This window comes from Candidatus Saccharimonas aalborgensis (assembly GCF_000392435.1).
Classification (GTDB): Bacteria; Patescibacteriota; Saccharimonadia; order Saccharimonadales; family Saccharimonadaceae; genus Saccharimonas; species Saccharimonas aalborgensis.
On sequence record NC_021219.1, the window covers coordinates 865,073 to 922,343 of the forward strand.

General features: G+C 50.2%; 60 protein-coding genes, 2 tRNA genes and 1 pseudogene (2 of these 63 cut by a window edge). 30 read left to right on the forward strand and 33 right to left on the reverse strand.

What is annotated here, in order from left to right; translation table 11 throughout:
• Positions 1-360 carry the start of a hypothetical protein gene (locus tag L336_RS04445; protein ID WP_015642021.1) on the reverse strand. It extends 360 nt beyond the left edge of the window, so the window shows 360 of its 720 coding nt (coding positions 1-360); its start codon is at positions 358-360; the stop codon falls past the left edge of the window.
• Between the two features lie 69 nt (positions 361-429).
• Between L336_RS04445 and L336_RS04450 the strand changes: the two genes are divergently transcribed.
• Positions 430-1,626 carry a CapA family protein gene (locus L336_RS04450; protein ID WP_015642022.1) on the forward strand — a complete coding sequence of 399 codons (1,197 nt, stop codon included), beginning with the start codon at positions 430-432 and terminating at the stop codon, positions 1,624-1,626.
• A gap of 1 nt (position 1,627) precedes the next feature.
• Here the strand turns inward: L336_RS04450 and L336_RS04455 are convergent, their stop codons facing one another.
• From L336_RS04455 to L336_RS04475, 6 genes are all read right to left on the reverse strand, one after another.
• On the reverse strand, positions 1,628-2,293 hold the full coding sequence (locus tag L336_RS04455) for a M15 family metallopeptidase (protein ID WP_015642023.1): 666 nt from the start codon (positions 2,291-2,293) through the stop codon (positions 1,628-1,630).
• Entirely contained in the window at positions 2,293-2,454 is a 162-nt protein-coding gene (locus L336_RS05955; protein ID WP_015642024.1) for a hypothetical protein, read from the reverse strand. The genes L336_RS04455 and L336_RS05955 overlap by 1 nt, the downstream gene beginning before the upstream one ends.
• A 15-nt stretch (positions 2,455-2,469) precedes the next feature.
• Positions 2,470-2,892 carry a DUF2730 family protein gene (locus L336_RS05725; protein ID WP_015642025.1) on the reverse strand — a complete coding sequence of 141 codons (423 nt, stop codon included), beginning with the start codon at positions 2,890-2,892 and terminating at the stop codon, positions 2,470-2,472.
• Positions 2,893-2,899: 7 nt separating this feature from the next.
• A complete protein-coding gene (locus L336_RS04465; protein WP_015642026.1) occupies positions 2,900-3,697 on the reverse strand; it encodes an exodeoxyribonuclease III in 798 nt (265 codons plus the stop codon).
• A 153-nt stretch (positions 3,698-3,850) separates the two neighbouring features.
• The gene (locus L336_RS04470; protein ID WP_015642027.1) at positions 3,851-4,351 is read right to left on the reverse strand and encodes a hypothetical protein; all 501 of its coding nucleotides are present in this window, start codon (positions 4,349-4,351) and stop codon (positions 3,851-3,853) included.
• A 190-nt stretch (positions 4,352-4,541) separates the two neighbouring features.
• Positions 4,542-5,597: an SPFH domain-containing protein gene (locus L336_RS04475; RefSeq protein WP_015642028.1), complete on the reverse strand. Its 1,056-nt coding sequence runs from the start codon at positions 5,595-5,597 to the stop codon at positions 4,542-4,544.
• A 232-nt stretch (positions 5,598-5,829) separates the two neighbouring features.
• Here L336_RS04475 and pyrH point away from each other — a divergent pair, with 232 nt between their 5' ends.
• The 3 genes from pyrH (at position 5,830) to L336_RS04490 (ending at position 8,316) form a co-directional block, all read left to right on the forward strand.
• Positions 5,830-6,546, forward strand: a complete 717-nt coding sequence (pyrH, locus tag L336_RS04480) for a UMP kinase (RefSeq protein WP_015642029.1) — start codon at positions 5,830-5,832, stop codon at positions 6,544-6,546.
• Entirely contained in the window at positions 6,543-7,388 is an 846-nt protein-coding gene (locus tag L336_RS04485) for a glycosyltransferase family 2 protein (protein ID WP_015642030.1), read from the forward strand. The genes pyrH and L336_RS04485 overlap by 4 nt, the downstream gene beginning before the upstream one ends.
• Before the next feature lie 67 nt (positions 7,389-7,455).
• On the forward strand, positions 7,456-8,316 hold the full coding sequence (locus L336_RS04490) for a glycosyltransferase (protein ID WP_015642031.1): 861 nt from the start codon (positions 7,456-7,458) through the stop codon (positions 8,314-8,316).
• A 76-nt stretch (positions 8,317-8,392) separates the two neighbouring features.
• Here the strand turns inward: L336_RS04490 and L336_RS05960 are convergent, their stop codons facing one another.
• The gene (locus L336_RS05960; RefSeq protein WP_015642032.1) at positions 8,393-8,575 is read right to left on the reverse strand and encodes a hypothetical protein; all 183 of its coding nucleotides are present in this window, start codon (positions 8,573-8,575) and stop codon (positions 8,393-8,395) included.
• Between the two features lie 230 nt (positions 8,576-8,805).
• Complete coding sequence (gene smpB / locus L336_RS04500; protein ID WP_041191370.1) at positions 8,806-9,288, reverse strand: SsrA-binding protein SmpB; 483 nt, start codon at positions 9,286-9,288, stop codon at positions 8,806-8,808.
• 370 nt (positions 9,289-9,658) lie between these two features.
• Between smpB and L336_RS04505 the strand changes: the two genes are divergently transcribed.
• Entirely contained in the window at positions 9,659-10,081 is a 423-nt protein-coding gene (locus L336_RS04505) for a hypothetical protein (RefSeq protein ID WP_041191371.1), read from the forward strand.
• 202 nt (positions 10,082-10,283) lie between these two features.
• Here L336_RS04505 and L336_RS04510 read toward each other — a convergent pair whose 3' ends face one another.
• From L336_RS04510 to L336_RS04535, 6 genes are all read right to left on the reverse strand, one after another.
• Positions 10,284-10,979 (reverse strand): hypothetical protein, encoded by a 696-nt coding sequence (locus L336_RS04510; RefSeq protein WP_015642035.1) that lies wholly within the window; start codon positions 10,977-10,979, stop codon positions 10,284-10,286.
• 205 nt (positions 10,980-11,184) lie between these two features.
• The gene (locus tag L336_RS05730) at positions 11,185-11,520 is read right to left on the reverse strand and encodes a V-type ATP synthase subunit I domain-containing protein (RefSeq protein ID WP_015642036.1); all 336 of its coding nucleotides are present in this window, start codon (positions 11,518-11,520) and stop codon (positions 11,185-11,187) included.
• 166 nt (positions 11,521-11,686) lie between these two features.
• Positions 11,687-11,944, reverse strand: a complete 258-nt coding sequence (locus tag L336_RS04520; protein WP_015642037.1) for a hypothetical protein — start codon at positions 11,942-11,944, stop codon at positions 11,687-11,689.
• Positions 11,945-12,022: 78 nt separating this feature from the next.
• Entirely contained in the window at positions 12,023-12,859 is an 837-nt protein-coding gene (locus tag L336_RS04525; RefSeq protein WP_015642038.1) for a hypothetical protein, read from the reverse strand.
• A 49-nt stretch (positions 12,860-12,908) separates the two neighbouring features.
• The gene (locus tag L336_RS04530; RefSeq protein WP_015642039.1) at positions 12,909-14,507 is read right to left on the reverse strand and encodes an ATP-binding protein; all 1,599 of its coding nucleotides are present in this window, start codon (positions 14,505-14,507) and stop codon (positions 12,909-12,911) included.
• A 55-nt stretch (positions 14,508-14,562) separates the two neighbouring features.
• Positions 14,563-14,835 (reverse strand): glutaredoxin family protein, encoded by a 273-nt coding sequence (locus tag L336_RS04535; RefSeq protein WP_015642040.1) that lies wholly within the window; start codon positions 14,833-14,835, stop codon positions 14,563-14,565.
• Between the two features lie 108 nt (positions 14,836-14,943).
• On the opposite strand from L336_RS04535, the gene L336_RS04540 reads away from it, so the two are divergent.
• Positions 14,944-16,854, forward strand: coding sequence for an RCC1-like domain-containing protein (locus L336_RS04540; RefSeq protein ID WP_160142775.1), 1,911 nt, complete (start codon positions 14,944-14,946; stop codon positions 16,852-16,854).
• A 5-nt stretch (positions 16,855-16,859) separates the two neighbouring features.
• On the opposite strand, the gene L336_RS04545 is transcribed toward L336_RS04540, so the two are convergent.
• Positions 16,860-17,051, reverse strand: coding sequence for a hypothetical protein (locus tag L336_RS04545; protein WP_041191377.1), 192 nt, complete (start codon positions 17,049-17,051; stop codon positions 16,860-16,862).
• A gap of 66 nt (positions 17,052-17,117) precedes the next feature.
• On the opposite strand from L336_RS04545, the gene L336_RS04550 reads away from it, so the two are divergent.
• The 13 genes from L336_RS04550 to L336_RS04610 all read left to right on the forward strand — a co-directional run bounded on the left by L336_RS04550 (position 17,118) and on the right by L336_RS04610 (position 25,856).
• On the forward strand, positions 17,118-17,378 hold the full coding sequence (locus tag L336_RS04550; protein WP_041191378.1) for an AtpZ/AtpI family protein: 261 nt from the start codon (positions 17,118-17,120) through the stop codon (positions 17,376-17,378).
• Positions 17,379-17,380: 2 nt separating this feature from the next.
• Complete coding sequence (locus tag L336_RS04555; RefSeq protein ID WP_237738778.1) at positions 17,381-18,178, forward strand: F0F1 ATP synthase subunit A; 798 nt, start codon at positions 17,381-17,383, stop codon at positions 18,176-18,178.
• Between the two features lie 45 nt (positions 18,179-18,223).
• Positions 18,224-18,433 carry an ATP synthase F0 subunit C gene (locus L336_RS04560; RefSeq protein ID WP_015642043.1) on the forward strand — a complete coding sequence of 70 codons (210 nt, stop codon included), beginning with the start codon at positions 18,224-18,226 and terminating at the stop codon, positions 18,431-18,433.
• 9 nt (positions 18,434-18,442) lie between these two features.
• A complete protein-coding gene (atpF, locus tag L336_RS04565; RefSeq protein WP_015642044.1) occupies positions 18,443-18,985 on the forward strand; it encodes a F0F1 ATP synthase subunit B in 543 nt (180 codons plus the stop codon).
• Between the two features lie 2 nt (positions 18,986-18,987).
• Entirely contained in the window at positions 18,988-19,371 is a 384-nt protein-coding gene (locus tag L336_RS05735; RefSeq protein WP_015642045.1) for a F0F1 ATP synthase subunit delta, read from the forward strand.
• 23 nt (positions 19,372-19,394) lie between these two features.
• Positions 19,395-20,933, forward strand: a complete 1,539-nt coding sequence (atpA, locus tag L336_RS04575; RefSeq protein ID WP_015642046.1) for a F0F1 ATP synthase subunit alpha — start codon at positions 19,395-19,397, stop codon at positions 20,931-20,933.
• 2 nt (positions 20,934-20,935) lie between these two features.
• On the forward strand, positions 20,936-21,307 hold the full coding sequence (locus L336_RS05840) for a hypothetical protein (protein ID WP_015642047.1): 372 nt from the start codon (positions 20,936-20,938) through the stop codon (positions 21,305-21,307).
• Positions 21,300-22,166 (forward strand): ATP synthase F1 subunit gamma, encoded by an 867-nt coding sequence (atpG, locus tag L336_RS04585; protein WP_015642048.1) that lies wholly within the window; start codon positions 21,300-21,302, stop codon positions 22,164-22,166. The genes L336_RS05840 and atpG overlap by 8 nt, the downstream gene beginning before the upstream one ends.
• Complete coding sequence (locus L336_RS04590; protein ID WP_015642049.1) at positions 22,166-22,465, forward strand: hypothetical protein; 300 nt, start codon at positions 22,166-22,168, stop codon at positions 22,463-22,465. The genes atpG and L336_RS04590 overlap by 1 nt, the downstream gene beginning before the upstream one ends.
• Positions 22,455-23,831, forward strand: a complete 1,377-nt coding sequence (gene atpD, locus L336_RS04595; protein ID WP_041191382.1) for a F0F1 ATP synthase subunit beta — start codon at positions 22,455-22,457, stop codon at positions 23,829-23,831. Before L336_RS04590 ends, atpD begins: the two co-directional genes overlap by 11 nt.
• Positions 23,832-24,058: 227 nt before the next feature.
• Positions 24,059-24,394 (forward strand): hypothetical protein, encoded by a 336-nt coding sequence (locus L336_RS04600; protein ID WP_041191384.1) that lies wholly within the window; start codon positions 24,059-24,061, stop codon positions 24,392-24,394.
• Positions 24,395-24,529: 135 nt separating this feature from the next.
• Positions 24,530-24,955 (forward strand): ATP synthase F1 subunit epsilon, encoded by a 426-nt coding sequence (atpC, locus tag L336_RS04605; RefSeq protein ID WP_015642051.1) that lies wholly within the window; start codon positions 24,530-24,532, stop codon positions 24,953-24,955.
• Between the two features lie 22 nt (positions 24,956-24,977).
• Positions 24,978-25,856, forward strand: coding sequence for a cadmium-containing carbonic anhydrase (locus L336_RS04610; protein ID WP_015642052.1), 879 nt, complete (start codon positions 24,978-24,980; stop codon positions 25,854-25,856).
• Between the two features lie 146 nt (positions 25,857-26,002).
• On the opposite strand, the gene L336_RS04615 is transcribed toward L336_RS04610, so the two are convergent.
• The 5 genes from L336_RS04615 to L336_RS04635 form a co-directional block, all read right to left on the reverse strand.
• Complete coding sequence (locus L336_RS04615) at positions 26,003-27,025, reverse strand: tRNA dihydrouridine synthase (RefSeq protein ID WP_128817325.1); 1,023 nt, start codon at positions 27,023-27,025, stop codon at positions 26,003-26,005.
• Between the two features lie 91 nt (positions 27,026-27,116).
• Positions 27,117-27,212 (reverse strand) — tRNA-Gly (locus L336_RS04620).
• Positions 27,213-27,504: 292 nt separating this feature from the next.
• Positions 27,505-30,795, reverse strand: a complete 3,291-nt coding sequence (locus L336_RS04625) for an ATP-dependent helicase (RefSeq protein WP_015642054.1) — start codon at positions 30,793-30,795, stop codon at positions 27,505-27,507.
• Positions 30,792-32,180, reverse strand: a complete 1,389-nt coding sequence (locus L336_RS04630; RefSeq protein ID WP_015642055.1) for a DUF3137 domain-containing protein — start codon at positions 32,178-32,180, stop codon at positions 30,792-30,794. Before L336_RS04630 ends, L336_RS04625 begins: the two co-directional genes overlap by 4 nt.
• Positions 32,177-33,535, reverse strand: coding sequence for a DUF3137 domain-containing protein (locus tag L336_RS04635; protein WP_015642056.1), 1,359 nt, complete (start codon positions 33,533-33,535; stop codon positions 32,177-32,179). The genes L336_RS04630 and L336_RS04635 overlap by 4 nt, the downstream gene beginning before the upstream one ends.
• Before the next feature lie 58 nt (positions 33,536-33,593).
• Here L336_RS04635 and L336_RS04640 point away from each other — a divergent pair, with 58 nt between their 5' ends.
• The gene (locus tag L336_RS04640) at positions 33,594-34,082 is read left to right on the forward strand and encodes a hypothetical protein (RefSeq protein ID WP_015642057.1); all 489 of its coding nucleotides are present in this window, start codon (positions 33,594-33,596) and stop codon (positions 34,080-34,082) included.
• A gap of 1 nt (position 34,083) precedes the next feature.
• Here the strand turns inward: L336_RS04640 and L336_RS04645 are convergent, their stop codons facing one another.
• From L336_RS04645 to L336_RS04670, 6 genes are read right to left on the reverse strand one after another with little or no spacing between them, the layout of a single operon-like run.
• Positions 34,084-34,770 carry a prepilin-type N-terminal cleavage/methylation domain-containing protein gene (locus tag L336_RS04645; RefSeq protein WP_015642058.1) on the reverse strand — a complete coding sequence of 229 codons (687 nt, stop codon included), beginning with the start codon at positions 34,768-34,770 and terminating at the stop codon, positions 34,084-34,086.
• Between the two features lie 12 nt (positions 34,771-34,782).
• Positions 34,783-36,096, reverse strand: coding sequence for a class I SAM-dependent RNA methyltransferase (locus tag L336_RS04650; protein WP_015642059.1), 1,314 nt, complete (start codon positions 36,094-36,096; stop codon positions 34,783-34,785).
• Between the two features lie 9 nt (positions 36,097-36,105).
• Entirely contained in the window at positions 36,106-37,494 is a 1,389-nt protein-coding gene (locus L336_RS04655; RefSeq protein ID WP_015642060.1) for an NRAMP family divalent metal transporter, read from the reverse strand.
• A gap of 57 nt (positions 37,495-37,551) precedes the next feature.
• Positions 37,552-38,817, reverse strand: a complete 1,266-nt coding sequence (locus tag L336_RS04660) for a hypothetical protein (RefSeq protein ID WP_015642061.1) — start codon at positions 38,815-38,817, stop codon at positions 37,552-37,554.
• Positions 38,814-39,998: an acetate/propionate family kinase gene (locus L336_RS04665; RefSeq protein ID WP_015642062.1), complete on the reverse strand. Its 1,185-nt coding sequence runs from the start codon at positions 39,996-39,998 to the stop codon at positions 38,814-38,816. The genes L336_RS04660 and L336_RS04665 overlap by 4 nt, the downstream gene beginning before the upstream one ends.
• 14 nt (positions 39,999-40,012) lie before the next feature.
• Positions 40,013-42,415, reverse strand: a complete 2,403-nt coding sequence (locus L336_RS04670; RefSeq protein ID WP_128817327.1) for a phosphoketolase family protein — start codon at positions 42,413-42,415, stop codon at positions 40,013-40,015.
• Between the two features lie 93 nt (positions 42,416-42,508).
• Here L336_RS04670 and L336_RS04675 point away from each other — a divergent pair, with 93 nt between their 5' ends.
• Together L336_RS04675 and L336_RS04680 are read left to right on the forward strand one after the other, a co-directional pair.
• Complete coding sequence (locus tag L336_RS04675) at positions 42,509-42,913, forward strand: DUF4332 domain-containing protein (protein ID WP_015642064.1); 405 nt, start codon at positions 42,509-42,511, stop codon at positions 42,911-42,913.
• 28 nt (positions 42,914-42,941) lie between these two features.
• Positions 42,942-43,523 carry a DUF937 domain-containing protein gene (locus L336_RS04680; RefSeq protein WP_015642065.1) on the forward strand — a complete coding sequence of 194 codons (582 nt, stop codon included), beginning with the start codon at positions 42,942-42,944 and terminating at the stop codon, positions 43,521-43,523.
• 10 nt (positions 43,524-43,533) lie between these two features.
• On the opposite strand, the gene L336_RS04685 is transcribed toward L336_RS04680, so the two are convergent.
• Together L336_RS04685 and L336_RS05745 are read right to left on the reverse strand one after the other, a co-directional pair.
• The gene (locus tag L336_RS04685; protein WP_041191388.1) at positions 43,534-43,737 is read right to left on the reverse strand and encodes a hypothetical protein; all 204 of its coding nucleotides are present in this window, start codon (positions 43,735-43,737) and stop codon (positions 43,534-43,536) included.
• A gap of 190 nt (positions 43,738-43,927) precedes the next feature.
• Positions 43,928-44,500, reverse strand: a complete 573-nt coding sequence (locus L336_RS05745) for a prepilin-type N-terminal cleavage/methylation domain-containing protein (protein WP_015642067.1) — start codon at positions 44,498-44,500, stop codon at positions 43,928-43,930.
• A 37-nt stretch (positions 44,501-44,537) separates the two neighbouring features.
• Between L336_RS05745 and L336_RS04695 the strand changes: the two genes are divergently transcribed.
• Positions 44,538-45,251, forward strand: coding sequence for a ribosomal RNA small subunit methyltransferase A (locus L336_RS04695; protein WP_015642068.1), 714 nt, complete (start codon positions 44,538-44,540; stop codon positions 45,249-45,251).
• On the opposite strand, the gene L336_RS04700 is transcribed toward L336_RS04695, so the two are convergent.
• Both L336_RS04700 and L336_RS04705 read right to left on the reverse strand, forming a co-directional pair.
• Positions 45,244-46,242 (reverse strand): glycosyltransferase family 4 protein, encoded by a 999-nt coding sequence (locus L336_RS04700; RefSeq protein ID WP_015642069.1) that lies wholly within the window; start codon positions 46,240-46,242, stop codon positions 45,244-45,246. The genes L336_RS04695 and L336_RS04700 overlap by 8 nt on opposite strands.
• Before the next feature lie 212 nt (positions 46,243-46,454).
• A complete protein-coding gene (locus L336_RS04705) occupies positions 46,455-47,129 on the reverse strand; it encodes a hypothetical protein (RefSeq protein WP_015642070.1) in 675 nt (224 codons plus the stop codon).
• Positions 47,130-47,321: 192 nt separating this feature from the next.
• On the opposite strand from L336_RS04705, the gene L336_RS04710 reads away from it, so the two are divergent.
• The 4 genes and pseudogenes from L336_RS04710 to L336_RS06050 form a co-directional block, all read left to right on the forward strand.
• A complete protein-coding gene (locus L336_RS04710; protein WP_160142776.1) occupies positions 47,322-48,176 on the forward strand; it encodes a CPBP family intramembrane glutamic endopeptidase in 855 nt (284 codons plus the stop codon).
• Between the two features lie 211 nt (positions 48,177-48,387).
• Entirely contained in the window at positions 48,388-48,984 is a 597-nt protein-coding gene (locus L336_RS04715) for a CPBP family intramembrane glutamic endopeptidase (protein WP_237738779.1), read from the forward strand.
• Positions 48,985-49,532: 548 nt separating this feature from the next.
• Positions 49,533-50,321 (forward strand): hypothetical protein, encoded by a 789-nt coding sequence (locus L336_RS04720; RefSeq protein ID WP_015642073.1) that lies wholly within the window; start codon positions 49,533-49,535, stop codon positions 50,319-50,321.
• Between the two features lie 610 nt (positions 50,322-50,931).
• Positions 50,932-51,906: pseudogene (locus L336_RS06050) on the forward strand (recombinase family protein); the annotation flags it as partial.
• A 556-nt stretch (positions 51,907-52,462) separates the two neighbouring features.
• Here the strand turns inward: L336_RS06050 and L336_RS04725 are convergent.
• Positions 52,463-52,537, reverse strand: a tRNA-Gln gene (locus tag L336_RS04725).
• Between the two features lie 102 nt (positions 52,538-52,639).
• Here L336_RS04725 and L336_RS04730 point away from each other — a divergent pair.
• The 3 genes from L336_RS04730 (at position 52,640) to L336_RS04740 (ending at position 56,585) form a co-directional block, all read left to right on the forward strand.
• Complete coding sequence (locus L336_RS04730; RefSeq protein ID WP_041191389.1) at positions 52,640-52,855, forward strand: hypothetical protein; 216 nt, start codon at positions 52,640-52,642, stop codon at positions 52,853-52,855.
• Between the two features lie 94 nt (positions 52,856-52,949).
• Positions 52,950-54,497, forward strand: coding sequence for a beta/alpha barrel domain-containing protein (locus L336_RS04735; RefSeq protein WP_015642074.1), 1,548 nt, complete (start codon positions 52,950-52,952; stop codon positions 54,495-54,497).
• A gap of 33 nt (positions 54,498-54,530) precedes the next feature.
• A complete protein-coding gene (locus L336_RS04740) occupies positions 54,531-56,585 on the forward strand; it encodes a SulP family inorganic anion transporter (protein ID WP_015642075.1) in 2,055 nt (684 codons plus the stop codon).
• Here L336_RS04740 and L336_RS04745 read toward each other — a convergent pair.
• Positions 56,564-57,271, reverse strand: the 3' portion of a protein-coding gene (locus L336_RS04745; RefSeq protein WP_015642076.1) for a hypothetical protein. The gene runs 99 nt beyond the window's last position; the window shows 708 of its 807 coding nt (coding positions 100-807); the start codon falls outside the window, past its right edge; the stop codon is at positions 56,564-56,566. The two genes, L336_RS04740 and L336_RS04745, sit on opposite strands and share 22 nt — an antisense overlap.

Sequence of the window (57,271 nt, forward strand, 5' to 3'; positions counted from 1 at the left end):
GGTGTCGAGCGTTCCATAGAGCTCACCCGTTGTCGGATGAATGACGTAGCTTACGGCGCGTCCCTCTTCGATGAGTGTTACTAGTTCACCTATGCCCTCATCGGTTTTGGCAAACAACTGCATCGTATCTGGCGTGTCGTCGGGGCGTGGCTCGCGGGTAGAGATACTGCGAACAGAGCGAAATCGGCTATCATTGTCGGTCAAGTGGTCAATCACGTAATTTTTTCCGACAGAACACGGGCCAATGATGCCAATAAGCGATTTTGTCCCAAGCTCTGCGCTGACGCGGCTGTTTGGACGATACTCGGGTTGAGATGCTTTTGCTCGTTCGAAGCGCTGGGTGATACTGGCAGATAACATCTGTTAACACTCTCCTACGGTTAGTCTATTTTTAGTATACAGTAAATCTCTCTCTGGTACACTGAGACTATGCAGATGCAACGTAGGAGCCGTATAATGCGGTGGATAGCCGGAATTGCAGTTGCCCTCATGAGTGTGGGTATGACGTGGTATTTCTTGACACGGCCAGCCAAGACCCCATCATCAGGGACCAACTCCGCTACTCAAACATCGGTGTCCCCGTCCTCGCCATCGCAAAAAATCAGGATTGCGGCTATGGGTGATATGCTGGCCCATGATTCGGTGGTATCGCAAGCAAAGATAGCATCAGGATACAACTTCACCCCCTATTTTAGCCGGATTCGACCCGTCTATACACAAGCCGATGTTGTGTTTTGCAATACCGAGACGCTATCGAGCGGTACGGCCTTCGGCATTAGCGGCTATCCGTCGTTCAACGCGCCGACCGAGTTTGCTGACGGCCTTACCAAGGGCGCAGGCTGCAATGTCATCAATCTCGCGACAAACCACATCGCCGATAAGGGCCAGCTAGCGATCAACGCAACACTTGACAACTGGCAATCTCAACACGTTTTGGCATACAGTGGCGCCAACCGCTCATCGGCCGAGCAAAACACGGTACGGTATTTTACAAAAAATGGTCTTAAGGTAGCATTTATCGCCTTTGCTGATTTTAGCAATGTGACGGTGCCTGCGAGCTATAGTCTCAATAATTACCACGACACGGCGCTAGTTAAGAAGCTTCTTACAGAGGCACGGGCTAACGCGGATGTGGTGATCGTGTCTACTCACTGGGGCACAGAGGATAGCAATATCGTCAACACAGACCAGCAGCAAGCAGCAAAACAATTTGCTGAGCTGGGGGCGGATGTCGTCATCGGCACGGGTCCTCACGTCGTCCAACGAGTATCTTGGCTTGATCGTCCCTCTGGAGGCAAGACACTTGTCTGGTACTCGATTGGCAATATGCTTTCCAGCCAGCTCAAAACAGATGAGCTCACAGGAGGTGTGGCTGGGTTTACTGTTACCAAACAAAACGGTGTCGTGAGCATAACAGACATGTCGTTTGTCGGTACCTTTATGAGTTATGAGTGGTCGGCGGCCGACCAGGCGGCGAGTAACTTAGCAGCGAGACACAATCTCCTACTGCAGCCTTTGGCAGAGGCCAACGATGCAACTGCAGCCTTTGGCACGACGGTGGCAGAGCGCAGTGCGTACCTTCACCGGGTACTGGGTAATGAGGTTCAGCTAGCGGTAACGCCGTAGATTATTTGACCTGACTGCGCTGCTTGAGCTCACTAAGTGCTGCATCAAGATAAGGTTTGGCTTCATCGAGGGCGAGCTCTGATTGGCTTAGTGCTCTCGCAAGATCTTTGCCGACATACCGAAAGTGCCACGGTTCGTAGGTATATTTTGTGACGCTGATCTTGTCCTTTGGGTAGCGCAAAATAAAGCCATACTCTGCAGCATGGGTGGCGAGCCATTTCCCTGCGGCAGTATCCCCGAAACACGTGTCAAGATAACAGGACCGATCAACATAGCTGATATCAAATGTCAGGCCAGTTTGGTGTTCGCTACGGCCTGGGCGAGCACTAAATGTGTCGGCAACTTCCTGACCATTTTTTGCGACGTAACTATTGTAGTAAATGGCTTGCTGCTCGTATGAGCGGTAGCCGCTACCGATCATCAGATCATAGCCTTGATTCTTTGCGGCAGCAAATAACGCTTCTACTGCTGGCAAAATATCTGTTCGTAGTGAACGTTCTTCGCGTGGCTTGTCGCTCCTCGTGGCAACTGTAGCAAGGCTGACAGTAGGAGTGTAATGCGGATTATTGAGAGGATAGTCTTTGCTGACGACGCGCCACACACTTGCATCACTTGCATAATCTTCCTTGAGAGCGACAATGGGGGTGGCTCTAGGAAGCGAAACCATCACGTCGGGGGCTGAGTTGGTTTTGATACTTGCTCAGAAGGAGGGGGTGTTGATGGTGCCGTTGTCTGGTGTGGTGTCAAAACAATCCAGCCGAGGATACCTACGATCGCTACCACGGCAGCGGTAACGACAATCTTTTTTGAGTGATGACGGATATTCACATTGTTTAGGTCTATCTATAATGATTCGAGAACTGTACGACTTACACCGGCTTTTTTTGCGAGGTAGTCTATCATTCGTTCCAAACGGTCGATCTTGTGTTGCATAGCTGCCATTTCGGCGGCATAGGTATCTAATTTTGCCGCATAGCCGTCTATCAGAGATTCGAGGCGTCTGATGTCGTCTTTTGTGGCCATATTCTCGAGTGTTTTTTCGATCGCGCTAAAGCGTTGTTCGTTGTAGACAAACATTTTATCAAACCGCTTATCAATCTTCTCGAACCGACTATCAATATGCTCAAACCGTTTATCGATTTTTTCAAACCTATCATCGATTTTCTCAAACCTATCATCAATCTTCTCGAACCGCTCAGTTACTTCATTGGCAAACTGAGAAAGTGTTGACATAATTTCTGCGTTTGAAACATCGTCTGAACTCATATGACAATTATATCAGCTCTATACTGACCGGACAATGGTCGCTGCCCATGACGTCGGGGTGGATAGTGGGGTTTTTGATCTGGCCAGCGATAGCTTTGCTTGCCAGCCAATAGTCGATGCGCCAGCCGACATTGCGGGCGCGGGCATTTGCCCAATGCGTCCACCAGGTGTATGCCTCGCTGCGGTCCGGGTAGGCGGCGCGGAACGTATCCACAAAGCCCGCTTCTAGGTAGTCGCCAAATCGTTCTCGCTCTTGGTCCGTGAAGCCGTGCTTGCCGACATTTGGTTTGGGGTTAGCCAGATCGATTTCCTGATGAGCGACGTTCATGTCGCCACAGTAGAGGACGGGCTTTGAGGTTTCGAGCTGTCGGAGGTATGCCAGGCAGGCGCGGTCCCAGTGCTGATAGCGGAGGTTCAGCCGGCTGAGATCACCCTTGCTATTTGGTGTGTAGCAGGTCACGACCCAAAATTTGTCAAATTCGGCGGCGATGATACGTCCTTCGGCATTGGGGTCACCGTAGCTGTCACCCGTGACGCCGTAAGTAGCGATAATGTTCGCAGGAAAGCCGTCGATATAGCGAAGGGCGGGCGTTTTGGTAAAGATAGCGGTACCGCTATAGCCCTTTTTGACGGCACTATAGAAATGTTCTTCGTATTGTGGTAGGTCGATCTCGACTTGCCCACGCTCGGCCTTGGTTTCTTGCAAACAGAGAATGTCTGGGTCATGATCGGCGATAAATCGCTGCAAGGTTCCCTTGCTTAGTACGGCACGAATTCCATTGACGTTCCAGGAGTATAACTTCATGAGGTTATTATAGCGTGCTTTGGTTTCATATAAAAAAGACCCTGGCGTAGCCGGATCAATCAAATGGTTGTTACATGAAAGGGCGGTGACCCGCCCGACGCTCTTCAAGGAGGCATCGGGCGGGTCTGGTGGTAAAACCCTGAGGATAAGAGATCACTCGCCGGGGATCGGCAGTGCCTCCAGCTCCCACCCCTTCAGCTCATCGCTGTAGCGCAGCCGTCCGTAGACGGGCTGGCCGGCGACCAACTGGTCCATGAGACCGCGGTCGGGTCGTTGGCAGACGATCTCGTGGTTGCCCATCCACAGCGTGACGGGGTTGAGGCCGGCCACCCCTGGTTTGGAGAGCTTGTAGAGATGATTCGCCGCTCGCTCATTGTGGACACTCACCCAGGCGTAGCGGGTGACGTGGAACCAGCCCGTGTTCCATTCGCGGTCGCGCTTGGCGAGCAGCTGGTCGCCTCGGTACCCGAGGAAGAGGGCTGTGATCAACATCACGACTCCCCAGATCAGCAGGTACGAGTTGACTTTCGGACGCATCATGAGCCCAACCAGAAGCATGGTGGGGCCAGTAATGCCACACACCGCCATCGCCCAAGAGGCGATGGCGGCCTTGCGGTGGTAGAAGCCGTACTTGCTAGGTACTTCGGTGGCCACAGGGGGCCTCCCTTCGTTTGATGGGATATTACCATTATTATTATAACATAAATAACAATATAAATAAATACTTAGTCAAATAAAAAAACACCCTGTTGAGGGGTGAAAACGTGACAAGCTAGGAATCGGTGGCTCACCTCGAGCTGGCGGGGGATCACTCCCCCGCCAGCTCTGTAAAGGTGGGCAGGTACTACTTGGTGGCGGTTCCGCTGGGCACGACCACCGCGGAGCTGCCGCCGGGCCAGCAACTGAAGCCAGCCGGTAGCGGATACCCCTTGGCGATGGCGTCCGCCAGGTGGTCGAGGCACTTCGAGACCAGGACGTTGGGATCCTTGGACACTGAAGCCGCCAACTTCTCGTTGGCGATAGCTTGCTGTTCCGCGGTCTTGACGGCTTGCTGTGCAATGCGCGTCTGGGCTACCTGGCCCTGGAGGTCATTGATCTTGCGCTGGGTGGCATCGTCGTAGTTCATGACGGTGACCGCCAGCTCCGACACGTCGATCTGGGATCCCACCGCGGTCCTCATCTTGGTGAGGGCCTGACCGCTGAGGACCGACAGTTCGGGTGCGTTGGACTGACCGGTCTCGGCATCGACCGACAGCGGGTCGTACGACTCGAAGACGGCATTGAGGACCGACTGCAAGTTCTTGGTCACCAGGGCATCCCTGATGTTCTCGAACGTGCGGTAGTTCTGGAACAGCCCATCGACCGCCGTCTCCTTGGCCTGCCACTTGACGTACATGTTGGCGCAGGCCACGATTTGGTGCGCGATGCGCACCTGGATGCAGCCCTCGTTGAAGGCGGCTCCGGTGGGGCGGTTGTGCGTGTCGGTCTGGATGGCACCGTCCATCAGAGTGACATCCTGCCACGGTGCCTTGAAGTGAGGGCCGTTGGACATGGAGCTGGTGGGCGCGCCGAGGGTGGTGACCACACCGATGTCCTTGGTGGGGACGATGACGAAGGTGGAGAAGAACAGCATGATCGCGGCGAGACCCGCGAGTGCCACACTGCCGTACCTCGTGACCTTGCCGGTGATGGCCTGGGTGCTGGTGTCCGGACGCTGGGGCTGCAATTCGTGGAAGTAAAGCCCGCGGTTCTCTGCAGCGTCACGCCGCGAGCGCCAGTCGGCCAGCTCCTTCTTGTAATTGTCTTCGATGCCGCTGGCATCGTCGCTGTTCTTTCGCGCATAGATGCGCGTGCCGATTGCGGCAAGGAGCAGCAACGCGACAACGATGGTTTCGATCATTGACAGTCTCTCTGCGACGGGTTTGGGCTCCCGAATCGCACACCACTATCAAGCCAGTTGATAGCAAGGTGCGACTCGGGATAATTCAGTAGTAAATTGATTCCTAGCTTGTCAAGCGCGAGGGTTGCTCGCACTATGCACGCGTGTAGGCGTGACATCGTTGCATATTATAGCAAATTATAGTTAAAAAGTCAATACGTTTTCCAGTGGTCACACCTGCTATACTAAGCTCATGTATAAACGAATCTTACTCAAACTTTCAGGCGAACAACTACAGGGCTCTCACGAGAGCGGATTTGATACTGAGCGTGCCGTGTGGATCGCTGGACAGCTCAAACAAGCCCTCGCGACAGGGGTACAAATCGTCATCATGGTTGGTGGTGGCAATTATGCGCGTGGAGCGCAGCTTGCTGATGACAAAATACAGCGCATCACTGGGGATTATGTCGGTATGCTGGCCACACTTATGAATGCGCTGACACTGGCTGATGTATTCAATAGCGAGGGCGTCGATGCGCGAGCACTGAGCAATATCGAGGCGAATCAGCTTGTTGACCAATTTACCCACCGTCGAGCGGTGAGCCATCTCGATAAACACCGGGTCGTGATCGTGGCGGGCGGAACTGGGCGGCCGTTCCTCACGACCGATACGGCTGCGGTCAATCTCGCACTAGAGTTACAATGTGATGTTGTAGTCAAGACAACGAAGGTTGACGGTGTCTATACCGCAGACCCGGCTCTCGACACCACAGCTACCAAATATGAGCATCTCAGTTACGATGAAGTCATCGCTAACCCCTCTATCACCGTCATGGACAAGGCGGCAATCGGTCTCGCGCTTGAGCAGCACATTCCTATCGTGATCTGTGATCTCCTGACGGAGGGAAATATAGCCCGTGCAGCTCGTGGCGATACTGTCGGTACACTCATAGGTGAAAAAATGGCATGAAAGCGATATCACCAACCTTGAGCGTCATTGTCTGCGCGTATAATGAAGCCGATACGATTAAGCCTTGTCTATCATCACTTATGGAGCAACGAAAGGATATAGATGAGATTATTGTCGTCGACAATAACTCGACCGACGATACTGTCGCTATCATCAAGAAACATTTTCCAGATATCACTGTCGTCCATGAGTCAGAACAGGGATTGATACCGGCTCGAAATACCGCTTTTGACCGTGCTACGGGTATGGTTATGGCGCGCGTTGATGCTGACGCAAAGATATTGCCAGGCTGGGCGCACGCCATAAAGCAACATTTTGCTTCGCACCCGGAGCTTTGGGCTGCTACCGGCACGGTATATTACTACGATGCTCCCCTACGGCAGCTCGTAGCAACATTGTCGATATTTTTCACGAGTACCTCAAACCGACTAACGGGAACCGCTACATTATATGGGTGCAACATGGCTGTCACGCAAAAAGCGTGGCGGGCCGTACGGAAGATTGCCTCCACTAAGCCAAGGATCATGGAAGATCTTGATCTTGCTCTCGCTATCTCAGAAAAGGGCGGTAAGATCGACTATATTCGTGATATGCAGATCGAAGCATCGATTCGTCGTCTGATGAATACGCCCTTACTATATGCCAAGTACAATTTTCAGTGGCTACGCACCTACTGGTTGCGTGACTATCACCTGCGCGCCTGTGTAATGGCGCCGGTTGCGTTCGTTTCTACCATTGGTCAGTTCGGTGTTGCGCCAATATTGCGCCGCTACAACCCTGAGACAAAACGAATGCAATGGCGAGTTGCTCAAGGGCAAGAAGATCGGGTAGTTCCAGAGTAACCCCGTGGTGCTATACCAGTAGGTATAGTTGGTATTTTGAGACTAAGTCAATTATAATGGATCACTGATGAAGCCACTACCCTCTCTCTCCATAGTTATACCGGCATATAACGAAGAATCAGTCATTGAGCGATGCCTTGTCGCGTGCGCGACACAAACCCCTTTAGCGGATGAGATTATCGTTATTGACAATAATTCTCGTGATGCGACGCTCAGTATTGCGCGGGACGTCGCTCGTCGGTACCCTCAGGCAAACATTCGTGTCGTCAGCGAAAAAAAGCAAGGCGTCTTACCGGCGCGTGATCGTGGTTTTCAGGAAGCTAGCTATGAAGTGATGGGTAGGATTGATGCAGATTCGATTCTCGAGCCAGGCTGGGTGCAGGCCGTCAAAGAAGTGTTTGCTGATCCCGAGGTGATGGCTGCCTCAGGACCAGTGGTGTACTACGACATGCCGCTCAAGAAACTAAGTCATAAAGCAGACAATATCATTCGCAAACTACTTCACCAAAACGCCAAAGATCATCGTTTTTTGTTCGGGACCAATATGGCTGTTCGGGCAACCGCATGGGACGCCATCAAGGACCATATTCCACCAGACCCCAATGACGAGCATCACGAGGATGTCAGCATCGCCATTACGCTGTTTCAGCATGGTCTTGAAATTGCCTATGCACCTCTGATGGTGGCCGGTATGTCGGCACGACGTATCGAGGACAAGCCCAAGGATTTTTATCGCTATATCATGCGATACGAACGGACATTTAAGGCGCACGGCGTCAAAAGTGCTCAGGCGCGTATGCCGATCTTTATCTATCTGTTAATTTACTTTCCCATTCGCACCATACGTCAGTTTTATGATACGGATACAAACAAGTTCACGTGGCGTAAACTCACCGAGCAGATCAAGAGTCACACGAAATCGGACTAAAAAAACCGCATCATGCGGTCAATGAGTTGTAGCGGGGTGACCCCGCCCCCAGAGCGTCGAGGCTCCGGAGACGGGGTCACTTGCGGCCGAGCAGGTGGTCGAACAGCGTGATGATCGCCTCTGCGATCGACACGAGCGCCGACCAGATGCTCTTGATGATGTCCGCCGCCATCGCGGGATTCTTGATGACGACATACACCCCAAACGCGATAACCAACCACTTGATGGCAACCACTGCGCCTTTGGGCACCGCACTCACCTCCCTTCCAGGTGTAGGTGAAGTCTGTATTATACAACGAAAAAATGGATAAATCAAATAGAGACTTAAATCTCACCCCCTCCCCACTCCAGACAACCGGCCCGCCGCTAACTAAATCAGCCTTCGCTCTTGGCGGGCCTTGGCCCATAAGGGCCAACTGTCTGTCGGAGGAGGGGGTGAGATCCAAGTAAGGCCATCTCAGACCTAGTGTGGTTGCAATAGCGAAGTAATTACCGCGCGTGCTTTATTTGGGCGCTGCTCTCGCGGTCAGCTTGGCGCCGCTTGATTGTTTCGCGTTTGTCCCAACGCTTCTTGCCCTTGCCAAGGGCGATGACAACTTTGATATAGCGGCCCGAGGTCAGCATTTTTGTGGGGACGATCGTCATGCCAAGTTTTTTGCGAGCGGAGAATAGTTCAATTTGACGTTTGCTTGCCAGTAGTCGCCGGGGTCTCGTATCAACGCTGTGGGCACCGGGCTTACCTCTCTCGTTGAGCTTCAGACTAAAACTTGCGTTGTTGAGCCATAGGTCTCCGTCTTTGATCGTCACATAGGCGCCACGGAGTTGGATATGTCCATCACGAGCTGCCCGCACCTCTGGTCCTGTAAGTGATACGCCGGCGACGATATCATCGTCAAGCTCATAATCAAATCGGGCGCGACGATTGACGATCGGTGCTTTTGGGTGTGATACTGTGGCTTTTTTGGCGCTCATACTAGTGATTATAGCAAAATACCGCAAGATGCAGGACAAAAGGTATTGCTTTTTTGTAGTAATTATGCTATAATGCTTTTTATCAGTGATGTGAGGTACAATATATCTCCCACTGCGAAGATTCCAAACGTGCTTCATGACTCTTCTTGCGAGAGAAGCTGCCCTCTCCGATATGGTAGAACTAGCCAGCCGGCATCAAACGATTTGTTTGGTCTCGACTGGCTAGTCCCACCCGGATCCGGGACAAACCCTTTCGCTTCAAGAGTCGGAGGTTCCGGAACCTTTGACAACTCTCTCAGCGAAAGCAGCTTTACCTGCAGTACCCTCGCGACCACCGTGGCCGCGAGAACCTTCACGAAGGGAGCCAGCAATGGCATTCGGAAACAAGGCCCGCATCGCCGCCCTCGAGGCCCGCAACGCCCAGCTCGAGCAGCTGTTCGGTCGCGCGGACGTCCGCCTGGACACCTACGGGCCCGAGCTCGCCGGCATCTTCGGTGACACCCCGACGGCTCACAGCGCCGGTCGCTGGACCTCGTCCACGACCGTCCGCGACATCTACGGGATCAACGTGTCCAACGTGCCGGGCCGGGAGCAGGTCTCCTTCATGGCGATCAAGCACGCCGGCGCCGTCAAGCCGTTCGTCGTCTCGCTCCACCCGGGCGAGCACGTCGACTTCGACGCCAACGACTTCGCCGACCTCGAGGAGTGGGTCAACGCGGCCCGCACGGGCCAGACCCTCGACCCCAACCGGCACGACCAGCGGGCGGCGAAGATGTTCAGCCTCGTCGGCTGACACATCTCGCTGAGAGAGCTGGTGGGGGCGCGCACGCTGTGCGCCCCCACCACTCTCGAACTAAAAAAATAGCAATAAAAAAAGAACGACCCACATGGGGTCTTTTTTGTATAACAGAGAGAGTTGTTTGTAGCGATAGATTCCGCGTGAAGCGGGAGCCGGGGGCGTATCCCCCAGCTCCCGCTTCACATGTGCGCTGGGGCTAGTCGAGCATGGTCTGGTAGGCCCGCGTGAGCTCGGCGTTGGCCAGCTCGACGAGCGCCTTGTAATCGGCGACGTCCCGCTCGTGGATGGCCACGAGCTTGGCATTCGCCTGCCGCTCGCGCGTCAGCGCCAGGCGGTCACGCCGCAGCTGCGCCGTCTGCTCGTCGAGCCAGCGCCCGACGTCCTCGGGTGTCTCGAGCCACTCGGGCAACTCGTCCCACTGGTACTTGCCACGCCGGAACAGCTTGCGCCACTCGCGCAGCTCGCGAGCGGTCCGGTTGAGCTCGTACTTGTGGTAGTTGAACTGGTGTCCGAGGTCGACGTTGCGTGCTTCGCGGGCGAGGCGTTCGAGCTCCCTGATGGCCTCCTGGTGCATCTGGAGCAGCTCGCCGAAAGCGACCGCCTGAGCGATCAGCTGGCGGTCGGCCTCGCTGCTGCCGTCGGCGGCATCGATGCGGATGCGCGCGATGCGGAGCAGCCCGTAGCGGAGCGCCACCTCATGGATGACGCTGCCAATGGCGGCAGCGCGGGGGAAGGCGGGGTTGAACGTCCCGTTGAAGCGGTAGTCGTTCAAGGCCTTGGCGATGAACCCATCGGGGCGGATCTCGCTGACGTACAGCGTGCTGTACATCGACATCGAGATACCACCGTCGTTCAGTTTGATGACGAACCGTGGCGGGAAGTTCCAACTCATGAAGTATGCCTCCTCTCCTGCTCGCAGTGACGGGGAATCCGTCAGGGGCTACGAATCAGGAGCGGCAGCCATAGTCATAGACTCTATGACCACAACTCCTGATTCGTCTAAACTCTCTCTGTCAAAAAACAAGGGGCATGTGGTATGCCCTCTCAAATATATTTTACAACAATAAGATTATTAGTCAATATGCTGATCCCAGATATCAGCCATCGTATTTCAGGTGTACCCCTGCTTGGTCGGCAAGCTGAAAGATCCAGCGCTCCAAGCGTGCTTGCTGGTGTGCCTGGACTTTCGTCTCCTGGATGAGTGTTTCGATGCGAGACATGTGGGTATCGAGGATGCCATAGATTCGGTTTACATCTGATTTCAGTTCTGAGACATCTGATTTAAGCTCAGCTACATCTGATTTAAGCTCAGCTACATCTGATTTAAGCTCAGCAATATTGTCTTCAATTTTATCAAAGCGCTTATCGACGCTATCGGCAAATTGCGAGAGTGTCGAGAGGATTTCTTCGTTGGTAACCTGAGCTTTGACCATGTACCCATTGTAGCATGTCTCGTCATATGCGTGCTCGGTGTTAGGATTTTGCGGGTTAATTGCACTCACTACGGAAAGGCCGCCCCGACGGGGTGGCCTGAGTGCTCTACACGAACTGATGTCCGGAGCGGCCTTTCCGTGGGGGCGGCGTGATGAAGTGCCTCTACTACGCGTATTTTTTGCGTAGCGTGGGCCGGTTGCGAAACGCCAGCTCTTTGTCGAGGTGATACAGCAGGGCGAGTTCCAGGACAAGGTTGCTGACGCAGTCGAGGTACTCAGCTTTGGGATCACCGTAGCCCTCCCTCATGAGCTGGCGGAGCTTGGTTTCGAGCCCCGACATAGCTAGCATCGCATTCGCCCTACGCTCTAGGAGCTCATCCATGCTAAGGGCGGCGAAGCCAGTGGTGGTGCGAGCGTCGGTCATACCGACTCCCTTCTCATGTAACGGTCTCTCGACGAGAGACGCTAAGGTAATTTTACAATAATAAGCGAAAAGTATCAATTACCTAAGGATAATACCGCTGAATGATGATCGGCGAGCGGCAGCTTTTCGCTGTGCTTTCTCGTGTTTTTCGGCTTGATGCCATGCCTCATCGAGGGCATGGGTGTCGAACGGTTCGTAGCCAAGAGAGGCAAATAACGCAGCCTGTTGCCGTAATGTGTGTAGCGTAGCACGATTTGACGTCGTATGACCGTACGTCCAATTATAACCCATTGAAAAAGAGGCGGCATCGAGTATTGCCTGAATAGTACCTCGACCGATATGCGCCTGCCGTAGTGCTCCTAGCTCGACCCCGACGGCGAGCGTGTCTTTGACCTCAGGATCCCGGCTTGAGCGACCCCTCACTGGCACATCAAAGGTCAACCACGGAGACGAAAAGGGTTGTACGTAATGACGGCTTCGGGATGGCTCGCGGTGATGCAGGACGAGATTTGTCGGTTCCCCTGTGATAACACCCGTGTAGTGAGCCGCTCGCTCGGCGGGCAGATCGATAGCGGGAGCGCCAGGCTGTATTTCGGTAAATGTAGCGATAAGTTTATCGGCTTCGGGTTGCCCGTAGAGTCGAATGATTTCGGGATCGAGATCGCGCAGTTCGGCGGCGACAGTAGCAATCTCGACTAGTGAAGCATTTCCCTCCTCGATGAGCTGAGTGAGTCGCGCGGCGGCCTGCGAAAACGCAGCGATACGAGCCTCTTTGGCCTCATCGCGGACTGCAGCAGCTTGGCGTTCTAGCTCAGATGCGTACGTATCAGTTGCGGCGATTCTATTCGTGGCGTCCAGAATAGCCTTAAGTTCCTCAGGCATCACAGATGTTTGTAGTCGTTCTCGCGTTGACATTTGTCACCTCCTCTTGGTAGTAGCTTACCTTAATGATAGCAGACTGATATTAGACGGTGTCTGATTTGCGGATATACTCTGCGATGAGGTCCATGATCTCTTGCTGGGTGATAGGCGGCATACTAATGGCAGCCACCTCTTCACCAGTGATTTCGGCGCGCTTGGTAGCCGCGACATACTCGCGGAGGCGACGGCGACGTAGCTCCTGGAGTATTTCATCGAAGTCGGCACCGACGAGTCCATAACTACTTGCCGCCAGTTCAGGCACATTGATGGAATGATCAAAATCGAGCGTCGGTAACCCTGGGTTAAGCTCGCGATTATTGACAGCATCCGCGGCAAGTTTGCCTAGCATAAGTGCCAGAATGCGACTGCGGTCATACTCGCTTGGGAGACCAATCTCAATTTTCTCAAACCGACCGGTACGGAAGAGCGCCTTATCGACTTTATCCTCGTGATTTGTCGCCGCCACGACAATAATATTGTGATGGTTTGCAAGGAGGTCGAGAATATGTGACTTTAGGCGGTTGACTGTATCGGCGCGCTCTCCGTGAATACGTGAAGCATCTGCGCCAAGACTATCAACTTCGTCCATGAAAAGAACGATTTTTGCACCATCAACCTCTGCTTTTTTCTTGATCTCAGCGATCTTCTCGTCGAGGTTTCGAGCTGATTTGCCAACCCACATCTCAATGATCTCAGAAACATGAAATTGTATGAATTCGGCATCAATTTCGTGCGAAAACGCTTCGGCGAGGGTAGTTTTGCCTGTCCCGGGAGGTCCGTACAGAAAGATACCTTGCCCTTTCTTGAGCCCGATATTTTTTGCAATTGTGGGGTATTCGCTGAGTAATGCGAGGTCGAGTAATTTTCGCTTGGCGATCTCGTAGCCGGCAATATCATCAAAGGAAAGCGGTTTTTCGGTCCGCAGTTCCTGCTCGGGGACTGCGATAAGTGGTTCTGGCGGAATAATCGTGCAGTAGAGCTTTTTGGTGTAATCGGCACTGTACATCCCTACGGCGTTGTCGCGGACATGTGCCCAGATTTGCATGAAGCGCTTGACATCATCTAAGCGTTCTTCGGGCGTATCCTCGATAAAGAATATTGATTCAATTTCTTCTGCAGATGGCTCAACACCGATCTCCGCAAGGTAATCTGAATACGATAACGTCGAGAGTGTCGCACCCTGGTATTTGGTTGTTTGGTTGCTTGTACGGGTTTTCATCTGCTCATAAAGATCAATCCGTACATAGCGATTTGGTGAAAGCTCTGCATACCTGGTTGAGCGGCTTCTGGGGTGTTGGATAGTTTGGCACCCTAAACCGGCGTAGAGGTACTGGTCGAGTACGCGGACAAATTTATCAATCCAAGCTGGTCCCTTCAATTCATCCCTATCAACATCAAAATAAATTCGGCCATTGATCTGAAAATCCGAATCAGGAGACTCGGTCGTGCATTCAATTTGCGCACCCCTCACTGGACTATCTATCTCGACGTTCCCGTGGCGAAAGAGCGTGTGCGAGATTTCCCTCGGCGTTCGCGTACACATGACGAGGTAGTCTTCATCCGGGCGCATCACCATTTCTGTGAAGCGAGATGAGAACCGAGTACCTCTTTCGGCTGCCGAATCTCTACGTTGCTCTGCCATTTGTCCACATACTAACAGATATATGAGGCAGCGCAAGCATAGGCGTAACGAAGGGCTACGAAATCAGATTTTTTGCTTTGAGGGTTTCGTCGATGCGCTTACGATCAAAGCCGGTGATGATGACGCCGTCGATATCGGTAACGGGAACACCACTGTAGGAGCCGCCGTTTTTGGCCATCAACTCGTCCATCGCTGCCGGGTCTTCCTCAACATCCTTTGAGACATAGCTGACACCAAGGTGATCGAGGTATTGTTTTTCGGTTTTGCAAAACGCGCACCAAGGGGTGCTGTACACGATTACTGAGGCATCGGTAGGTTGCTGTGACATGTCTATTTTCTCCCCCTCTATATGGTGTTCAGTATAACAAATTCAACACTAGAGAGCAACATTTTTGTGCTGGTCACATCCGCATACCACTCATGCTATACTGGAATTATGTCAAGACATATGAACCGCGAGCAAGGCTTTGCGTTGCCAACCGTCGTGATTGTATCGGTCGTTCTTTTTGTGGTAATGCTGGCGGCGATTTCGTCTGTATCGAGTATTCGTGGCGCACTGTTGGCGCAGTATTATCAGCAACTCGCTCGTGAGGCGGCGGAATCCGGAGCTGAGTTTGCTGCAAATTGCCTCGATGCTAACTCAAATATCGTGACATGGACCGTAGCAAAACCTCTCAAACCAAATACAGACTGCACCGGAACAGAAGTTGTTGCTTGTACCTCCATGCCCCATCCTGCAGGGTGCGATGTCAATAGTAGCACAAATATGTATTCAACTTTTTCGGTTGCACCTCCATCGTCAGCGAATCTATTTGACTATATTGTCACTGTTACCGCTACGGTAAATCTTGTCAGATCTGGTACGACAACGGTATGGAATAATTATTCGATAGCGATGCGCTACGATCCGGTAAAAAAAAGTCAGCCCGCATTTCCTAGTGTTCCAACTTTTGGTTCCTCAGGCGTAATATCGGCTTTTAGCGATGGTTACCTCTGGGGCTGGGGGTGTAACGGGTCAAGCCAGTTTGGTGATGGCACAACGACAAACAAATTGATACCGGGGAGGCTTATCGCCATGAGCGATGTCGTAGACATTGTTTCTGCTGCTATTAACTCGACATCGGGCACAGTAACCGCTCTCAAATCTAATGGCTCAGTCTGGGCATGGGGCTACAATGCCGATGGGCAGATCGGCAACGGTACCACTACGACACAATCAACTCCGACTCAAGTTATTTCAAGTGGAGTTGTCAAGATATACCCTGTCAAAAGTGCGTCGGGTGTTGTGCACGAAACGGTGTATGCTCTCAAATCTGACGGTTCGCTATGGGCATGGGGGTATAACGGAAGTGGTCAGGTTGGCAACAATTCCACCACCAATCAGCTCACGCCTGTGCAGATCATCGCTAGCGGGGTAAGCAAAGTGTATGCGACAGGATATAATGTCTATGTCATCAAATCTGACGGTTCTCTGTGGGCATGGGGAAGTGGGACCAATGGACCGGTTGGCAACAATTCCACCACCAATCAGCTCACGCCTGTGCAGATCATCGCTAGCGGGGTAAGCAGCGTCATCACTACATGGTTTGGGGCATACGCAATCAAATCTGACGGTTCGCTATGGGCATGGGGGTATAACGGTGCCGGTCAGGTTGGTAACAATTCCACCACCAATCGACTTACACCCGTACAAGTTATAGCCAGTGGGGTATCACAGATGATCGCGAGCGCTTCATCTCCCTACCCGGCTCGACTTGTTATCAAAACTGACGGCTCACTCTGGGCATGGGGAAGTAATACATACGGTCAGGTCGGCAACAACTCTACCACCAATCAGCTCACTCCCGTACAGATCATGGCGAGCGGAGTGGTTAAAGCATCGGCAAATGACCTGACCACGTTTGCAATCAAATCTGACGGTTCGCTATGGGCATGGGGGTATAACACAACGTATGGGACGGTCGGCAACAACTCTACCACCAATCGGCTCACTCCCGTACAGATCATGGCGAGCGGAGTGACTGCCGCAGGGGCAGATTCCTATAGCGCATACGCTCTCAAATCTGACGGCTCACTCTGGATATGGGGAAATAATAGCAATGGTGTAGTCGGTAATGGCACATTGACAACCCAACTCGTTCCGTATCAGGCAATCAGTAGTGGCGTTACTCAAGTTAATTTTTCGTCGACACTCGTGTATGCCCTAAAATCAGATGGAACTGCATGGGCGATTAGCAATAATAACACAGCGTGTAATTTGAATGGCACCAATCCTTCCACCTATAATCCGAGAATTCCAGTACAAATTGCGATTCCTCCGATCATAATAAAAAGCCGTGCGTATTAATACGATTATTTGGATGTCAGATACCACCCACCGTCATGAGGTGATTGGTAGACTCGGAGCAAGACAGTAGGCTCGTACAGTATCCGTTGACACATGGCTGCTTCGGCTGCTTTTTTTGTTGGGTAGCGTATTTTTGTCCGCTCTTTTACTGGCAGCTTACGGAGGATGTGCTTGGGGGTACGATTACGACGCGGCATGTTGTAAATAGTATAGCGCATCACCTCTTACATTTTGTGAGCAACAGTGGTATAATCAAACCATACATGGGTAAGCTACCTGCTGCGAGTAATAGCTCTAACACAAAGGGCGTATCGGTAAACCGGTCCGCTTCTCTTGTGATGATCGCAACGATGGCGGATACAACGTGGCGTATGTTTGTCCCGACAGTTGGCTTGATTGTAGCAGGAGACGCGCTCGATGGGCGCTTCACGACCCGACCTTGGCTCATGTTGACTGGTGCACTGATCGGCTCACTGCTCGCTGCCCTCCTCATAAAACGCCAACTTCAGAGAGGAAAGGCATGATAATGAGTGGATTTGCTTCTGCTGCGGTAGCAACTGAACATATCACGAGTTTGTTTGGACTGCCTATCACCAATTCTATGCTGCTTGGCGCGGTCGGTATTATCATTATGTTGAGTGTCCTCGGATCAACAGCATATGCACTCAAAAAAGGTCGTCACAATCACTTTATTGGTCTCGTGTCATGGGCGGTTGAAGGCATGTATGGCACTGTGCTCGATATCGTACCTGATCGCAAAGTTGCTCGGCAGATAGCACCGCTTGCCCTCACTATCTTTTTCACCGTACTTGTCACCTACTGGTGTGGCGTGTTGCCGGGTGTTGGTTCGATCACTATCGATGGCAAGGAACTGTTCCGCGGCTTGCCGACTGATCTCAATTTTACTTTTGCGATCGCCCTCATCACGATGGTGACGGTACAGTGGTACGCTATCAAGGCGCACGGGATTTTTGGTAATGCTGGTCGCTATCTTGTCAATCCGCTCAAAAATCCGATCGGGGCCTTTGAGGGGCTACTTGAGCTTGTTGGTGAGTTTAGCCGACTTGTAGCGCTCAGCCTGCGTCTCTTTGGCAACGCTTTTGCGGGCGAAGTATTGCTGGTGATCGTAGCATCACTTTCGGGCTGGTTTGCGGGCCTGAGCTTGCCACTCGTCATGATCTTTGAGTTATTCATCGGCTTTATTCAGGCCTACGTATTCTTTATGTTGACACTTATCTTTACGTCCCTGGCTATTTCTAGCCACGGTGACTCTCACCCCGAACACTCGCCCGCTCACCCTAAGGGAGCGCAGAGTGAAGCATAATAGTACGTTAGTAACAAATTAATAGTAAGGAGAAATATAACAATTATGGAACCACTCGCATTTGGTCTGACCTACGCACTACCTGCATTTGGTGCAGCAATCGGCGTTGGCTTGATTGGCGCTGGTGCTCTCAATGCACTTGGCCGCAATCCAGAGAAACTAAGCGATATTCGTACGTTGATGATCACCGCTATCGTCTTCGCTGACTCACTGGCCATCATCGGTATCATTGTCGCCTACATGGCAAAGGGATAAGTTTTTTCTATGGATCTTGCTGTACTCACCCATTTTGCGACCGAGGAAGCGGCCTCAAGCGGTATTCTCGGAACACTTGGTATTGATGTCAAGTTGTTGGTATTTCAGCTGATCGCATTTGTGCTCCTCATCCTTATTCTGAATAAATGGATATTTCCAGTATTCTTCAAGATCATCGACAAGCGTCAAGCGGTGATCGAGGAGAGCAACAGAGCAGCGGTTGAGGCGAGCAAACAAGCAGAAAAATCGCAAGCCGAGATAGAAAAAATGCTCAAACAAGCACGTGTTGAAGCAAAAGATATCGTGGCAACCGCAAAAGATGAAGCAACAGAGATGATGCGTCAGGCTGAGGAAAAGTCCAAGGCAGAGGCACAGCATATCGTTGCGGTGGCACATGAATCGCTCGCCAAAGACGTATTGGCAGCCAAAAAAGCACTTCATAATGAGACGGTTGAACTGGTAGCGCTTGCGACCGAAAAAGTTGTGGGCAAAACAGTCACAAAGTCAGTCGACATGACGCTTATCAAAGACGCACTGAAAGAGGTGCAGTAACTGTGAACACGAGACTCTCGCGTCGCAAGCTTGCGCTCTATGTCGCTGATGGCATTGCTGTCGATGGAGAGCTCAGTCGGCGTATCGAGGAAGTAGCGGCGTATTTGATTGACAGTAAACGTCTCAGAGAGGCAGAGCTTGTCGTCCGGGCTATCGAGGACGCGCTTGTTGAGGCTGGCACAGTAGTCACTACAGTTACCACCTCTGGACCGCTGATCGAAGATATGACAGACGCGATCAAGAAGCTGACGGGGGCTCACACTGTTGCTATCCGCGAGAGAGTTGATCCTCAGCTGTTGGGCGGCGTCATCATAGAGACACCCGGACAGATGTTGGACGCAAGTGTTCGAAGTAAACTAATGGCCCTTCGTCGGGCAAAATTGTAAAAACGAGTGAAAGGAATCATTTGATGGCTGATCTAGCAGTGACAGAATTATCAAAAACCCTTCGCGACGCGATTGCAAAGCTGGAAACGAGCGATAGGCTCGAGACAGTTGGTATCGTGACTCGCGTCGGCGACGGAGTGGCTTGGGTGCACGGGTTGGCGGATGCCGGCTATAGTGAAGTGCTCCAGATCGAAACTGCGCACAGCGGTGTCGTAGAGGCGTTTGCGCTTAATCTCATGGAAGATGAAATCGGTGCGGTGCTTTTGGGAAGTGACCAGGGTGTTGCCGCAGGTGATCGAGTAACACTCAAGGGTGAAATTTTGTCAGTTCCGGTCGGTACTGAGCTGCTTGGCCGCGTTGTCAACCCTCTGGGTGAAGCACTTGATGGTGGACCGGCGATTAAATCAACCGAACGATTGCCAGTTGAGCGTGAAGCAGTCGGCGTCATGGGCCGTAAGCACGTGCATGAGCCGCTGATGACGGGTATCATGGCTATTGATGCCATGTTTCCTATCGGACGGGGCCAGCGCGAGCTGATTATTGGAGATCGTCAGACTGGCAAGACTGCTATTGCTGTTGACACGATGATCAACCAAGCGAAGCAACAGAGTGGCGTGGTGAACGTCTACGTTGCTGTCGGTCAAAAACTGAGTAAGGTTGCTCGTCTTGTCGAGACCCTGAAACGCGAGGGGGTCATGGACCAAACGATTGTGGTGGCAACTGGTCCGAGTGATCCAGCAAGCCTCCTCTATCTCGCTCCATATGCGGGTACCGCGATGGGCGAATATTTCCGCGACAAGGGTGAACATGCGCTCATGATCTACGATGACCTCACAAAGCACGCAGTCGCGTACCGTCAGATGTCACTCCTCCTTCGCCGTCCACCGGGACGTGAAGCCTTTCCGGGTGATGTATTTTATCTTCACTCACGACTTCTCGAGCGTTCAAGCAAGCTCAGTGATGAGCTTGGCGCCGGCTCGCTCACTGCCCTGCCGATCATTGAGACACAGGCGGGAGACATCTCGGCCTATATCCCCACAAACGTGATTTCAATCACCGATGGTCAGATTTTTATGGAGACCGACCTCTTTTATCAGGGTATTCGTCCTGCTATCTCGGCTGGACTCTCAGTGAGTCGTGTTGGTGGTGACGCCCAGACAAAGGCCGTCAAGAGTGTTTCGGGTCACCTCAAGCTTGGCCTCAGCCAGTTCCGAGAGCTTGCCAGTTTCGCACAGTTTGGGAGCGACCTCGACGAGGCTACCAAAGCGCAGATTGAGCGTGGTCAACGGTTGACCGAACTCCTGAAGCAGCCACAATATCAGCCGATGAGCGTGTGGGAACAGTGTGCCAGTATCTTTACCGTGAGTGAAGGTCTGTTTGACCACGTACCGGCAAATAAAGTGAAGGATGCACAAAAAGCCCTCCTCACCCGTCTCTGGACAGATGAGAAGAAAGTCATGCAGGAGCTCAATAAAGGCACCGACAAACTCGAAGCAGATAGCTCAACGGGCAAAGCAATTGCAAAGCTAGCAAAATTAGTTGCGAAAGGGTTTGAGGGCTAATAATGACACGTCGCGCTCGCGTCGAATTGGGTTACCGGACAGATTGTGACCTACTATCTAGGCCCGTTGTTCAGGAACAGCTACCATTTGACGTTACTGCTGATATAAGACCTGCTCCTGAAGATGACGGTGAATCTTTCGCTTATGATATAAGGCAAATGATTGCCGAAACAGAAGCTCAATTAGCACGAGCAGAGGTTGATGGGAGAATCGACCGTGCGTGGCGAGGACTTTCGCGGGTTGCTCAATTAAGAATACTGCTCGATGCCGGTATTGATCCCTTTGCAAAATCACCACCCCTAAGGATGAGTAGTGATACGGAAGAGGAAGCGCGGTATACACGAGCGCTTCTAGACGAGGCTCGTAATGGCTAGTACGCAGCAACTCAAATCTCGTATCCGCTCGGTGAAGTCCACCAAGCAGATTACTAAGGCGATGCAGATGGTAGCTGCCAGCAAGATGCGGCGTGCGCAAGATGCGACCAAGGGCTCGGCGCCATACGAGCGGGCTGCCAACGAACTACTCACCTATCTCGCTAGTCAGGGAGTGACTGATCAGCACAAATGGTTCGTCAAGCGACCAGTCAAAAATCGTCTACTCATTGTTATCGCAAGTGACAAAGGTCTCGCTGGGGCATATAACTCAAATATCCTTCGATTGTACCTCGCTCAGCTCAAGGCCGATGACGCTTCTGGTGTTAAAAATCTCACCATTGCGGTCGGTCGCAAGGCCTCGCAATTTGTCACCCGTCTCAAAGATACAGAGGTCATCGGTACTTACGAGGATTTGCCAGATCACCCCGAGGGCGCGCAGTTTCACGCTATCCTCAATACCGCCAAAGACGCATTTGAGAGTGGTAGGGTTGATGCTGTTGACGTACTGTACACAGAGTTTATCAGTAGTATCAATCAGACAGCGGCGGTTACTCGTCTTTTCCCGGCCGGATTTATCGAGACAGAGGTAAGTGATGCGGTACGGGAGGCTATCTATGAGCCAAGTATTGAACGAGTGTTGGACGATGCTGCCTATCGGTTGATCGGCTCTCGCTTGTTTCAGGCGTTGCTCGATGCCCGGGCCAGCGAGCACAGTATGCGTATGCTCGCGATGAAAAATGCTACCGACAATGCTACTGATCTCGTCGATGATCTAACGCTTGAGATGAACAAGGCTCGTCAGAGCGCGATCACTCAGGAGCTTGCCGAAATTAGCGGTGGTGCGGAGGCAATGAAATAATGTACCACTCAGACTTGGGCAAATCAACACTTGACCTATGGGGAGAATCCCTGCCCGCTGGTCAACAGATCATTCCCGAGTTTTTGCTTGAGAGAGTGAGACGTCGTAGAGAGGAACTCGCGCGATTGGCACGAGGCCTGGCTGCTTTGGCAGCACAAAAGAGCGAAGTAGCTGGCTCAGGAGTGCCGTTAGCCATGAACACGCTCGATTCCCCGCCTTTTGACACCACCTGGGGTGGCGATGATGATACCGATACAGCAAATACAATCGACAAGACACAAGGAGGAAATGATGACTAAACAAACCGGAAAAATTATCCAGATTGTCGGCGTGGTGGTTGACGTCGAGTTTGCGGAGGGAAAATTACCTGCGATTTATGACGCACTCCACATCACTCACGACAAACGCGTCATGACGCTAGAGGTAGCGCAGCACCTTGATGAGCACACGGTACGGGCAATTGCGCTCTCAAGCACCGATGGACTGCGTCGGGGTAGCGATGTCGAGGCAACGGGTGCGCCGATTAGCGTGCCAGTTGGCGTCGAGACACAGGGACGCATGTTTAATGTCGTCGGTGATCCGATCGATGGCCAGCCAGCGCCAAAAGGCAAAACAGCAAGTATTCACCGTGAGCCCCCTGCTCTCTCTGAGCAGACCAACAAGACTGAGATCCTCGAAACAGGAATCAAGGTTATCGACCTCATCGCGCCGATTGCAAAGGGTGGCAAGGTCGGTCTGTTTGGTGGCGCAGGTGTCGGCAAGACAGTTCTCATCCAAGAGCTTATCAACAACATTGCGAAGTTTCACTCTGGTAACTCCGTCTTTGCGGGTGTCGGTGAGCGTACGCGTGAGGGCAACGATCTCTATCACGAGATGAAAGAAGCCGGCGTGCTCGACAAGACGAGCCTTGTCTTTGGTCAGATGAATGAACCACCAGGAGCCCGTCTGCGGGTGGCCCTATCGGGTCTTGCGATGGCTGAAGCGTTTCGTGATGACGGCAAGGACGTGTTGCTCTTTATCGACAATATCTTTCGCTTTACTCAGGCTGGTGCTGAGGTGTCGGCGCTGCTTGGTCGTTTGCCGAGTGCTGTGGGTTACCAGCCGAATCTCCAACAAGAAATGGGTGCTCTGCAAGAGCGTATCACTAGTACCAAAAAGGGTTCGATTACCAGCGTTCAGGCCGTCTATGTGCCGGCAGATGACCTCACTGACCCAGCACCTGCGACGACGTTTGCCCACCTCGATTCGACAATTGTGTTGAACCGCGGTTTGACGGAGATTGGTATTTACCCAGCTGTTGATCCGCTCGACTCCAACTCGACCATCCTCGACCCCGAAGTTGTCGGTGAGGAACACTACCAAACAGCTCGTGAAGCCCAGCGTGTCCTGCAGCAGTACAAAGAGCTCCAAGACATCATCGCCATCCTCGGTATGGAGGAACTCAGTGATGATCAGAAGCAAACCGTCGCCCGTGCCCGCCGCTTGCAGCGTTTCTTAGCGCAGCCGTTCTTTGTGGCGCAGCAGTTTACCGGCAACCCAGGCTCCTACATTAAAGTTACCGATACCGTCAGGGACGTTAAAGATATCCTTGCGGGCAAATATGACGCCAAGCCTGAGAGCTGGTTCTATATGGCGCCAGGTCCTCTGAGCGAGAAAAAAGACTAAAAGCTGTCTAAGCCCCAAGACCCTCCTCCGACAGACAGTTGGCCCTGATGGGCCAAGGCCCGCCAAGAGCGAAGGCTGATTCAGTTAGCGGCGGGCCGGTTGTCTGGAGTGGGGAGGGTGTTGGGGCTTCAGATGAAAGTTCTTTGACTTTATACAACAATAGTGATATAATATAAGAGACGGCCTGTTTAATCGAACGAGCCGACCAACAAGCCTCATGTAAGGAGGTGGTTCGCGTGCTCAACCACTGGTTGGCGCGTGTGCTCCCAGGAGGGCGCGAGCCCGGAGATCCCTGGTGGGTCTTCCGGGACGCAGACGGTCAGGACAACGACTGGTGGCCCCAGTTGGTGTCGCTGGGGTGCTACCCCCTGGTCTTCTTCGTTCTCTTCGGGTGGTGGGGGGTGCTGCTCGGCCTGGTGGCCGCAGTCGGCACGCTCCTCTACTGGGGAGCACTTCTGAGCGTCGCGGTGCTGGTGATCTACGTCCTGCTGTCCCTGTTTCTGGGGTGGCTGTGGGCACTGGTCATCGTCGCACTGCTCGTTTGGTGGTTCATCTACCGCTAGACGAGCAGTGTCGCTGTGTACGCTCACTAGGGTGAGAGTGGCAGCCGATCCCGGCTCCACTCTCGCCCGCGCAGTACAAGATTTCCTCTTAGCACTCTCGCATCGGGCGAGAGTTTTTGGTATGATAGAACTAGTATGGATTTTGAACTAATTACCCTCGGTGGCAGTAAAGTCAACGAGCAAGTGTACGAGGTGATTTTGCCAACGGCAGACGGAGAGATCGCGGTATTCCCTCACCATGAACCGCTGGTCAGTGTTGCATCGCCAGGTGTGATCGCGGTGCGCCGCGACAAACAGCATAGCGATGACCGCATGGAGTTTTTTGCGGTCAGTGGCGGCATCATCGAGATCGGCAATAATCGTGTTCGCGTGTTGGTTGATGAAGCTGAGCACGGCGACGATATTGTCGAGGCAGAGACACAGGCCGCACTTGACCGAGCGCTTAAGATGCGCGATAGTGCAACAGACCAAGTTGAACTCGAAAAAGCCCATCAGTTGGTTGATCGCCACGCTGTTCGCCTCAAGGTAGCTGATCTCCATCGGCGCCGGCGAAAGTTATAGGAAAGAAAGAACGGGTGGGACGATGCCTCGGACAGTACATCTCGGGAGATTGAGTGAACGGACTTGGCCAGGGAGTGTGTCGGCTGACGATGTGTATGTCGATATTGCCACCATTGCGTCATCGCTTGATGAGTATTATGTACCAGTAAATCCAAAGGCAAAGACTCGCTGTATCGATGGTCGGCACGATCCGGCGCTCGATGAAGGAATGCTTGGGCCGCAGGTGCCCGGCGGTGCGATCGGAGGAGCTCTTGCCTATCGGCTGGGAGTTGATAAGGATGACCTGACACGAGGAACGTTTTATACAGATACCGAGACGATGATCGACTCGTATCTACGACTTGGTCTGGCACCAGGCGGGCACCGTGATAATCGTGAGCATGAGCACGGTGTTGGCTGTGGTGCGATTGACGGCATGGATGCAATTCTCGACTGTCTCTTGGACTCGGGCTTGATCGAGGACAACAAACGCTTAGTCAGAGCGATTCTCGATACGCGCTTTGATCGGGATCGTTACTTGCGGGTGCTTGGTGCGGGCACGGTGCTCGAGAGCCACGCTGATCAATATTTTGCTGGGCGGGATGAGATATTTACGGTGCTGGAGAAGAAATCTCCCGGTAGTGTGTCAGTGCTCGAGGGGCACCACAATGAAAAATTACTTATCGTTAATTTTGTCCCAAGCACAACACTTGCATCAAATCGATTTGCGCGAGATCACGGCGGGTTGCAAGCATTCGGTTATGATATATGGCGAAGTAAACAGTTGGCGCGTATGCTGTTGCCGCTTGACTCCCAAGATGAGGACCGTGATCGCTTCATTATGGCGCGAGTTATGGTTACGATTGCAACGCTAATGGCGCTTACTGATGGATCACAGCAGGTGTTGTTTCGATTGCCTTAACAAATGTCGAGCCCCGGACGTTAACCCGACTCTCACCCCCTCCCCACTCCAGACAACCGGCCCGCCGCAAACTGACTAGCCTTCGCCTTGGCGGGCCTTGGCCCATCAGGGCCAACTGTCTGTCGGAGGAGGGGGTGAGATTCAAGTTAACATACTTGCCTATCGAGAATACTTCTGACCTCTTCAGTTGTCGTGCAATTCATCAATTCTACCCGCAAGTCGCTCGCGCCGTCGAAGTCACGGATGTAGATTTTGAAAAAGCGCTTTAGCGTTTCGAAGGGTCGGCTAGTCTGTTGGTAGTAGCGGTCGTATTCATCGAGATGAAATCGCAGTAATTCGATAAGTTTATCATGTTGATCACCGCTCGCGTCGTCGCCTGCGCGCTGCTTGGCAGCTGGTTCTTGACGGTCGAATTCTTGCTTGCTTGGTTTGTCGGTACGGTCACTAAACGCATAGGGATTGGTAAAAATACCTCGGCCGATCATGATACCGTCGATGCCATACGTATCATAAAATTCAATACCGTGAACACGATCACGCACATCGCCGTTGATCACAAGAAGTGTATCGGGTGCTAGTTCATCACGCAGTTTCTTTATCTCTGGGATTAGCTCGAAGTGCGCGGGAACCTTGCTCATCTCTTTTTTTGTGCGCAGGTGGACGGTCAGTACGGCGATGTCTTGTCTTAGTAAGCCCCCCAGCCATTCGCGCCACTCGTCGACATTACTATAGCCGAGGCGCGTTTTCACACTGACTGGTAGGCCTCCAGACTTTGCTGCCTTGATGATCGCCCAGGCTTTTTCTGGGGTGCGAATCATCCCGGCACCACCACCGGCTTTGACGGCGGACTGGTCGGGGCATCCCATATTGATATCAATCCCATCGTATCCGAGCTGACGGCAGTACCCACTCATAGCCGCCATGGCTTCGGGATCACTCCCCCATAGTTGAGCAACAATCGGCGATTCGTCGTCAGTCTTGATTAGTCGACCGCCGATGGCTTTGTCGCCTGCTCGGTACCACCCCATCGCGTTAGTAAACTCAGTAAAAAACACGTCTGGCTGACCCGCACGCGTGATAACATGGCGAAATACGACATCTGTCACCGCCTCCATAGGAGCGAGGATGAAAAAAGGTCGAGGAAGGGTGTGCCAAAATGTCGACATGATAGTTATTATAGCGAATAATGAAGAGCGGGTTCACCGCCAGGGACTTGTGTGTCCCGGCGGTGAACCCGTAGTAGTACCCCCTAGGGGGTACTGGAGCCCCATACAGGAATCGAACCTGTGCGTGTGCCGGTGTTGCTGGCATTCCACGACTTGGCAAGCCGCAGCTCTACCACTGAGCTAATGAGGCCGGTCGGGCCGACAACTTGTACAGCCGTCGGCCCGCTGTCCTACCCTATCATGCTGTTGAGACGATCGCAAGCATGAGCAAGTAGGAGGTGGTCAGATGTCAATCATGCCCTGACGAGTGGGCGGCTGCTTGCAACGGGAACAGATGACCCCGTTCTTGTCGCAGCCGCTACAGCCCTTACTGTCACACGGCTTGTGCGGCCAGTGCGGGTAGGCGTGCGGACACGGGACTCGTGGCATAGTTCACCTCCCTATGGGTGTCGAGAGCCTTGAGTATGACCGATGTTATTCTACTATTTTTTTGCGAAATTGTCAATCAAATAGTGTTCAAATTCTATGATGCCCTTGAGGGTCGGCTCAAAACTACTAGTATCGGGAAGTTCAAGCGCTGTAATGCAGTGCCATACGGCCGCGATGAGATCGGAGAATTCGGCTAATTCTTCCTCGGTAAACGTCAAGCTTAGATCGTGAATAACACCTGATTGGTCGGGTTCGATGAATTGTAGCACGCCTTTTGTAAACGCGTACTTGCTATAGTCTCTCGATTTGCTCACCAAGAGTTCATAAAACATCAGCTGCTGCTTGTATTTATGCAGCTTGATCTTTTGATACTCGCTGTTCCCATTCCAGGTGCGGCTGGGTTTGCCTGTCTTGTAGTCGGTGACGACAATTGAGTTGTCGGCGATGTCGACAAGATCGAGTGAGCCTGTCAGGCGGGCGTCGCCGAGCTGGACATGTTGCGTGCTAAAGTTTAGTTCAGTTTTTTGAGTGGCGGTAAACGTACTGTATTTTGCATCGAGGAAACGCGTTAAACTATCGACACCTTTTTTGCTATAGAGAGCAAATTCAGCTGCCGGCAAGCGTTGGTTTTGGAGTTCGGTCACGAAATCACCGAGGATATCTTCGACTGGCCGCCGGTCACCAGTTGCCGCGAGATGTGTATGCGCGCGCTGCAATACCGCATGAATAGCCGTACCATAGCAAGCAGCAGCCGATTTTGCCTGCGGAAAACGGAGCAAATTATGCAGCAAAAATGCTTGCGGCCCGCCGCGGGTGATATCGATGAAGGCGTTGAGATGGGTGCTCGAGAGCTTGTAGGCTTCGAGCTGCGGCGTGAGCAGCTGTTTCATTGTGATAGAAGGATGTTTGGTGATGGTATCATGCCAGGCAAGTTCAGCATGATCGGTGAGTTGCGCGAGTGTTGTTTGTGGTACTGAGACTGTCGGTGTAAGTGAACTGCCGACCAAGAAACGAGCGATCAGACTGTCTCTTTCCTGCTCGTCGTGACGGCTATAGCTGATGATCAAGGTACGGCACGCCCGTGTCATGGCGACAAAAAACAGTCTCAGCCGCTCGTCGTAGGTGTTACCAGCGGGCGCAAGCGGTAGGTTTTCGGGGTAGCCGATGAGGCGGGTTCGTGATCGTACTCGTTCGCCCCAAATAGAATCGATTGCGCTCACAATAAACACGGTATCGAATTCGAGTCCTTTTGCCTTGTGAGCGCTGAGTAGCGTAATAGCGTCCTGGGCGTGCTCACTCGGCCGTCGCAGGCTGACAAGGGGTGTTTTCATCTGTCGATGGAGCTCGATAAATGAAAGGAAATCCTGGAGCGTGAGGTCTTGGTCGGGACGATACTGGCGGAGCGCGTGGCGCAATGTGCGGAGTGCCTCCAGCATGGTGAGGTAGGCGTCGGGGTTGTCTTTTAGGCGCTCATCTGAGAAATAATAGGCAAAGAGAGGCGACGAATAGTCGTGTGATGAAGACTCTTCTTCGGTCGGTATGCCCGTTAGTATATCGATACTCGCTTCGAGTGTCGTATGCGAAAGGTTAGCTGAGAGAGATATCAGCCACTGGGCAAGCGGTTGGTAGCGTTCTGAATTTTGCATTGCCTCAAGCCAGGTGATACGGTCGCGGTAACAGGTCAATCCAAGACGCCAAATTGCCTCAGGATTTGGTTTGCACATCGGATGACCGAGCAGCTGCGGCATTAGGCTGTCAACTACATCGAACTCTGAGTCATGAAGCGAGACGGTAATACGGGCCAGTAGCTCGAGCGCCCTCACTGCTTCGATGTCGAGCACATTGTCTCGACGCTCGTAATTGACAGCGATATCCTCATGATAGAGGTATGGCAGGAGCGAAACCAAGTCTTGATGTCGTCTGGCAAGTACTGCAATTGAAGCAGGCGTCGCTCCATTTTTGATACGTTCTTTGATGCTTTGCGCGATCCAGGCTCTCTCCTCGATCACCGAGGGAAGTTGTTGAAGTATGACCGTTGACTCAGATTTCTTTTGCGCTTCGAGCTGCTTGCTGATCTCCATCGTTGTTTCTAGCCGACCGGTACCCTGTACAATAACCTCTCGGGCATGTTGTAAGATGGCAGCGCCCGATCGGTAATTTTCGGTCAGTACGATGCTTTGATGACTGGGATATTGGTTACGAAAACGGTGAATATTGTTGACGTCCGCTCCCTGAAATGAGTAGATTGCTTGATCATCGTCGCCAACCGCCATGACATTTGGGTTACCTTCGTTTGCAGACGTATCGGTGAGGTCAAACAAGATACGCAGTTGAGCAAGGTTGGTGTCTTGGAATTCGTCGACCATGATATAGTGATATTTTTCTTGTAGGTTGTACTTTAGGTCGGGCTGTGTCTCCATGCCGTGAACTACTCCCAAGATCATATCATCATAGTCATATAGCCCGGCTTGCTCCATACGCGAAAGGTAGACATAGTAGATGTGGGCAACCGAACGTAGTTTTGCGTGACGTTTGCGGTCCTTAAACACAAACTCACCCTCAGTATTCTTTTCGAGCCACTGGTTGCGCCATGCCGTGATAGGCGTGGTTTTATTGGTGGCGACAGCCTCATCAAAGGCATGAGCCATACTGAGTGCGAGTACATTTGCCAGCGGAGTGATACCAGATGGGAGTGTCGGTACCGCGAGTGCTGCAACTCGCTCGGCGAGGGGCACTAGCAGACTTAGCATAGTAGTGCTCGGTTTGTTGGAAAAAATTTCAGTCAGATCGCGCTCAATGCTATCCAACACCTCTTCGTTAGCGTTGATAATAGCGAGGAGCTCATCACTGCTGAGTCCGGCGCGTTTAAGCTCACTAATAGTACTCATTGTGTCTTTGAGGTGGGTATGCTCGCCATTGTTTTTGCTTGCGAGCGGGTTTGTATAATCAAGCTCATCAAAGATTTCACTCAGCACTTGGTGCATGGTTACCTCGTCAGCAGGACGAAATGCCGCACCATGATAAAAATACTGATTGTTTTGGTTGATCACTTCAGTCCCAAAGCTGTGGAAGGTATGGATAGCTACCCTATAGGCATCTGGACCAATAATTCCTGCTAATCGTTCACGCATGGCGGCTGCACCACTATCGGTAAAGGTGAGGCAGAGGATGTTTTCGGGCAATGTATCAGTTGAGCGGAGGATATTTGCGGCACGCATACCGAGGAGCTCGGTCTTTCCTGTGCCGGGTCCGGCTACCACGAGTAACGGGCCATCAATGGCATCAACAGCCTGGCGTTGAGCGGCATTAAGTTGGCGATAGCGTGCGTCGAAGGCCGTTGTCAAAGTTGCAGTTCCTTGTAGGCTTTTTGGAGGATGGTGAGCACTGTTTGATAGTCGATCGTTTGGTCTGAACCAGTTTTGTAAAGGTAGATTATTGTATCGACCACCTCGATTGATACATGTTCGTCAGTATCATAGAGATACGCCATAAAGCCAGGATTAAGTAACTCAAACGTGGCTAATCGATCAGCATCAGTTGCATATACATCATAGCGCTTATTGAAGTCGGGCCACTCAAACTCGTATTTGGTGTAGCCATCAGGAGCACTATTACCAAACAGTTTTTTTGGTTGAATGAGAATACCGCCGTATGATTTTGGAACGGCAAGCTGTGAGATGACAATAGGCTTGCTGGACGAACCGTACGCCTTATATGTATAAAACTGTACAAGGTAACTACCCCACTTACCTACGACGTAGTTATTTATATCTGACACGCCAAACTTACCTTTACCAAATAGTTTGCCGCGGCTTGGCAAGAATAGCCAACCCATATCAAGATAATAAAACAGTTTATTGTCTGTTGCGAACTTAACCATATCGGCACGCTGTGTGCCAATATCAGCCGTGCTTTGGTCGATGCCGTCAACGAGCCAACCAGTATCATTTTTAATGAGTCGCCAGTATTCTGTAAACGTCGATGAGTCTTTGTACAGTGTCGACCCAGTGGGAGTGTCAATCAACGTATCTTTAGCCGAGGCTCGAAACAATACTGTACAGACAGTTCCTTCAGCATTACTATCGATAACACGCGATGCACGGATGCGGACATTGTCCATTTGATTCACGCGCTGCAAAACAGCGAGAGCTTCGAGTAGCAGGGCGGATTTATCTCCAAAGGACGGTGTTGTAAGCAAACGGATAGCTGCACTATCGCCTCTACTCCACGCAGACTGATAATCTTGGAATAGTGTTTTAGCCGATGAGAGTACGGTAGTTGCCTGCTGTGGTCCAACCATCTTTAGTGAACGCCGAGGAATGGGTAACCTAGCCGCTATTTTTGCACCATGAATAATACCTGCCACGGTGCCTATTATTACGCTGCTGCCGTACAAGAGTCCTATTGGCCAATAGAGTATCGCACACAAGGTGCTTGCTATACCCGCACCCAAGACTTCAATTTTTATAAGTGTGCGAGGCTGCACAGACGGGAACCTCTTTTTTAGGTCCCGTAGAAGAATTGCCCCTATTAACGTCGTAAGGACACCTAAAAGAACTGTTGTGGCGAGCATTGATACGAACGGATCAAGAGGATCGCCGCTGCCCGAAGATCCGCTACTATGGCCTCCGCCACCTCCACCGCCACCTCCACCTCCGCCGCCACCGCCGGACCCACCACCGCCACCGCGGCCAAAATCTCTGAGGAGTGATTCGAGGAGAGATATCATAGCTGCAGTTCCTTATACGCCTTCTGCATGAGAGTCACCATAAGTTGATAATCCGCGGAAGTTGCCGCTTTTTGATTCTTGTAGAGGTAGATGATATTGTCAGTGACTTCGATGCATATATTGCCATCTGTGTCATAGAGATAGGCCATAAATCCAGGATTGAGTAGTTCAAACGTCGCTAGGCGATCGGCGTCAGTAGCATATACATCATAGCGCTTATTGAAGTCCGGCCACTCAAACTCGTATTTGGTGTAGCCTTTTGGTGCTCCGTCTCCAAAGAGATTTTTGTTAAATATATTTCCTGATTTTGGACGAATCCAGATACCGCCATATGATTTTGGGACGCAGATCTGGGCAACGATTTTTGGTAAGACAGTACTATCGCTCGGCATAAGGCTCAGTGTGTAGAATTGTACGAGGTATTTGTCCCACATGCCAATAACGTGGTTGTTGACATCACTTTTGCCGAACTTGCCGTTACCCAGAAGTTGACCATATCGTGGTAAGAACAGCCACCCCATGTCAAGCGAATAATACATGTTGTTTGCAGCCGCAAAGGCAGCGAGCTGATTATCCGCTAGCGATTTATCCGCTGTGCTTTGTTCGATATGATCAAGCAGCCACGAAGATTGGTTGCGCTGAAATGTCCAATATTCTGTGAAGCTAGAAGCATCTCGGAATAGCTGTGTATTTGATGCAGTATCAATGAGAATATCGTCAGCAGTTGCCTCTATGGCAACAGTAAAACTATCTTTGGTGTTGTCGGCGTCATCATGAATATCGATAATTTCGCAGCGAAGTATAGTAGGGTTTCCTACGACATTTTGTCGTCCTAACTGTAGCAGTGCGAGCATCAGTAAGTAAGCATGGTAGGTATATCGCTGGGTCGCGTAGGTCTTAATTCGGCCCGTATCACCTTTTGACCAATCAGACTGATATGCCATGAATACCTGCTGTGCATATGAGACGAGTGAGGCCTCATCCCATGCATTGTCAGTTTGTGCGGCGGAAGACAATTTTTGTTTTGCGGCTTTTCTTCGTTTGGAGAGTTTATCCCATATATCAAAGAATGCCGAGTGCCAGCCGAGCCAAATACCAATGATGACGAGTGTCATGAACCACCACATTGCGCCACCGGCTACAATGCCAATGATAAATAGAATGATTGAAAACACGGTTGCACAGGCGGCGCTAATGATAAGCTCCAGTGTGCGCGGAAAGAGTTTCTTGACAAGTTTACCGAGATAATAACTTGGGATATAGCCCACGATAGCAAGTCCCATATCACCGCCGCCACCTCCACTGGAGCCCCCTCCTCCGCTTCGAGCGAAGTGCAATAAGACGTTGTAATCCATAGCCACTATTATACGCTAGTGTTGCTAGTTTTGGCGCGGTATACGATAATTAGAACAAATGAATGATGACATATACGATGATCTTGCCCTCGAGCGAAGTGCCAAACAGGAGTTTGGTGTCGATATAGAGATAGAAAAGGTCATTGTGCGCGGAATAAGTGTCGGACATTCGGCGCGTGCGACGGTACTGTTATCAAAAAAGAAACAACTCTATTGCTATATATACGGTCATTCAAAACTGTTGCTCAACGATGTCAAAAAAATAGCTGCACGCATGGGAATTGTCGTCGAACTGTATTTTCCACCAAAAGGACGACCAAATTATTTTGATGATATTGGCCGCGAACGCTTTTCGTTGGTATTTCCTGGACGAAAAGAAATTCATGAGTCAGACATCGTGTTTTATCGCACGCTTGCCCCCTACAACCCCGCACTTCTATTAGTACGGGAAATACGCGAGGGTCACATTTATCAGGCAGATAGTGATGCTCGCAGCGGTTGGCGTGTGGCGACGAAGTTTGCCTATCGGCGGATTAAGACAAGCTAAATTAGTTTTCAAACACGCATTTTCCTATAGCTGTACCGGCAGTAATATAATTCCCAGGCATAAACTTAAGACGCTGCCCATACTTACCTTGATAAATGTGCCAACGACCATCTTCTTTTGAATGATACGCAAGCGTATATGAACTATAGCTACTAGGAGTATCACCTGCTATCTTATAAATAGTATCGGTAGAATTGCAGGCCATGCCGCCACCTGGCGAAGTAATTGACACGCCAGAAGAGCACCCCGTTCCGCAACCTGCATTTGGATATTGTCCTAATTGTCCCCAATAGTATACACCATATGTTAGGTAGGTGCCATTAATCGGTGTCGTTGAAGTATTTCCGAGAACAGTCCCAAGACTTTCTAGGCCTGGCATAGATGCAATTGTTGACGAAGTAGTATTTGAATAGATTGCAGTTGATGTAGTAGTGACTGTAGATTGGTTAGCACGACAACCTGAAGCGACCGTACTTAGTGAGCAACCCGTCGGATATTCACCATATTTATCATAATATTTATCGAATGTAGTCATAATAGCTATGATTAAAGTCCGTTGACTGGCATCGTATGCTTGTGCTTGTACCTTGTTAAACGCCAAAATACTCAAGCTTGCAAGGATGGCGATGACTGCGACAACAACAGCAACTTCAACGAGAGTAAAACCGCGAATACGCTTGTGCTTCATGTCTTTAGTGTATCACAGTAACGCGCGCTGTAAATCAAGTACGATGAGATGTTCAATATGAGGTGTCCGCGGGAAGAAATTATACCCTTGATGATGCGCAATACCGTATGCTGCCGCTAATAGCGCAACATCACGTGCCTGAGTAGTAGGATTACAGCTGAGATAGATAATTCTCTGTGGTCTCGAGGAAAGTAGTCTGGTGATGAGGTCTCGGTGGAGTCCTGTGCGGGGTGGATCTACGATAACGGTTGTGTGCGGCTTAATGTAGTCGAGCGATTTTTCGCTCGGCGCAAGGACGGCTTTGGCATTGCTCTCTAGGCGTTCAATGTTCCGTTTCATTTCTCTAACGGCATTTTCATCAATCTCGATCAATGTACACTCGTTACCACCTATCGTAAGCCCGATGGTACCGACCCCACTATAGAGATCGATCGTCTGTGTGTCAGCAACGACCCATCGCTTTAGGTCATGGAGCACTTGTTCGTAAACAGGAAGATTTATTTGGAAAAAACTCTCCGCGGCGTAATTAAATGGAACGCCAAGGAGAATATCTGAGAGAGCTATGTCTCCGTATTGAGCTAACCGTTTGGTAATACGACTGGCGGGGCTTTTGGGGTCGCTATAGATAAGCTCTCCGCCCTGAGCTGTTAGGTTTGAAGCTTCCTTGGTGGTGATAATGTCTGGATTAACTTCTTTTAGATAAAGTTGCCAGACACACTGGCCTGATTGATCACAACGAATAAGAAGAGTTTTGAGCTGACGTGCTGTCACTTTCTTGGCACGTAAAAGATCGCGAATCTCTTTTGCGAGTTTCATCATTGAATCGGGTATGAGTGAGCACTCCTCGATCGTGATTTTACCTTTTGAGCCGCGTCTAAAGAATGCTAGATCAAGTGTTTCATCTCCGTCTTTATCACAGTCACTGTACCAGCTGAACTCGACTTTATTGCGATAGTGATCGATATGTCCGTCACTATACATTTCGATAGGATTTGGGAGGACTATGTCATGTAGCTCAAATGCTTCTTCAACCAATGCGGCTTTGTAATGTTGCTCGGCCGAGAATTTCATGAATTGCCATGGGCTAGTACTAAGATAACTATCGGGGTCCGCTGGTGAAATACGTTCAGTCGAGGGCGTTTTAATCTCTGAGACAACTCCTTCGACAAAACGAGATTTCTTTTTTGTGATCCGAAACGCAACAGTTTCACCAGGGAGCCCGCCCCACACGAGTGCTTTGCGCCCGTCATCGAGCGTGCCAAGTGCCTGTCCCCCACCGATGATAGTATCGAGCAGGACGGTGTAGTAGAGAGCAGGTTTTGTCATCTGTTTATTTTAGCGCGGAATAAACGAATAGAACAGCACTAGGCTAGCTGCTGCCATCAAGATAAACGCGGCAAATACGCCCGCGTTGCTCCAGCGAGAGTTTTTGTATTCTCCCATAATGTCGGGATTGTTGCCAACGCGCCATATCATGTACAGAAGCGGAACCGATGCAACCGCGTTGAATACAGCAGTAAAGATCAACGCTTGAATAGGATCGATGCCGATGATATTTATGAGCAGGCCTGCAAATGTGGCGAGGGCGATAATGCCATAAAAGCCATGCGCTTTTTTGAACTTGCGGTACAGCCCTTCTTTAATCCCGAGTGCTTCGCTGATGGCATAACTGGATGAGCCGGCCAGGACAGGTACGGCGAGCAGGCCGATGCCGATGATACCGACGCTAAAGAGCAGTTTGGCGACAAGGCCGGCATTTGGGAAGCCTTGCACGAGTGGCTCAAGTGCTGCTGCTGCGTCCTGGGCATTATTGATTTGACCGATATGTCCGTGCAGCGCTGCGGCACACGCAACAACAATAAACCAGGCAGAAATGCTGGCCAAACTCATACCGGCGATATTGTCGAGGCGTATCTTGTGGATAAAACGTTTGCTGATATGCGGCTTAGCACCCGTCGAGAGGTTGCTAATGCGATGAGTCTCAACCTCATCCTCGACGACCTCGCCTGTATTCCAAAAGAAAAGATAGGGGCTAATAGTAGTGCCCAGGATACCAACGATGATATAAATCGTATCTTTGTTTATCGTGACATTGGGGATGAAGGTGCTTTGAAACACTTCTCCCCAGTTCTGGACAACCATAAATGAGGTAACAGGATAGGCAAATAGCGCGATAGCGAGCCACTTCAGTATTTTTGCATATTGCCGATACGGTACAAGGATTTGCAGCAGCACACAAAGCAGCGCAAAAAAGACAGCCAAGCCGATAAATGGTATCTCCGGAAAGAAGAGCTGCATCGTAGCGGACATTGCAGCGAGATCGCTTCCGATATTGACTGTATTTGCGATAACCACCAAGAATACTGCGGTATAGAGTACTTTTCGGCTGTAGTATTTCTTGAGGAGCGCGGCTAGCCCGTCACCGGTGACGGCTCCGATGCGAGCACAACTTTCTTGGACGGCCAAAAGAAGCGGGTACATAATCGGGAATAGCCAAAGCAGTCCATATTTGTAGATGGTGCCAGCTTGACTATAAGTGGCAATACCGCTCGGATCATCGTCGGCTGCGCCGGTCACTACCCCCGGCCCAAGCACCCGTACAAATCGACCAAAGCGGCTGTAATGACGGTTAGCACGCCTTAGATTTTCTTCGCGAGCGTTTGAGGCGGCACGTTGGTTGTGATTGCCAACAAGGTCGTGGATCCAGGTATAAAGATTTGCCATTTTTTGAGTTATACATTAAGTTGGTTATGCTCATTGTAACACAGGCTACAGTGAGGACTATAGGTATTTTTTTAAGTTGTTTGCCTGTGCGATGAGTTGGCTATTGGCAGATTTCTTCGCATACTGGCTCATATGGTGGATAGTTTTTGAGTGGCGTGCGATCGTCTTTGTATCGAGATGTGTCCCAAGTTTGCTCTGCTCTGCAAAGAAAAGTGCCTCATAGCAACGACGAATCATAGGCTCTGAACCCGCATGTTTAAACGCATCGATCGCTGCTTGATAACGGTGAGCATTGTAATGATAGGTTCCTTCAGAGATATAACTTTCCTTCACTAGTTCACTGCGTTTTGGGGCAAACTCAGCAAAGCGTCGTGCAGACTTGAAGTCGTTGTGGCGCATATAATAAATCGCACCATTATTTCCCACTACTCCGCGTAGGTGAATGTCGCGGCTTTGTTTGGCATATTCCAGTGCAGGCATAAATCGCTCGCGCTTCATAAGCATGGTGATAAGCGAGCTATAGGCAGCTTCGAGGTTGTGTTGTGTGAGGTGGCGTTCGTGGCTGAGGAGATGGGAAAATCGGGCTGCTTGCAAGAACTCTTTTGGTGAAACTTCATGCGTGGTGAGGTAGAGATCACTGGTATCAAGTAGGTTGACGCTGACAATTTCCTCAACAGGGAGCAACCGAGCTTCTTTAGTATGCTGATAATTCGTAACGGTGCCATTGGTTGCTTCAATGTCAATACCGCCGTAGTGAAGTGCAACATGACCCGGGAACAATCGTACCTGAAGGTCGCTTACATCGAAGTATCGCGAGTAAAGGTAGATATAAAGCGTAACGATCTGGTTGCAGTCGCCGACGAGAGTGTCCTTGGATGGGTTTTGCAGAAGACGACCGAATGAACTGGACGCTTGATACACGTACAGTCCCCTTTCCGGGGAGAAATAATCGAGTAGCTGTTGGATGATGTTGAGACGCTCGGGGTCTGCTTTGCTCTGAGATACCGAAGCAATAGTGTGATGAGCGAGTAAACTACTACCTGGATGAGCCTGACGGAACCTTTCGAAGTCTGCTGCTATGAGGTCGAGATTTGCATAGAGTTCACGGCGCTTTGATTTTTTGAGATAGCGATAGCCTTTGTAGGCATATTCAGTCCATAGATTGAGGGCAGCGATGTCGCGCTGGAGGAGTGACTTGAGACGAGCCCTCGTTTGGGCTTGATTATTATGTTCGGTCAGTGTTCCAAAAAATTGTCCGACCGACCGCTCGTGCTCGTTGGCGTAAGAGCTGAAGAAAAAATAGATGTTGCGCACAAGGCTCATAGCGTTACTGTACGCGTCAGTGTCTGCGCATGTTTTGCGATTTCAAGCGATTCGTTGGCGGGAATAACAATGATGGGACGCGACTTTGCGGCTTGGCTAACACTTGTTAGTTTTTCGGGCGAGGTACAAGCATCATTGAGATCGCCATCGAGGATAAAATCGATAAACTCAAGGTGCGCGACGATTCGTTTACGTATGACAGCCGAACGCTCCCCCACTGTGCCCGTAAACACCAGCAGGTCACAGCCATTAAGAGCGACAATCATACTTCCTATCGCCTTATGTAGACTATGGATCAACGTATCAAGTGCGAGGTGAGCCATGTGGTTGCCATCGGCCTCACGCGAGATCAGCTCGCGAATATCGTTACTCCCAGAAAGCCCGAGGAGCCCTGCCTGCCTATTGAGGTATTCCTCAATTTTGTCGTCATTCATTTGCAAGTTTTTTTTGAGAGCTTTGACCGCTCCAAAATCAATCGAGCCACTGCGAGAGGCCATGATGACACCTTCGAGTGGGGAGTACCCCATTGATGTGTCGATACTACGACCGTGAAACACCCCTGTCACCGACGAGCCGCTACCAAGATGGCAGACGACGACCTTCGGTGGCAACTTGCCACGATCCCAGAGTGCATCGATTGCCGCGGCTACTGATAGTCCGTGGTAGCCAAATCGTTTGATGTCAAATTGATCAGCATCATGAATGGCGATACCGTAGTTCCACGCATAATTTGGCTTAGTCGCATGAAAGGCACTATCGCTCACACCCACGACAGTAGCCTCGGGGTATGCTTCGCGTAAGCGACGGAGTTCCTCAAGCGACGCGTCGACATGAAGAGGTGCGTGTTCACGAACCTCCTGAAGTTTGGCGACCACCTCGTCGTTGATAATGTGGTCACTCATAAAATAACTACTGGGCGCGACAATGCGGAGGCCAATTGTCGCAATCGTTTCATTTTCCTCAATACTATGATGGTAGCGAAAGATGGTAGTGAGATGTGACGCCGACTCGGCTAGATCACTATACTCGAGAGGCACATTTGTTGTTGTTTGATGATGGTGCAGTGTCGCGGCGAGGCGCTCACCGACCGTCTCGATATGAAGTTCAGCACGAAGCTGGAGGGTGTCGTCATAAAGGGCGTATTTTCGACTTGAGCTGCCGGGATTAGCAACGAGGATCATAGAGTGTCTGCCCTCTAGTTAGTTTGACCATGCCAGGCTTCTTCCTCCGTCTTGACAAGGCCACGTGCTGCGGGCCACACCCACGCATCAAGTTCCGGCAGGTCGATACCATTGGCTTTGATGTATTCAGTATTTTCGTCGATCTTTGCTTTGTATTTTGCGGCGAGATGCTCGGCTTCTTCAAATGGCATCACACCATCGTGGCCTAATTGTTTGAAAGCAGCAATCACCAGGTCGTAGCGACTGGTCTCATTTCGGACGTGCATGTCAAATGGCGTAGTTGTGCTGCCAATCTCTTTGTAACCGCGGACGTCAAATCGTGTCGAATCAACCGCGTAATTAAAGAGTACCGACTTGATAGTTTGAGGATAGCCATGGAAGTTGAAGATTACTGGTTTGTCCTCGGTAAAGATATGATCAAACAGTTTTTGGTCGGCGGTGTTGTTGAGTGTCCCAAATCCCATAGTGGTGAGACTACTGACATTGACACAGCGCAGTCGCACCTCGGGGCGTTCAGTTTTGATGATATCGATGGCGGCCATAATCTCTTTTGTTGGGTAATCACCTGCTGCGGCCATGACGAGATCGGGATTATCATCTGATGCGAAGTCCCACACTAGCACTCCTTGATCGATTTGTTCGCGAGCTTTATTTACGTCAAGCCAGCGTGGCTCGACGGTTTTGCCGGCGACAATAGCATTGATCTGACGCACGCTCGTGAGCATTTTCTCGATGACAACAAGCGAGCAGTTACCATCTGCCGGGAAATAAACATCGCTGAAATTGCTTTGGCGACGGAGTAGGTCGTCGATAAAGCCAGGGTTTTGGTGGCTAAAGCCGTTGTGATCCTGGCGCCATCCACTACTTGTGAGGATATAGTTGATGCTTGGAATCGTCCCTCGCCAGGAAACACCGCGGCTCTGCGTCAAAAACTTGGCGTACTGATCGACCATACTACTCACTACTTGCAAAAATGCTTCATAACTGGCAAACATAGCATGACGGCCGGTCAATACATAGCCCTGCATGAGTCCTTGCATATTGTGTTCGGAGAGCATTTCCATGACTCGACCATCTTGGGAAAGATCCTTATCCCAGTCGCGCAGCGGCCATTGCCAGCTACGAGAAGTTGCTTTGAATATATCGTCAAGCTTATTGCTATACGTTTCGTCTGGAGACATAAATCGAAAGTTCTTCGTCTCGGCATTGAGGCGAAATACCTCCTCGAGATAGAGGCCGGTACGGCGCATCGAGCTACTGCCCATCGTACCTGGTACGGTGGCGTCTTCGGCAAATTGCTCGACAGATGGAAGTCGGAGTGGTGTGTACACACTGTCGCCGCCATGAGCATGCCGGCTTCTGCCCATGCGTTTCTCTGGATTTTCTGGCAAAATATCACCTACGAAGCTACCAAAGCCCTGCTCTTCACTAAATAGTTCGCTAAACTTGTAGCCACCCAACCACTCGTTGAGCATAGCTAGTTGGTGTTCGTCGGTTTTTGCTTCGGTCAGAACTACCTGGTGCGCTAGGCAGTTTCCCTCGATCTTATCCCCATCAAGTTCTTTTGGCCCTGTCCAGCCCTTGAGGGTACGCATGATAAGCATTGGCAGACGCGGGCAAACGGTGTCTTGAGAGACTTTTAGCTCCTCGATGGTCGTATGAGCCCAATCGAGTGCTTCTGCCATACGATCATGGGCTTCGTTTTCGTCGCAGTCGGTGGTATCGACAATCCGCGGTTCATAGCCATAGCCGCTAAAGAGCGTCATCAATTCGTAATTGCTCATGCGGCCATAGATAGTTGGTTGAGAAATCTTATAGCCATTGAGGTGAAGAATTGGCAAGACCACACCGTCTTTGCGCGGATTGACGAGTTTATTGAGATGCCACGCACCGGCAGTTGGACCCGTCTCGGCTTCGCCATCTCCGACAAGACAGGCAACGATCAGGCCGGGATTATCGAGGATAGCGCCATAGCTGGTACTTAGACTATACCCCAGCTCACCTCCTTCGAGGATAACCCCGGGGGTCTCGGGATTTGAGTGACTTGGGTAGCCGTACGGCCAACTAAACTCACGGCACAGACGACGGATGCCATCGAGATTGACTGGAAGCGAGGGGTCAAAATGAGTTAGCGTCCCCTCGAGGAAGAGATTTGCCTGAAGCGCAGGGAATCCATGCCCTGGACCGAGGACAAACATCATGTCTTGGTCGTATTTTTTTGCAAAACGACTGAGGTGCGCATAAGCAAAGTTGATGCCTGGCCCACTACCCCAGTGTCCAAGAAGTCGGCTCTTGACGTCATCAAACGTTAGCTCACGCTTCATAAGGTGGTTATCTGCTAAAAAAATTTGAGCGACTGTCAAATAATTGACAGCACGCAAATATTGGCCCATTGAGTGTTTTTCGTGATTATTCATGCTAATGCTTAGTATACACTGTATTGCTAGTAGTTGAAAATACATAAAAAGCGTATACTAAATACATAGTAGCGATACGTGAGGAGGTAGTGTATGGTAAGCATCAAGTCTATCGAGGGAATCGGACCAGCGTATCAGGAAAAACTCTTGTCGATCGGTATACGCACCACAGATCAATTACTTGAAGCCGGTGCCACCTCTACTGGTCGTATGCGTATTGCCGATGAGGCCCACCTCTCTGAAACACAGGTAAAAGAATGGGTTCATCGGGCTGATCTCCTGCGCATTCACGGCATTAGCCATGAAGTCGCTGATCTTTTAGCGCGTGTTGGCGCTTGTACTGTTCCCAAACTTGCCTATCGTCAAGCGATGTCGCTACACGATGATTTGGTTAGCTACAACGCCGCACATCACGTTGCCAAACACGTTCCGACGGTTGGTGAGGTTGAGGCTATCTTGAAGGCAGCGAAGCGATTGCCAAAGATGATTCACCATTGAAAAGTAAATGATAACCTAGAGGAGTAATATGGATTTACAAGCGCGTATCACGGACCTTATTAAAGGAAATATCAGCGATTCTATCAGTCGATCAACGGGGGTAAGCCAACCGGATGTTGAGCGCGTTATCACCGCGGGATTACCGATGATCATTGGACAAATGGGCAATAACGCCAGCTCACCCGAGGGTGCGACTGCCCTTGACGCGGCAATCGGCAAAGACCATGCTGGTGGTTCACTCCTCGATAGCCTCGGTTCTCTCTTTGAGACGCCAACAACCCAGCAAGATGGGAGCAAGATCCTCGACCATGTATTGGGAGCAAATAGTACTGTAGTCACAAATCGATTGTCGAAGCAAACAGGGGTAGATCCGGCAGCCGTGATGAAGATATTGGCCTTCGCGGCACCGCTTATCATGGCATTTCTAGGGCGCGAGAAACAATCACAAAACCTCGATGCTGGCGGCATAGCGGACATCTTGAAGGGTCAGCGAACACCAAATGGTAGCCTTCTAACTGAGCTTGCTTCGACCGTGCTGACTGCTTCAGGATCAAAAAAATCCGGCGGTTTGCTCGGATCGTTATTGAACGGCTTATTTGGTCGGCGATAGTGTATCGCGACTACTGTTCATCTGCTGGAGATGGTTTAGAAAAAGTTTCAACTGCGACAAATGCAATATGACCAAGCGGTAGACCGCCGCGTGTTTGCTGAACCTCGCTCGTACCCACTCTTGGATAAATAAACACATCTGGTGAACCTTCACACTGAACTGGCTGTCGCGTGTGGTCGATAGGATCGCCATGAATTGATTTTGGGGTATGCATTTCAGACATAAGTATAGACATCATACACTAAATCGTTGATACTGTCAATGCCTATGCTGTTCCGTCTAAATCTCACCACCTCCCCACTCCGAACACCGGCCCGCCGCTAACTGATTAGCCTTCGCCTTGGCGGGCCTTGGCCCATCAGGGCCAACTGTTCGTCGGAGAAGATGGTGCGATTTAGGTTATCCTACGGCTGGCGACCAATTTCGTAAGAACAAATATGAAAATTATTTGGGGCAGTTGTGTTGGTGACGATTGCATACCCCCCGATCGTACTCGGGCACGTGCCTTTGTCGCTAATGACCATATCGATCCGGACACTTTTGCTATCTGATCCACCCGTAGGGTTAAAATATGCGCCCCGATACCAATCATTTGGACTACTTACGATGGCGGTTTGCATAGCTGGGGTGGGTTCACTACTCATATAGGGGCTCAGTGCCGTACTAAATGTACTATCACGAACAATTCCAGTGCTAGCTGATGATTGCCTACATTGGTAGCCGGACATGTCAGCCTCACTCACACCATATTTATAATTAGTTCCAAGACAGCTCGTCATTGAGGGGAAACTGCCATTTCGAGCTTTGTACATCTGGATGGCTTTTACCCACTGGTTGACAGCAGTAGCTGTTTGACTATCGCGCGCTCTTGCCGAGGCAGTGCTGTATGACACGACACCAATAGTGGCAAGAATGACAATGATCACGATCACGATGACGAGTTCGACAATGGTAAATCCGCTTTTGCTTTTTGTCATAGCATCAGTATAGACAGGTACGCAGTATAATAAAAGGGTGAAACGTCTTGTAAAGAGTCATCAGCAACACTTTTTGAAGTATACGGGTCTCATCGCTGAGCTTATTGGTCATAGCACTATCCGTCCTCGTGATACGGTGGTTGATATCGGTGCGGGCAGCGGCGCGATTACTGCGGTCTTGGCACGTCGAGTGCACCAAGTTATTGCTTATGAGAACGAACCTGCAGCGGCAAAAAAACTCCGAAACAATATGCGGCAATTTAAAAATGTTGAGGTTATCGAGGAAGATTTTTTGAAAAGCTCTCTCCCGACCGTGCCTTATAAGGTATTCGCAAATATTCCATTTTCCCAAAGTTCAGCCATTGTGCGTCGGCTCACCGAGGCACAGGTGGCTCCACGCGCAATTTATTTGATTGTCCAAAAACAATTTGCGCGCAAACTCCTTGTCGAGAGTGACTATTTTCATGGCGCACTTGGTATTTCCATCGCGCCGTGGTGGCAGGCGCGGATTCGACGGCCCCTACGACGTACTGACTTCACCCCTCCGCCAGCAGTTGATACGGTGTTGCTTGAACTAAAACCACGAGAACCCGCTCTGCTGCCTCTGGAACAACGGGCTGATTTTATGAAGTTTATTGAGCAGTGTTACGCCGACCCACGGTACTATCAAAAAATCGGTGCACCTAAAGACAAGAAGCCGTCTCGCGTTAACGCTAGGCAGTGGGTAAACTTATTTCAAAAAGCTATGTAGATTTTAAAACGCGCAGCAGCTCATCGACTGATTCATCAAGTTGAAATTGTTTTTTGGCGTGATCACGTTCTTTCTTGGTGGCTTGACCAAGTGCAACGGCTTGCTTGATGCCGGTGAGGAGTGCTAATGGACTCCGCGGTTCGACTAGCGTCAGTAGCCCGCAGTTTGTTTCGGGCAGGCCACCAACATTACTGGCGACAACTCTACAGCCCGCGTGTTGTGCTTCAATCGAAAGCATGCCAAACGGCTCCGCAAAGACCGACGGCATCATGAGAATATCACTATGTGCCAAGAGCCTTGCCATTTGTTTGACTGATTTTTGCGCCGGCATGAGTTTTGCATATGGATAGTCCCGTAACATACGTGCAATTTCGCGACCAGTGCCAACGTGCAACCCGGCCGTGACGAGTGTGACGTGGTAGCCGTTATGCCGCATGTCTTTGCTGTGCATCATTTCGAGGATAGTATAGATGCCTTTTTCGGGGTGGAGTCGACCGGCAAAGACGATGCGCGTGCGCTTAGTGGGTTTGCTGCGCGTCATGCTGCCATAGACCGGGTCGGCAAATGGCAACACGATATGGATACGGGCGTACGGTATATCTAGGTATAGCGCCCACTGCTGACCGCTATATACGCTGGTCGCAATGATAGTTCGACCGACGATGTAGAGCTTGTATCGGTCACAGTCGGAGTCTTTCGGGATCGAGCAATGCAATATGATGGCGGCCTTGTGGCGTGTCGGTACATTGTAGGCTTTGTTGACGAAGACTACAGTGCCCGGTAGTTCGCTGATGTGTGCTTCGCTCCCGAGTGCAGTAAATGGAATGTCGGTGAAATCTTGTCGACCATCTTTGGTGCCGTGGCCGAGTGTCACTACTTGGGCATCTATTCCGCGCCGTCGCAGCTCGCGGATGTGTCCTGCGGTGTAGGTTTCGGACCCACCAGTACCAGCGACCATCGGTTCACCGGGTGGCCAGATAAATGAAATCATGAGAAACCCCTTCTTTTAAGTTGTGTATTGAGCCAAAGGACTGTAAGAAGAGATATTTGGTAGTGAAATAAGAGGTCTTAGAATGATCTAGCTACTTCTAGTATAACACAGTTGTAACCGAGTGACTGGATCGCCCTCTTTCCGTAGACATGACAGTAAAAGCAATGGCAAAGTTCACTTTTTTGTTGTGGCTTACCTCTTATTTTAAAAGACTAAATGCTAAGTGATTTTGCGATATTCTCGAGATCGCTAATTATCTCCTTGGCTGAAGCCGACGAGTAATCAATATTTGTTGCTGTTTGGGCTCCAGGAACTATTTGGTAGAGATGAATATACAGCTTCTTTCCGTTTAGCTGCAAATAGCAATTATCACCCGAGGGTGCGCAGGTCGCGAGAAATAACGTCGTTGGTGTTTTGAGGATATGTATAGTGGTGCCAGCCTTGGTTTTGACAGAACTGACAGCAGTAATCCCTTCATCAAATCTTTGTTCCATTAAGTTTGACTCAGAGCCTTCGTGTACAAATGAGCTAATAAGGTATTTTTCATTACCGATCGTCTTGACGATATTATATGGCTCAAACACCTTTTCGACTGACCAGCCTTTCGGTAGCACCACGGTGTAGAAGTCTTTAGAGGTTGTCCCATCACTTTTGCTTGGGTAAATTGAAACTGCACCAGAAGTATCTTTAGGTTGCTCTGTTTCTGTCGTTGTTTGTGTAATTTTTGTTTGATCAGATTGCTGTGCACTATTGCTGGCTGTGTTGTCGCTCGTCTTCGTTTCCTTCTGTTTATTAAAGAACATCCATCCTAGCACGCCAATCAACCCGACAACAACCACAACAAGCACTATTTCAACTACGCCAAACCCTTTTACGTTTTTACTCATATTCTTGCCCTTTCGATATAGTTTATTAGCCCTTACGCTTAGTTATAGCACAGGTAGGGTTTACAAGTTAAGAAAAACTACCACACGATAGGTTAGTTCTACTTTGAGTCATTGGCTATGTTACAATGATCCGTGGTTTATAAAATAATTACAGGTTCGCTTTTTCTGTTAAACACTTCAATGAATACTCTAGTGGAAAAGTTAAGCTCTCATCAGCAAAGTACTCGCAATAAATGGCGTCACGAGCGACCACTGTCGAATCATGATTGGTGGATGTATCTTAGTCTACTGTTCTTGGTAATCGGTACTTTGCTAATGATTCCGCTTGGCCAGAAAATAGAGGGCGTGACTGTTCTGGGGGTTGGCGCACTGATGACCTTTGGTGCAACCCGTGCGTATAGTCGACATGCGCTACTCATATTCTTGTCTATTGCAATTATTGGGGTTGCGCCAATAGGTACGAGTATAGATCTTATGCACATAATATCGATGGGCGCGTTGATAGGGCTAGCTGTGCTCATACCGTTTGTGGTAACACGATTCTTGTACAAAGAATCTGTAATACGCTTTCCAATCGGACGGCACACTTGGACCCGGGGACACGTTGGGTATCTGCTTTTGGCGTGTATATTGAGTTATCTCATATTGCCGTATTGGATGCAGACGACGGGAGCGTATCAGAATTGGGTAGTTGAGAATGACCCATACCATTTATTCATTTTGTTTCTTGGTACGAACGGCTTAGGCATTTGGGATGAGCTGTTCTTTATTGTTACGGTATTGGCGCTACTTAAACGGCATATGCCGTTTCATCAAGCAAATCTTGTACAAGCACTACTATTCACCTCATTTTTATATGAGCTAGGGTTTCGTGGCTGGGCTCCATTTATTATCTATCCCTTTGCGCTGCTCCAGGGTCTAGTATTTCGTCGGACCGATAACCTGGTATATATTATTGCGATTCACCTGACGATCGATTTCGTATTGTATTTAGCTTTGATCAATGCCCATCATCCTCAACTATTAAATATTTTTATAACAAGGTAGCGCGGAGACAGCTATAGTAGTATATCTTTCACCTGCCAGCAGACAGTTTCTGGGTATGGCCCTTCCCCTCGCTGGGGGTTATATAACGATAGTTACGCGGTTAAGTCAGGTGATCGGTTACATTCTGATTGCTCTATCACTTCTGGTACTAATCAGTCTTCGTCACAGTCGAGAGCGTAACTATATGCTCTGGCTATGGTTGGGAGTGGCAATGCTAGCGATTACGCCAATTGGTACAGAGGTTAAGCCATATTATTTAATATTTATGACCCTTGGCCTGGCGGCATCCGTCTTAGTACCTTATGGACTAGCTAGGCGTTATGATGAACATTCATTTATCCATCTTGGGCTTAACTTCCGTCGTCGCTGGACAAGAAACGAGGTTAAGTATGTGGTGTTTGCAGCGGTGATGACAGCATTTTGGCAACCGCTTTATTTTCTAACGACGAATGCCCATTTTAGCTGGCATATGGATACGACAGTCAACATTCTTGTATCGTTTGCGTCTATTATGGCGGTAGGCGTATGGGAGGAATTTTTCTTTATAGCCCTCGTGCTGGCCATTGCAAAACGCTACTTGCCGTTTTGGTTAGCAAACATTATCCAAAGTTCTATGTTTACGAGCTTTCTATTTGCTATGGGTTTTAGGGGTTGGATTGTCCCATTAGTTCTAGCTTATGCCCTATACCAAGGTTATGTATTCCATGTTACTCGGAGTCTTCTGGTGACTATAAGCATACACGTCATAGTAGATATCATTGTGTTTATTTCATTGCTCTACAGTGCTCGCCCAGATTTGTTCAGTTAATCAAACAAATATCAAAAAGGCATGTCTTTGAAAATTTCAGCTCGGTGTGGTGAATCTTGTTGGTTGTGTGCTAGAAGGTTGACGAATTGCACTGTTTGAGCGTATTTCGGATCGTCTCAAAGTGAGCAATAATTGTGGTGAGCTCGGATCTAATTCCCTGAAACACCTTGACTAATCAACTGAGGCCTCTATCCTAGAGAGGCGTATCAAGCACCCTGCATCGCAGAATAAGTAAAGAGGCTAATATACAGGAAAAGAAAATATCTCTTTTGTTCTTGTGGCAAAAGAGATATTTTCTTGGCTCAATTTTACAACGAAGCTAGAACCTATTTCCAACACAAAGTCTAAACCAAGCCCCGCCAGACCTGACTTTTACAATTTTTCTATCTTTTACCCCCGCCGTACATCATTTTTAATTGAGAAAAAGTCAGGTCTGTCGGGTCGGTTGCGCTGGAGTGCAGAATACCACACAATATCATGAGCTAACAGAGGTAAGAGCGTCGTAAGAGTTGACATAATAATAAAGTTAGTGTATAATGTCATTATACATGTCTGAATGGAAAATAGCGACTCCCATAAACAAATTTGAGCACCTGGATAGTGGCTCACAGATTGACATTGTCTCTGTTGTTCATGTTGGCACGCCTGACTACTACAGAAAGTTAGGCAATTATATTACGACGAGACAAAATAATGGCTTTACTGTTCACTATGAGACAATTTCATCAGATGATAAAATGACTCCACCGACAAATCCTATAGAATCTCTAAAAACTAGAGTTCAAGAAGCCAGAACTGACATATCTGCCGATAATCTTATATTAGTAGAAGACTATAGCAATTACACTACTCAGTGTGACTCTGATATGTTTAATATTTCAGATGCTGAAAATCACGATATCACAGAGGCTGATTACGTCCGCCGTTCAGGCCTTTTAACACTTACGGGAAATTGGATTAATGCGCGCCGTTTAAACCATAAGCTAGAAAAAGCTGCCAACAGAGGATCGGATATTATGGACGAACTTATTTTTGACTTGCTCAAAAAGGACATAGATGCGATAGCAAACGGCACGCGGCGTAATAAAAGACGGGACGGGGTTACAATACATGCACGCAATCAGATAGCACTGGAAGGCATAGATACTGCACTAGCCGATAACTCAGCGGCCAAGCTGTTACTGGTTTGGGGCATTGGACACCTTGCGGGACTGCAGTCTGGTCTAATATATAGAGGCTACGCGCTTACCGACCATGAAGAAGTTGACGTAGCAGTAAACTATGCTCAGCTGAGGCGTAATATGGACACAAATGAACTAGCGCTACAGCGGCCGTAAGTGAAACTTGGTAGATAATCGGTCATTATAAATAGACGCCTACCTAGCGTTGAGTAATGACCCAAATAGCGATGTAGCATGTAACTGACCATAAGGCTACAAGTATAAAGAATTGGAGCGCGGCATACGCTTTGGATTACTATCTATAATCATATTCAACTGCCATGCACTCCAGCGCAACCGACCCGACAGACCTGACTTTTTCTCAATTAAAAATGATGTACGGCGGGGGTAAAAGATAGAAAAATTGTAAAAGTCAGGGCTGGCGGGGCTTGGTTTAGACTTTGTGTTGGAAATAGGTTCTAGCTTCGTTGTAAAATTGAGCCAAATTCGGACTTTTTAGGAATTGGTCGCCCATTTGGGCGGCTTTTTCTTTGGTTGCGCAGAGCGCAAGCCAGATGTTTTCTTGGGGGGGGGAATTGGAATTGGTGCGCGGCAGGAGCCGCGCTTGTTTTTAGACCGCCGCAGGCGGTTTTCCTTGGTATAATGAAAGAGCAACCAACCAGTGAAGAATTGTTTTATTTGAGGGCTTTAATGGCCGTCTTGGACAATCTAGTTCTTCTAGGTTGGTTGCACCAGGACGGTCATTTAAGTTTTAGGGGGTGAAACTATGCGCGAAAAATACTTTTTATACGCTCGCAAGAGTACAGACGTAGAGGACAAACAAGTTTTGTCCATTGAGGCGCAAATTGCCGAACTTCGGAAATACGCCAGAGATAACGGCTTGCAAATCGTAGACACCATTATTGAAAAACGCACCGCCAAAATACCAGGTCGCCCGAAGTTCGGATCAATGCTTGCTCGCATTGAAGCTGGCGAAGCCAATGGCATTATTGCGTGGCACCCCGACAGATTGGCGCGTAACTCGGTGGACGGCGGACAAATTGTCTATTTGTTAGACCAAATGTGCCTACAGGTGTTAAAGTTCCCAACATTTTGGTTTGAGAATACCAGTCAGGGTAAGTTTATGCTGTCTATTGCGTTTGGACAGAGCAAGTATTATGTAGACAATTTGTCTGAAAACACCAAGCGCGGTTTGCGCCAGAAAGTCAGGCGCGGCGAAATGCCCGGACTTGCACCGCTTGGTTACATAAATGATGTACGTACCCGCACCATTGCTGTAGATAAACGGCGTGCGCCGCTGGTTGTATCGGCTTTTGAGTTATACAGTAAAGGCGACAAAGGCTTACAGGAAATTGCCGACTATTTTGCAGATAACGGTATAAAAACCAGCGGTGGCTTGCCGCTGAAAAAAGACCAAATCAAATATATGCTGACAAATCCGTTTTACTACGGACATTTTAGATATGCTGGCGAAGTCTACGAGGGCAAGCATGCGACGATTATGTCCAAGAAACTGTTTGACGCGGTGCAATCCGTACTGGAACAGCGCGGACACAAGCGAAAAGGCGCAAATGCGCCACAAGCCTTGTGCGGCTTACTGACCTGCGGCGCGTGCAATATGGCGATTACTGCCGAGAAAAAGATAAAACACCAAAAGAATGGCAATATACACGAATATACCTATTACCGTTGCACGCGCAAAAGCAAAATTATGAAATGCACCGAGCCAGCTGTAACCGAACCGCAACTTGTGGCGCAATTATCTGACATTTTGCAGGGCTACGCCCTGCCGAGTGCGTGGGCAAACACACTAAACAAAATGCTGAACGAGGACGAGAAAACAGCCGAGCGAACCACTGGCGCATTTATAGCCCAAGCACAAGACAATGTGCGTAACTTGCAAGGCAAGTTACAGCGACTTCTTGACGGCTATTTAGACCAAGATATTGACCAGCCAACATACAAAGCCAAACAAGCCGAACTGATGAGCGAAAAGAAGTCGCTGGACGAGCAAATTGGCAAGCTAACGCTTGCCGCTAATGCGTGGGTTGAACCTATGCGCCAGTGGCTAAAAATGGCTGTTTCTCTCAAGAAAATAGCAGAAAACGCCGAGCCGACAGCCATAAAAGCCACGTTTGCTGAAATTGACGGATTGAACCTCTTTTTATCTAAAAAACAAGCGCGGCTCCTGCCGCGCACCAATTCCAATTCCCCCCAAGAAAACATCTGGCTTGCGCTCTGCGCAACCAAAGAAAAAGCCGCCCAAATGGGCGACCAATTCCTAAAAAGTCCGAATTTGGCTGGGGTGGAGGGATTCGAACCCCCGAATGCATGGACCAAAACCATGTGCCTTACCACTTGGCGACACCCCATTATTGCAACAGCAAATTGCTTCAGCAGTATACCACGAGAGGCGTTACTATTGCTATCCCCCGCTGCTTAGCATATGCTATAGCTATAAACGAGGAGGATGTATGGTAAAAAAATATATGCACGAGAGGCCTGTCCAAAAATCAGGTAATTTTCTGAGAACCTTGTTGATCTGGCTCGGTATCTTGATCGGTATAGCGACATTTGTCGTTGAATACGTTTGGCCTGGCAATGAAAAGGTAGTCCTCTACTTGTTCGCCATGTTGGCGGTAGTATATGGTGTGGTGTTGCTTGATTTTGATGTTGATGACGATGATTAATTAACTACCTATAGTGTTCGTTTTGACCTGCTTTTGCTTTTGATTTGCACGTCTGACGCGTACAATAATGACAATAGCGAGAGGAGCGTTGCGAGTGACTAAAGAAACCTTTAGGGAGCGAAATTGGGATATTATTCAGGGTGGTATGGGGGTGGCTGTCTCTGATTATCGGCTGGCACGAGCTACTGGACGCAGTACGGTCGGTGTTATCTCGGGTACGGCGATTGCTGAGGTGCTTTCGCGGCGATTACAAGATGGCGACCCCACCGGCGAGATGCGCGAGGCTTTGGCGACATTCCCCAATCAAGCGATTGCCGACCGTGCACTCAGATTGTTTTTTCAGGAAGGCGGTGAACGACCAGAGGGTCAGTCACTCTGGTATCGTCAATTGTCAATGTTCAATCACAACACACGTGAGACCAGCATTACAGTCGATATGACGGTGCTAGGAGCATACGCCGAGGCCTATCTGGCGCGTATCGGTGCTGGCCCCAATGGCAAGACTGGGCTCAATCTCCTGACGAAACTCGATCGACCAAATATGCACGTGCTCGCTGGCGCAATGATGGGTGGTATCGATGTGGCCATCATGGGTGCCGGCATACCCGATCAGATACCAGAGCTGATTCATAAGATCAAACATAATCAAGGCGAGCCGATTTTGCATGGTATTCATACACAGGGTCAGGGGCCGAGTCGGTTTGCGATGCCGCTCGATCTCGGTCGGTACGCGCCTGACCTTGATACAATGAATCATCCGGCATTTCTCGCGATTATTACTCATCATGATCTGGCGCGTCGCATGAGCGAACAAGAATTTGCTCCCGACGGCTATGTCATCGAGGCGCCAACAGCGGGTGGTCACAATGCGCCGCCGCGCGGCAGTGCCAAAAACGAGCGCGGCGAACCGGTTTACACCGAGCAAGATCTTGCCGACCTCAGTCAGATGCTCGAAATGGGATTAACATTTTGGCTAGCTGGCCAGCGCGGAACCCACGAGGATTATGAAGATGCACTTCTGTCTGGCGCGCGCGGCGTGCAGGTGGGTACCGCCTTTGCGCTCGCTCAGGAGTCGGGATGGGATCCTGAGCTGAAACGGCGAATTATCGATGAAATTGCGAGTGAAAGTGGCCTTGATGTCTACACTGATCCCAACGCTTCGCCGTCTGGTTTCCCTATCAAAGTGGGACGAGTACCTGGCACGGTGAGCGATGCCGACGTATATCCTGCTCGCAAGCGGATTTGCGACATCGGACACCTGCGTACCGCGCATCACGGAGTTGATGCTCACGGAAAGCCGACTATCGGGTATCAGTGTACTGCCGAACCCATGGAAGATTATCTACGAAAAGTTGGTGCCGCTGAGTTGCCGCCAGAGCATCCCAAGCGTCGTGTGGCGATGATGCGGACTGATGGCAGTGTATGTCTCTGTAATGCGCTTCTCGCCGCGGCAGGCTTTCCGCAGGTACGTGACGGGATAGCAGAGCCCGCTATGGTGACCATTGGCGATGATGCAAATCGCTTCCTGCACCTCATCAATACTGATGAATCGGGCCACTTCGATCCCTATAAGCCCGTCACGGCTGAGCGCGTACTGCACTTTATTCGTACTGGCGAAAAAGACCTTGATTACGGTATTTGACAGAGGTAGTATTACGGCGTAAGCTAAAGCTATATGTCACGATTCTTTTTGCCTAGTTTTGAGGGCTATAAGAGGCGGTATGTCAAATCTGACTTACTGGCGGCACTTGTCGTCACTGCCATCGCGGTACCTGAATCACTCGGCTTTGCTGCTATCGTTGGGTTGCCACCACAGGCTGGACTCTATAGTGCGCTTTTTGCACCCATCGTCTTTGCTATTTTCGCCCACACCAGACGTCTTGTGGTCGGGGCCGACTCAGCAACGGCGGCGCTTGTGGCGTCGGGTGCCGGTCTGGTGGCTGCCGCCGGAAGCCCCGACTATACCAATGCTATTGTCCTCCTGGGGTTATTGACAGCGGTCTTGCTGATACTGATGGGTGTCAGCAAACTCGGTTTTTTGGCAGATTTGATTTCGCGCCCCGTGCTAGTGGGTTTTTTGGCTGGTGTCGGTGTGCAATTGATACTTGGTAAACTTCCGGAAATGCTCGGTATTGAGCAGTCTGGCAATTTACTGCAAAAAATAACAGGGATCATCGCTCACGCGGGAACGATTAATACTATGACAGTAACCATCTCGGTGCTTGTGGTAGGACTTATTCTCATCCTTAGGCATACGCGCTACCCGGCAGAGTTGTTGGCCTTGGTTGCGGCAACGATACTCAGCAGTAGTTTTGCTGTCGCTGCCTACGGCGTCAAACTGGTTGGTGCGCTGCCTGCTGGTTTACCGACGCTGACAGTTCCTCAATTTACACCAGGACTCATCATGACACTGTTTCCGGCAGCACTGGCTATCGCGCTGGTTATTTTGGCGCAAAGTTCGGCAGTCATCCGTTCGCAGGCTGCTGAGCATGATGACAAAATACGACTTAACACCGATCTCATTAGTCTTGGATTTGCTAACGCAGTCTCGGCACTTACGCGCGGATTCGCTATCAACGGTAGCCCGCCGCGTTCTCAGGCTGCCGATATGGCGGGCGGCAAAACGCAGCTGGTCAATGTTTACATGAGTATCCTGATCGGGCTTCTCTTGCTCTTTGGATCGACACTCTTTGTCCATATGCCGGTTGCTGCTCTGGCTTCAGTTGTTTGCATGGTCGGTTTTCACTTGATTCGCGTACAAGAGCTAGTCTATATTTGGCGAGCACATCGCACCGAGTTTTTCATCGCAATGATTGCGCTTGTCGGTGTGGCGCTCCTAGGGGTACAGCAAGGTGTGTTGATTGCGGTGATTGTATCATTGATGGAACGCCTCAGCCGTCAGTATCGACCGAAGGACGATATTTTGCTTCGTGATGGCAAATTGTCAGACTGGGCCCAACAGCGAATTGATTCTCACCATCGCTTTCGGTCGAGCCCCGATGGGCTACTCGTCTATAGTTTTGATGGCTCGCTCTTTTTTGAGAATATCAGCTATTTCGTATCACGTCTCAAGGCGGCCATCAGGACCGCAAAAGAACCTGTCCGCCAAGTAATTGTTGATGCGGGTGCGATTGAGAGTATTGATTATACTGCTGTCGAGGCCATGAAACAGCTTCATCGTCACCTGGGTATCGACAATATAACGCTCGGTTTCGCCCACGTTTCGCCGCAGCTCCGAACGCAGTTTGATGAGTATGGAATGACAAATCTACTTGGTAAAGAACAGATATTTCCGACCCTCAATGCGGCTATTGAAGCGCATCCAGGAGCAACGAGGTCAGTGGTCGAAATGGTCAAACGGCTCGAACTCAACTCCGATCACTACGTCGTGATTGGTGGTGGCGTCATGGAAGTGCTAGGGTTGCGCACAACCCGTGATACCGACCTTGTCGTGAATGACGATATATACCGATTTTACCGTGACGAAAAAGGATGGAAGGAATACGTCCAGGATAATGGCAAAAAGATCCTTTCGCACAACGGCTACAACCTCATGCGGTCGTGGATGGGGCGCGACCTAAAAGCACTCAAGAAAGATGCATTCCAAAAGGATGACGTATCGTTTATGAGTGTCAAGCAATTGATCGAATGCAAGCATCATCTTGGCCGCAAAAAAGACTTTGCCGACATCGAGCTACTCAATTCATCTCACCACAGGCGTGAACGATAGCGACTAAGCATGTCGATAATTGGCGGCAGAGGATGGTGCGCAACCAGCGTTGTCGGATCAGTTGTCTTATATACGGCATCGTAAGCTGATTTCGTACATTCTGATAGCACAGTGGTCTCTCTTGGTGGCAGGTGGCGATTGAATCGATCGGCCTCTTTTATGGGGGGCAATAGCCCTACCGCGTGAGCAACGCCAGATACAAATGCATGAGTGTCTCGCGAAATATACTGTATCGATATTCCTTGCTGTTTGGCATGAGCCAGTGACTTGTGAATTGAGGGATATGGTACGACATCACCTAGGATGAGTCCCAAAAACTCTGCTTGATGAACTGATGCTGCAGCGAGGTCGGCAGTGTGCGTTAGGTGAGCTACCGCTTCAACACGACTGCCTCTAATATGATGTTGGCGGGCGGTCAACATAACGCGCTCTCGTTCGTTTTCAGTGAGTGATGTCGCTAGGAGGATGGTGTCAACATCGCCAAAAAGGATACTCGCAAACGTATCTCCGTCATGCCGGGTATAGGCAGAAATACTGCCATGATGACTCACGATGATAGAGGAATCCTTTGTACTTTCCCATTGCTTACGTTTGGTGAATGCCTGTCGAATTGCATCAAGCCGTTGGGGATGAATAGTCCAAAAAGAGGACTCAGATAGGTTTATCGTAACAAGGTTTTCGGTATC

Bases quoted from the DNA above. Each gene is read 5' to 3' on its own strand.
- L336_RS04450 (WP_015642022.1), top strand. From the start codon at position 430: ATGCAGATGCAACGTAGGAGCCGTATAATGCGGTGGATAGCCGGAATT.
- L336_RS04455 (WP_015642023.1), bottom strand. From the start codon at position 2,293: ATGGTTTCGCTTCCTAGAGCCACCCCCATTGTCGCTCTCAAGGAAGAT.
- L336_RS05725 (WP_015642025.1), bottom strand. From the start codon at position 2,892: ATGAGTTCAGACGATGTTTCAAACGCAGAAATTATGTCAACACTTTCT.
- L336_RS04465 (WP_015642026.1), bottom strand. From the start codon at position 3,697: ATGAAGTTATACTCCTGGAACGTCAATGGAATTCGTGCCGTACTAAGC.
- L336_RS04475 (WP_015642028.1), bottom strand. From the start codon at position 5,597: ATGATCGAAACCATCGTTGTCGCGTTGCTGCTCCTTGCCGCAATCGGC.
- pyrH (WP_015642029.1), top strand. From the start codon at position 5,830: ATGTATAAACGAATCTTACTCAAACTTTCAGGCGAACAACTACAGGGC.
- L336_RS04485 (WP_015642030.1), top strand. From the start codon at position 6,543: ATGAAAGCGATATCACCAACCTTGAGCGTCATTGTCTGCGCGTATAAT.
- L336_RS04490 (WP_015642031.1), top strand. From the start codon at position 7,456: ATGAAGCCACTACCCTCTCTCTCCATAGTTATACCGGCATATAACGAA.
- smpB (WP_041191370.1), bottom strand. From the start codon at position 9,288: ATGAGCGCCAAAAAAGCCACAGTATCACACCCAAAAGCACCGATCGTC.
- L336_RS04505 (WP_041191371.1), top strand. From the start codon at position 9,659: ATGGCATTCGGAAACAAGGCCCGCATCGCCGCCCTCGAGGCCCGCAAC.
- L336_RS04510 (WP_015642035.1), bottom strand. From the start codon at position 10,979: ATGAGTTGGAACTTCCCGCCACGGTTCGTCATCAAACTGAACGACGGT.
- L336_RS05730 (WP_015642036.1), bottom strand. From the start codon at position 11,520: ATGGTCAAAGCTCAGGTTACCAACGAAGAAATCCTCTCGACACTCTCG.
- L336_RS04520 (WP_015642037.1), bottom strand. From the start codon at position 11,944: ATGACCGACGCTCGCACCACCACTGGCTTCGCCGCCCTTAGCATGGAT.
- L336_RS04525 (WP_015642038.1), bottom strand. From the start codon at position 12,859: ATGTCAACGCGAGAACGACTACAAACATCTGTGATGCCTGAGGAACTT.
- L336_RS04530 (WP_015642039.1), bottom strand. From the start codon at position 14,507: ATGGCAGAGCAACGTAGAGATTCGGCAGCCGAAAGAGGTACTCGGTTC.
- L336_RS04535 (WP_015642040.1), bottom strand. From the start codon at position 14,835: ATGTCACAGCAACCTACCGATGCCTCAGTAATCGTGTACAGCACCCCT.
- L336_RS04540 (WP_160142775.1), top strand. From the start codon at position 14,944: ATGTCAAGACATATGAACCGCGAGCAAGGCTTTGCGTTGCCAACCGTC.
- L336_RS04545 (WP_041191377.1), bottom strand. From the start codon at position 17,051: ATGCCGCGTCGTAATCGTACCCCCAAGCACATCCTCCGTAAGCTGCCA.
- L336_RS04550 (WP_041191378.1), top strand. From the start codon at position 17,118: ATGGGTAAGCTACCTGCTGCGAGTAATAGCTCTAACACAAAGGGCGTA.
- L336_RS04555 (WP_237738778.1), top strand. From the start codon at position 17,381: ATGAGTGGATTTGCTTCTGCTGCGGTAGCAACTGAACATATCACGAGT.
- L336_RS04560 (WP_015642043.1), top strand. From the start codon at position 18,224: ATGGAACCACTCGCATTTGGTCTGACCTACGCACTACCTGCATTTGGT.
- atpF (WP_015642044.1), top strand. From the start codon at position 18,443: ATGGATCTTGCTGTACTCACCCATTTTGCGACCGAGGAAGCGGCCTCA.
- atpA (WP_015642046.1), top strand. From the start codon at position 19,395: ATGGCTGATCTAGCAGTGACAGAATTATCAAAAACCCTTCGCGACGCG.
- L336_RS05840 (WP_015642047.1), top strand. From the start codon at position 20,936: ATGACACGTCGCGCTCGCGTCGAATTGGGTTACCGGACAGATTGTGAC.
- atpG (WP_015642048.1), top strand. From the start codon at position 21,300: ATGGCTAGTACGCAGCAACTCAAATCTCGTATCCGCTCGGTGAAGTCC.
- L336_RS04590 (WP_015642049.1), top strand. From the start codon at position 22,166: ATGTACCACTCAGACTTGGGCAAATCAACACTTGACCTATGGGGAGAA.
- atpD (WP_041191382.1), top strand. From the start codon at position 22,455: ATGATGACTAAACAAACCGGAAAAATTATCCAGATTGTCGGCGTGGTG.
- atpC (WP_015642051.1), top strand. From the start codon at position 24,530: ATGGATTTTGAACTAATTACCCTCGGTGGCAGTAAAGTCAACGAGCAA.
- L336_RS04610 (WP_015642052.1), top strand. From the start codon at position 24,978: ATGCCTCGGACAGTACATCTCGGGAGATTGAGTGAACGGACTTGGCCA.
- L336_RS04630 (WP_015642055.1), bottom strand. From the start codon at position 32,180: ATGATATCTCTCCTCGAATCACTCCTCAGAGATTTTGGCCGCGGTGGC.
- L336_RS04635 (WP_015642056.1), bottom strand. From the start codon at position 33,535: ATGGATTACAACGTCTTATTGCACTTCGCTCGAAGCGGAGGAGGGGGC.
- L336_RS04640 (WP_015642057.1), top strand. From the start codon at position 33,594: ATGAATGATGACATATACGATGATCTTGCCCTCGAGCGAAGTGCCAAA.
- L336_RS04645 (WP_015642058.1), bottom strand. From the start codon at position 34,770: ATGAAGCACAAGCGTATTCGCGGTTTTACTCTCGTTGAAGTTGCTGTT.
- L336_RS04650 (WP_015642059.1), bottom strand. From the start codon at position 36,096: ATGACAAAACCTGCTCTCTACTACACCGTCCTGCTCGATACTATCATC.
- L336_RS04655 (WP_015642060.1), bottom strand. From the start codon at position 37,494: ATGGCAAATCTTTATACCTGGATCCACGACCTTGTTGGCAATCACAAC.
- L336_RS04660 (WP_015642061.1), bottom strand. From the start codon at position 38,817: ATGAGCCTTGTGCGCAACATCTATTTTTTCTTCAGCTCTTACGCCAAC.
- L336_RS04665 (WP_015642062.1), bottom strand. From the start codon at position 39,998: ATGATCCTCGTTGCTAATCCCGGCAGCTCAAGTCGAAAATACGCCCTT.
- L336_RS04670 (WP_128817327.1), bottom strand. From the start codon at position 42,415: ATGAATAATCACGAAAAACACTCAATGGGCCAATATTTGCGTGCTGTC.
- L336_RS04675 (WP_015642064.1), top strand. From the start codon at position 42,509: ATGGTAAGCATCAAGTCTATCGAGGGAATCGGACCAGCGTATCAGGAA.
- L336_RS04680 (WP_015642065.1), top strand. From the start codon at position 42,942: ATGGATTTACAAGCGCGTATCACGGACCTTATTAAAGGAAATATCAGC.
- L336_RS04685 (WP_041191388.1), bottom strand. From the start codon at position 43,737: ATGCATACCCCAAAATCAATTCATGGCGATCCTATCGACCACACGCGA.
- L336_RS05745 (WP_015642067.1), bottom strand. From the start codon at position 44,500: ATGACAAAAAGCAAAAGCGGATTTACCATTGTCGAACTCGTCATCGTG.
- L336_RS04700 (WP_015642069.1), bottom strand. From the start codon at position 46,242: ATGATTTCATTTATCTGGCCACCCGGTGAACCGATGGTCGCTGGTACT.
- L336_RS04705 (WP_015642070.1), bottom strand. From the start codon at position 47,129: ATGAGTAAAAACGTAAAAGGGTTTGGCGTAGTTGAAATAGTGCTTGTT.
- L336_RS04715 (WP_237738779.1), top strand. From the start codon at position 48,388: ATGCTAGCGATTACGCCAATTGGTACAGAGGTTAAGCCATATTATTTA.
- L336_RS04720 (WP_015642073.1), top strand. From the start codon at position 49,533: ATGTCTGAATGGAAAATAGCGACTCCCATAAACAAATTTGAGCACCTG.
- L336_RS04730 (WP_041191389.1), top strand. From the start codon at position 52,640: ATGGTAAAAAAATATATGCACGAGAGGCCTGTCCAAAAATCAGGTAAT.
- L336_RS04740 (WP_015642075.1), top strand. From the start codon at position 54,531: ATGTCACGATTCTTTTTGCCTAGTTTTGAGGGCTATAAGAGGCGGTAT.